Origin of the sequence: Lutibacter sp. (assembly GCF_041562875.1) — a bacterium.
GTDB lineage: Bacteria > Bacteroidota > Bacteroidia > Flavobacteriales > Flavobacteriaceae > Lutibacter.
This window is the reverse complement of sequence record NZ_JBFFOE010000008.1, coordinates 1-57,671: the sequence shown is the minus strand read 5'-3', so window position 1 is coordinate 57,671 and position 57,671 is coordinate 1. Positions and strand designations below refer to the sequence as shown.

Annotated in this window: 50 protein-coding genes (1 of these 50 running past the window's edge); 35 read left to right on the top strand and 15 right to left on the bottom strand. The window is 28.3% G+C overall.

What is annotated here, in order from left to right; all coding sequences use genetic code 11:
* A protein-coding gene (locus ABY863_RS02490; RefSeq protein WP_372792681.1) for a hypothetical protein crosses the window boundary here: on the top strand, window positions 1-1,369 show its 3' portion. Its footprint begins 206 nt before the window's first position; only the last 1,369 of its 1,575 coding nucleotides appear in the window; the start codon falls outside the window, past its left edge; the stop codon is at window positions 1,367-1,369.
* 214 nt (window positions 1,370-1,583) lie between these two features.
* Here ABY863_RS02490 and ABY863_RS02485 read toward each other — a convergent pair whose 3' ends face one another.
* Entirely contained in the window at window positions 1,584-2,627 is a 1,044-nt protein-coding gene (locus ABY863_RS02485; protein ID WP_372792680.1) for a tetratricopeptide repeat protein, read from the bottom strand.
* A 545-nt stretch (window positions 2,628-3,172) separates the two neighbouring features.
* Between ABY863_RS02485 and ABY863_RS02480 the strand changes: the two genes are divergently transcribed.
* The 3 genes from ABY863_RS02480 (at window position 3,173) to ABY863_RS02470 (ending at window position 6,105) form a co-directional block, all read left to right on the top strand.
* On the top strand, window positions 3,173-3,619 hold the full coding sequence (locus tag ABY863_RS02480; RefSeq protein WP_372792679.1) for a hypothetical protein: 447 nt from the start codon (window positions 3,173-3,175) through the stop codon (window positions 3,617-3,619).
* Window positions 3,620-3,946: 327 nt separating this feature from the next.
* On the top strand, window positions 3,947-4,720 hold the full coding sequence (locus tag ABY863_RS02475; RefSeq protein WP_372792678.1) for an XRE family transcriptional regulator: 774 nt from the start codon (window positions 3,947-3,949) through the stop codon (window positions 4,718-4,720).
* Window positions 4,720-6,105, top strand: a complete 1,386-nt coding sequence (locus ABY863_RS02470; protein ID WP_372792677.1) for an exonuclease domain-containing protein — start codon at window positions 4,720-4,722, stop codon at window positions 6,103-6,105. The genes ABY863_RS02475 and ABY863_RS02470 overlap by 1 nt, the downstream gene beginning before the upstream one ends.
* 893 nt (window positions 6,106-6,998) lie before the next feature.
* Here the strand turns inward: ABY863_RS02470 and ABY863_RS02465 are convergent.
* From ABY863_RS02465 to ABY863_RS02445, 5 genes are all read right to left on the bottom strand, one after another.
* Window positions 6,999-7,367 (bottom strand): hypothetical protein, encoded by a 369-nt coding sequence (locus tag ABY863_RS02465; RefSeq protein ID WP_372792676.1) that lies wholly within the window; start codon window positions 7,365-7,367, stop codon window positions 6,999-7,001.
* A gap of 6 nt (window positions 7,368-7,373) precedes the next feature.
* Window positions 7,374-8,150 carry a DUF1295 domain-containing protein gene (locus tag ABY863_RS02460; protein WP_372792675.1) on the bottom strand — a complete coding sequence of 259 codons (777 nt, stop codon included), beginning with the start codon at window positions 8,148-8,150 and terminating at the stop codon, window positions 7,374-7,376.
* A 195-nt stretch (window positions 8,151-8,345) separates the two neighbouring features.
* Complete coding sequence (locus ABY863_RS02455; RefSeq protein WP_372792674.1) at window positions 8,346-8,753, bottom strand: DUF2177 family protein; 408 nt, start codon at window positions 8,751-8,753, stop codon at window positions 8,346-8,348.
* Window positions 8,754-8,772: 19 nt separating this feature from the next.
* A complete protein-coding gene (locus tag ABY863_RS02450; protein ID WP_372792673.1) occupies window positions 8,773-9,327 on the bottom strand; it encodes a lipocalin family protein in 555 nt (184 codons plus the stop codon).
* 431 nt (window positions 9,328-9,758) lie between these two features.
* A complete protein-coding gene (locus tag ABY863_RS02445; RefSeq protein ID WP_372792672.1) occupies window positions 9,759-11,243 on the bottom strand; it encodes a hypothetical protein in 1,485 nt (494 codons plus the stop codon).
* A 165-nt stretch (window positions 11,244-11,408) separates the two neighbouring features.
* Here ABY863_RS02445 and yiaA point away from each other — a divergent pair, with 165 nt between their 5' ends.
* The 5 genes from yiaA to ABY863_RS02420 all read left to right on the top strand — a co-directional run bounded on the left by yiaA (window position 11,409) and on the right by ABY863_RS02420 (window position 17,754).
* Complete coding sequence (gene yiaA / locus ABY863_RS02440) at window positions 11,409-11,912, top strand: inner membrane protein YiaA (RefSeq protein WP_372792671.1); 504 nt, start codon at window positions 11,409-11,411, stop codon at window positions 11,910-11,912.
* A 120-nt stretch (window positions 11,913-12,032) separates the two neighbouring features.
* The gene (locus ABY863_RS02435) at window positions 12,033-13,325 is read left to right on the top strand and encodes an MFS transporter (protein ID WP_372792670.1); all 1,293 of its coding nucleotides are present in this window, start codon (window positions 12,033-12,035) and stop codon (window positions 13,323-13,325) included.
* Complete coding sequence (locus tag ABY863_RS02430; protein WP_372792669.1) at window positions 13,322-14,662, top strand: 1-acyl-sn-glycerol-3-phosphate acyltransferase; 1,341 nt, start codon at window positions 13,322-13,324, stop codon at window positions 14,660-14,662. The genes ABY863_RS02435 and ABY863_RS02430 overlap by 4 nt, the downstream gene beginning before the upstream one ends.
* A gap of 255 nt (window positions 14,663-14,917) precedes the next feature.
* A complete protein-coding gene (locus ABY863_RS02425) occupies window positions 14,918-16,024 on the top strand; it encodes an alkene reductase (protein ID WP_372792668.1) in 1,107 nt (368 codons plus the stop codon).
* Window positions 16,025-16,320: 296 nt separating this feature from the next.
* Window positions 16,321-17,754, top strand: coding sequence for an ADP-dependent glucokinase/phosphofructokinase (locus ABY863_RS02420; RefSeq protein ID WP_372792667.1), 1,434 nt, complete (start codon window positions 16,321-16,323; stop codon window positions 17,752-17,754).
* A 311-nt stretch (window positions 17,755-18,065) separates the two neighbouring features.
* Here ABY863_RS02420 and ABY863_RS02415 read toward each other — a convergent pair whose 3' ends face one another.
* From ABY863_RS02415 to ABY863_RS02390, 6 genes are read right to left on the bottom strand one after another with little or no spacing between them, the layout of a single operon-like run.
* A complete protein-coding gene (locus ABY863_RS02415; RefSeq protein ID WP_372792666.1) occupies window positions 18,066-19,331 on the bottom strand; it encodes a YaiO family outer membrane beta-barrel protein in 1,266 nt (421 codons plus the stop codon).
* A 1-nt stretch (window position 19,332) separates the two neighbouring features.
* On the bottom strand, window positions 19,333-21,759 hold the full coding sequence (locus tag ABY863_RS02410) for a sulfatase-like hydrolase/transferase (RefSeq protein WP_372792665.1): 2,427 nt from the start codon (window positions 21,757-21,759) through the stop codon (window positions 19,333-19,335).
* A 9-nt stretch (window positions 21,760-21,768) separates the two neighbouring features.
* Window positions 21,769-23,211 carry a glycosyltransferase gene (locus ABY863_RS02405; protein WP_372792664.1) on the bottom strand — a complete coding sequence of 481 codons (1,443 nt, stop codon included), beginning with the start codon at window positions 23,209-23,211 and terminating at the stop codon, window positions 21,769-21,771.
* 2 nt (window positions 23,212-23,213) lie between these two features.
* Complete coding sequence (locus tag ABY863_RS02400; RefSeq protein ID WP_372792663.1) at window positions 23,214-24,317, bottom strand: hypothetical protein; 1,104 nt, start codon at window positions 24,315-24,317, stop codon at window positions 23,214-23,216.
* Between the two features lie 27 nt (window positions 24,318-24,344).
* Window positions 24,345-24,716 (bottom strand): response regulator transcription factor, encoded by a 372-nt coding sequence (locus tag ABY863_RS02395; protein WP_372792662.1) that lies wholly within the window; start codon window positions 24,714-24,716, stop codon window positions 24,345-24,347.
* Entirely contained in the window at window positions 24,709-27,036 is a 2,328-nt protein-coding gene (locus ABY863_RS02390) for a PAS domain S-box protein (RefSeq protein WP_372792661.1), read from the bottom strand. The genes ABY863_RS02395 and ABY863_RS02390 overlap by 8 nt, the downstream gene beginning before the upstream one ends.
* A 984-nt stretch (window positions 27,037-28,020) precedes the next feature.
* On the opposite strand from ABY863_RS02390, the gene ABY863_RS02385 reads away from it, so the two are divergent.
* The 7 genes from ABY863_RS02385 (at window position 28,021) to ABY863_RS02355 (ending at window position 36,081) form a co-directional block, all read left to right on the top strand.
* On the top strand, window positions 28,021-28,782 hold the full coding sequence (locus tag ABY863_RS02385; RefSeq protein ID WP_372792660.1) for a hypothetical protein: 762 nt from the start codon (window positions 28,021-28,023) through the stop codon (window positions 28,780-28,782).
* 364 nt (window positions 28,783-29,146) lie between these two features.
* Window positions 29,147-30,787: an alpha-glucan family phosphorylase gene (glgP, locus tag ABY863_RS02380; protein ID WP_372792659.1), complete on the top strand. Its 1,641-nt coding sequence runs from the start codon at window positions 29,147-29,149 to the stop codon at window positions 30,785-30,787.
* Between the two features lie 93 nt (window positions 30,788-30,880).
* A complete protein-coding gene (locus ABY863_RS02375) occupies window positions 30,881-31,072 on the top strand; it encodes a cold-shock protein (RefSeq protein ID WP_291801079.1) in 192 nt (63 codons plus the stop codon).
* A gap of 131 nt (window positions 31,073-31,203) precedes the next feature.
* On the top strand, window positions 31,204-32,475 hold the full coding sequence (locus ABY863_RS02370) for a D-alanyl-D-alanine carboxypeptidase (protein WP_372792658.1): 1,272 nt from the start codon (window positions 31,204-31,206) through the stop codon (window positions 32,473-32,475).
* A 180-nt stretch (window positions 32,476-32,655) separates the two neighbouring features.
* On the top strand, window positions 32,656-34,176 hold the full coding sequence (locus ABY863_RS02365; protein WP_372792657.1) for a GNAT family N-acetyltransferase: 1,521 nt from the start codon (window positions 32,656-32,658) through the stop codon (window positions 34,174-34,176).
* A 25-nt stretch (window positions 34,177-34,201) separates the two neighbouring features.
* Window positions 34,202-34,786: a DUF502 domain-containing protein gene (locus ABY863_RS02360; RefSeq protein WP_372792656.1), complete on the top strand. Its 585-nt coding sequence runs from the start codon at window positions 34,202-34,204 to the stop codon at window positions 34,784-34,786.
* 278 nt (window positions 34,787-35,064) lie between these two features.
* A complete protein-coding gene (locus tag ABY863_RS02355; RefSeq protein WP_372792655.1) occupies window positions 35,065-36,081 on the top strand; it encodes a magnesium and cobalt transport protein CorA in 1,017 nt (338 codons plus the stop codon).
* A gap of 7 nt (window positions 36,082-36,088) precedes the next feature.
* On the opposite strand, the gene ABY863_RS02350 is transcribed toward ABY863_RS02355, so the two are convergent.
* Window positions 36,089-36,850, bottom strand: coding sequence for an MBL fold metallo-hydrolase (locus ABY863_RS02350; protein WP_372792683.1), 762 nt, complete (start codon window positions 36,848-36,850; stop codon window positions 36,089-36,091).
* A gap of 513 nt (window positions 36,851-37,363) precedes the next feature.
* Between ABY863_RS02350 and ABY863_RS02345 the strand changes: the two genes are divergently transcribed.
* The 7 genes from ABY863_RS02345 (at window position 37,364) to ABY863_RS02315 (ending at window position 43,479) form a co-directional block, all read left to right on the top strand.
* Complete coding sequence (locus ABY863_RS02345; protein ID WP_372792654.1) at window positions 37,364-38,467, top strand: Re/Si-specific NAD(P)(+) transhydrogenase subunit alpha; 1,104 nt, start codon at window positions 37,364-37,366, stop codon at window positions 38,465-38,467.
* A gap of 12 nt (window positions 38,468-38,479) precedes the next feature.
* Window positions 38,480-38,788: an NAD(P) transhydrogenase subunit alpha gene (locus ABY863_RS02340; RefSeq protein ID WP_372792653.1), complete on the top strand. Its 309-nt coding sequence runs from the start codon at window positions 38,480-38,482 to the stop codon at window positions 38,786-38,788.
* A complete protein-coding gene (locus ABY863_RS02335) occupies window positions 38,788-40,191 on the top strand; it encodes an NAD(P)(+) transhydrogenase (Re/Si-specific) subunit beta (RefSeq protein ID WP_372792652.1) in 1,404 nt (467 codons plus the stop codon). The genes ABY863_RS02340 and ABY863_RS02335 overlap by 1 nt, the downstream gene beginning before the upstream one ends.
* Window positions 40,192-40,310: 119 nt before the next feature.
* Window positions 40,311-41,765: a TonB-dependent receptor gene (locus ABY863_RS02330; RefSeq protein WP_372792651.1), complete on the top strand. Its 1,455-nt coding sequence runs from the start codon at window positions 40,311-40,313 to the stop codon at window positions 41,763-41,765.
* A gap of 50 nt (window positions 41,766-41,815) precedes the next feature.
* Window positions 41,816-42,367: an RNA polymerase sigma factor gene (locus tag ABY863_RS02325; RefSeq protein WP_372792650.1), complete on the top strand. Its 552-nt coding sequence runs from the start codon at window positions 41,816-41,818 to the stop codon at window positions 42,365-42,367.
* Between the two features lie 32 nt (window positions 42,368-42,399).
* A complete protein-coding gene (locus ABY863_RS02320; protein ID WP_372792649.1) occupies window positions 42,400-43,020 on the top strand; it encodes a hypothetical protein in 621 nt (206 codons plus the stop codon).
* Between the two features lie 3 nt (window positions 43,021-43,023).
* A complete protein-coding gene (locus tag ABY863_RS02315; protein ID WP_372792648.1) occupies window positions 43,024-43,479 on the top strand; it encodes a hypothetical protein in 456 nt (151 codons plus the stop codon).
* A 26-nt stretch (window positions 43,480-43,505) separates the two neighbouring features.
* Here ABY863_RS02315 and ABY863_RS02310 read toward each other — a convergent pair whose 3' ends face one another.
* Window positions 43,506-45,131 (bottom strand): ABC-F family ATP-binding cassette domain-containing protein, encoded by a 1,626-nt coding sequence (locus ABY863_RS02310; protein WP_372792647.1) that lies wholly within the window; start codon window positions 45,129-45,131, stop codon window positions 43,506-43,508.
* Between the two features lie 168 nt (window positions 45,132-45,299).
* Between ABY863_RS02310 and ABY863_RS02305 the strand changes: the two genes are divergently transcribed.
* The gene (locus ABY863_RS02305; protein WP_372792646.1) at window positions 45,300-46,688 is read left to right on the top strand and encodes a hypothetical protein; all 1,389 of its coding nucleotides are present in this window, start codon (window positions 45,300-45,302) and stop codon (window positions 46,686-46,688) included.
* 97 nt (window positions 46,689-46,785) lie between these two features.
* Complete coding sequence (locus tag ABY863_RS02300) at window positions 46,786-48,624, top strand: DEAD/DEAH box helicase (RefSeq protein WP_372792645.1); 1,839 nt, start codon at window positions 46,786-46,788, stop codon at window positions 48,622-48,624.
* A 45-nt stretch (window positions 48,625-48,669) separates the two neighbouring features.
* Here the strand turns inward: ABY863_RS02300 and rocD are convergent, their stop codons facing one another.
* Window positions 48,670-49,905 (bottom strand): ornithine--oxo-acid transaminase, encoded by a 1,236-nt coding sequence (rocD, locus tag ABY863_RS02295; RefSeq protein ID WP_372792644.1) that lies wholly within the window; start codon window positions 49,903-49,905, stop codon window positions 48,670-48,672.
* 244 nt (window positions 49,906-50,149) lie between these two features.
* Here rocD and ABY863_RS02290 point away from each other — a divergent pair, with 244 nt between their 5' ends.
* The 10 genes from ABY863_RS02290 to ABY863_RS02245 all read left to right on the top strand — a co-directional run bounded on the left by ABY863_RS02290 (window position 50,150) and on the right by ABY863_RS02245 (window position 56,892).
* Complete coding sequence (locus ABY863_RS02290; RefSeq protein ID WP_372792643.1) at window positions 50,150-50,566, top strand: c-type cytochrome; 417 nt, start codon at window positions 50,150-50,152, stop codon at window positions 50,564-50,566.
* A 76-nt stretch (window positions 50,567-50,642) separates the two neighbouring features.
* Window positions 50,643-52,052, top strand: coding sequence for a 23S rRNA (uracil(1939)-C(5))-methyltransferase RlmD (gene rlmD / locus ABY863_RS02285; protein WP_372792642.1), 1,410 nt, complete (start codon window positions 50,643-50,645; stop codon window positions 52,050-52,052).
* Window positions 52,053-52,059: 7 nt separating this feature from the next.
* Window positions 52,060-52,518, top strand: a complete 459-nt coding sequence (locus ABY863_RS02280) for a DUF6452 family protein (protein ID WP_372792641.1) — start codon at window positions 52,060-52,062, stop codon at window positions 52,516-52,518.
* The gene (locus ABY863_RS02275; protein WP_372792640.1) at window positions 52,484-53,179 is read left to right on the top strand and encodes a DUF6048 family protein; all 696 of its coding nucleotides are present in this window, start codon (window positions 52,484-52,486) and stop codon (window positions 53,177-53,179) included. The genes ABY863_RS02280 and ABY863_RS02275 overlap by 35 nt, the downstream gene beginning before the upstream one ends.
* 38 nt (window positions 53,180-53,217) lie before the next feature.
* Complete coding sequence (locus ABY863_RS02270; protein ID WP_372792639.1) at window positions 53,218-54,165, top strand: isopenicillin N synthase family dioxygenase; 948 nt, start codon at window positions 53,218-53,220, stop codon at window positions 54,163-54,165.
* Window positions 54,162-54,332 carry a gliding motility protein GldL gene (locus ABY863_RS02265; protein WP_372792638.1) on the top strand — a complete coding sequence of 57 codons (171 nt, stop codon included), beginning with the start codon at window positions 54,162-54,164 and terminating at the stop codon, window positions 54,330-54,332. The genes ABY863_RS02270 and ABY863_RS02265 overlap by 4 nt, the downstream gene beginning before the upstream one ends.
* A gap of 41 nt (window positions 54,333-54,373) precedes the next feature.
* On the top strand, window positions 54,374-54,724 hold the full coding sequence (locus tag ABY863_RS02260; RefSeq protein WP_372792637.1) for a translation initiation factor: 351 nt from the start codon (window positions 54,374-54,376) through the stop codon (window positions 54,722-54,724).
* A gap of 4 nt (window positions 54,725-54,728) precedes the next feature.
* Window positions 54,729-55,601 carry a nucleoside phosphorylase gene (locus ABY863_RS02255; RefSeq protein WP_372792636.1) on the top strand — a complete coding sequence of 291 codons (873 nt, stop codon included), beginning with the start codon at window positions 54,729-54,731 and terminating at the stop codon, window positions 55,599-55,601.
* A 49-nt stretch (window positions 55,602-55,650) separates the two neighbouring features.
* On the top strand, window positions 55,651-55,800 hold the full coding sequence (locus tag ABY863_RS02250; RefSeq protein WP_372792635.1) for a hypothetical protein: 150 nt from the start codon (window positions 55,651-55,653) through the stop codon (window positions 55,798-55,800).
* A gap of 159 nt (window positions 55,801-55,959) precedes the next feature.
* Entirely contained in the window at window positions 55,960-56,892 is a 933-nt protein-coding gene (locus ABY863_RS02245; protein WP_372792634.1) for a peptidylprolyl isomerase, read from the top strand.
* Window positions 56,893-57,671: the final 779 nt, after the last annotated feature.

The following is a 57,671-nucleotide window of genomic DNA, read 5'->3' as shown; positions in this document are numbered from 1 at the left end:
ATTATCGGCAAAAGGAATTAAAAAAAATAAAAATTTTGAGGAAGATAAATTAAATTCAGAACAACCTAAACATCAACTTAATAATGACAATAAAAAACTCGTAGTCTTACCATTCCAAAATCTCAGTTCAGATAATGACAGTAATTATTTTAGTGATGGGTTAACAGAAGAAATCATTATTCGTTTATCTGGAATTAAAGAGCTTGACATTGCTTCACGAAGCACTTCTATGCGGTATAGAGATTCTGAGTTGGATATAGTTTCCTTGGGTCAAGAATTGAATGCAAATTTCCTTTTGCAAGGCACTGTACGTAAGCTGAAGCATGATTTAAAAATATCAACAGCGTTAATTGATGTTGAAAAGGATGCTCAACTTTGGGCCCAGATTTATCACGGCAAAATTGAGGATGTTTTTGGTATTCAGGAACAGGTAGCTAAGAAGATTGTAAAGTCATTGCAATTAAAACTTACTCCTAAAGAAAAAGTAGCACTTAGCAAAAGAGCAACCATGAATAGTGAGGCACATGATGCCAACTTAAGAGCTCGTGAATTTCTTTTTAGGTATACAAAAACCTATCTTCTTTTAGCTATTGACCTTTTTCAAAATGCAATAGATTTTGATCCAAAATATGCCGCTGCATATGCTGGAATGGCTGAGGCTTGTGCTTTATTATATGAAACACATGATAAGAATCTCAAATGGATTAAAAAAGCAGAAGAATCATCATTAAAAGCACTAATCTATGATCCTACTTCATCTGAAGCATATAGTTCTCTGGGTCTGGTTTATTATAATAAAAATTTACCAAAAGAAGCATTGATAGCCACTGAAAAGGCAATTGCCTTTGATCCAGATAATTTTTTCGCCTATTGGGTTAGGGGTCGACTATATAGAGTGATGGAAAGAGATGCTGACGCTGTATTTGATTTTAATAAAGTATTAGAGCTTAATGAAGATTTTCATTCTCCTTATGGTGATTTGCAGATGGTCTATGAAACATTACACGATAAAAAAAATCTTCAGGATATTATTGAGCGGGCGGAATTATTTTACCCCACCTATTTGCTACATCACCCTGATGACTCTCGTGCTCACCAATTTTATGCCTTTACATTAAAAAGACTAGGTCGATTAGAGGAAGCAAAAAAAGAAATGCAAAAAGGAATTGAACAAAATCCAAATGACCCAATTATTGTTTATAATGCCGCTTGTTTTTATGCATTAATTGATGATAAACCAGCTGCAATTGAAAATCTTAAAAAAGCAATGGAAAATGGATTTGAAAATTATAACTATCTCAAACATGACCCTGATCTTAATTGCCTACAAAAGGAACCAGATTTCATTGCATTGATGCAAGGAAAATAGTAATTTTTGAATAGAATTGGAGTTATAAATTTTTTTATCTAAAAAAAATATTTTTTTTCTTTCAAATCTTCTTGTGAAGTTTTTTAGCAATTAAAGGGAACGGATTAAGATTTGTGCGACTGGAAAATTGGAGATTTTTTGAAGTAGCAAATTGTTTACTAAATGTTTGCTGGTTTATATTTAATTTAAATATTTTATGAGTTGTTGTAAACAGTTATTTGTTCAGTTTCTTATTAAAATCTAATATAATTTTTTCTAATTCTTTTCCATAAATTAGTTCAGCATTTTCATAAGTTTGATTTTTACATAGTTCAAGAAACTTTTCTTTGTCAATTAAAACAAGGCTTTCAACAAAAGCGCCAGCTATTGGATATAATATTTCTTCCGAGTATTGGTTTGCATTTAGCCAAATCTCTTTTATATCTATTTTTTTACTTTGTAAAGTATTTTTCGCATTTTGAGTTCTATTTGAATTTGTTTGGTCAAAATACACTCCAATTCCTTCATTAATGAGTCTATTTCTATTATTTGTATTATCAAACCAAAAAGAAATATTGTGAGTTATTTCGTGTCCTTTTGTTTGAGTGTCTCTATTGTGAGAAATGCAATATTTTGGATTTGTAAAGCCTAATGAATTATTTAAAATTTTAATTGCTTCATCATTTGATTTCCAAACAAAGAAATCAATTTTTTTAGGTAAATCAGATGAGAAAAAAGTATTGATATTTAAAAATGCCTCTTCTCTTTCATTAATGAAACTTTCTTTGTTAATAATTGATGTACCGTTTTGAAAATGAAAAGTAATATTATCAGTTTCTAATGTTTCCCAACTTTCATAAAAGCTGTGAAAACCAAACAATAAAGCTAAACCGTTTAACTTTTTTGTTGAGTTTTTAGTTCCATTGTATTCTAAAGATTTTTTATAGAATTTATTGGCTTTTTCTATATTTCCAATGGCGAAATTTGATTCCATTAATTCAATATTCGACCAAGCAAATTGCCAATCATTTTCAGAACAATTTCTTGCATTTTCTAAAAAAGGAATTGCTTTATTAAATTCATTCAAGATATTATATGCTTTCCCAATTCCCAAAAGTCCATCAAAATCATTTGGTTCAGATTCGATGAGTTGTTTACCTAATTGAATAACTTTTTCAAATTCTTTATTTTTAAAAGCATTACTCATTTCAGATTTTTGAGAATAACTTGAAATGCAAAATCCAATCAGGAATATTATTTGAAGCAATATTTTTGTCATAATTTTAGTCAACGGATTCGTATTAAGATTTGTGCGACTAGAAAATTGGAGATTTTTCGGACGTAGCAACTTGTTTGTTAAATGTTTGTCGGTTCATTATTTAGTTTAAAAATAAGCATAAATTTTGAAATCTGTCATTTGATTATACCATTCGGAAGTTTTTTTTATAATCAGTTTTGCCATATTTATGATACATTCAAGGTTCAAATTTTAGTTCAGAATTCATTATTTATTTGGGGTTTAATATCCTATAATTTTATGGAATCTGTTATTCAGTTTTTCGTGTATAATTTGCTGCATTTTTCATTAATATTATTAAAATCAGTTCCTTTTGGTAGGTATCTTCTAATAAGTCCATTAGTATTTTCATTGGTTCCTCTTTCAAAGGTAAGAATTAAGGATGAGCAAAGTATATTTTTATATACTAATTCATTTGCGATTTGCACCTGATAGGTTGATAGTCAACATCTTAATTAGTGATAATCGTCATTGTTATATTCCAACTAAATATCTAACTTTAATCATCAAGTTTAAAAACTAATATCATGAAAAGGTTAGGTTTAATAATTATGGCTCTCCTATTTTTGATATCTTGTTCAGTTGATGTTAGTGGAATCTTTGATGTCTCTCCCATTAGAAATGACACGTATTTTACTCCACCTATTTGGATTCAAGGAGAATGGGCAGGTGAATATGTAAATATTTATGGCACAAAGGTTTTAAAGGACTTTAGATTTACCCAAAATGATTTTATTGCTAATGGAATAAGTTATAACGAAAGAATAAATGCTATAAGTACCACATATTTAAGTGCCACAGAGCAAATTACAAATACTAATTATAAAATAACTATTATGCATTTGTCAATTAATAAAGACATTTATGATTTTAAGTATATTTCTAATTCTGAAATTACTTGCATTTATGAAAGCGGTGTATTAGATGATTGGGATAATAGGAATATTGAAAATTATATATTATTAAAAAAATAAAAAACATTAATTTTTTTAAATGCATCAATGTGATTAATTTATAACCGTTTAATTTATAAGTATTACTAATAATAGTTATCGTTAAAATTCATTACGTTTCAACTAGTTTTTGCGTTTCAACTCACAATTCAAATTTAAAGAACCATTCATTCCGCTTTGCTTTAAATATAAATTTTTTACTTTAATCCCAAGATTATTCAATGAATCGATTCCATTTGCCTCATATTCATAAATATCAAATTCTCTTTTGGAATAAAATTTTTGGTTAGATATTTTTTATTAACTTAGCTCAAAATATTAGCAAACATCGCTCACAAATTTAGCATTATGATTTATTTAGCAAATAATATAAAACACATTAGAATCTTAAAAGGGTTAACCCAAGAACAATTTGCTGAAGATTTAAAAGTATCTCGCTCACGCATAAGTTCTTATGAAGAGAATAGAGCTGTACCACCTATTGATTTTTTAGTTGATTTATCTGAATATTTTAAAATTTCAATTGATATTTTAATTAAAAACAATTTATCTTCAGCAACAGACCCTTCATTTATTGAAATTGGAAACAAAAGACTACTATTTCCTATTACTGTTGATGGAGCTAATGAAGATTTAATAGAGATTATCCCAGTGGAAGCTTCTGCTGGTTATTTAAGAGGATATTCTGACCCTGAATATATAGAACATTTGAATAAAATAAAATTACCTTTTTTACCAACGGGCACACATAGAGCTTTCCCTATAAAAGGTGACTCCATGTTACCCGTAAAAAGTGGGTCTTATATTGTTGCTCGTTTTATTGAAGAAGTTAGCTCTATAAAAGATGGCAGAACCTATATTGTTCTTACGCTAAATGATGGTATTGTTTATAAACGAGTTTTTAATAAGATTGAAGAACATGGAATGCTATTAATGGTTTCTGATAACAAAAAATACGACCCATATTATGTTCCTATAGATGAAGTTTTAGAATTATGGGAATTTACCTGTAGCATTAATACCCAAGAATATGAAGAGCACGAACTAAAATTAAGCAGTATTGCAAGTATGCTTACACAATTAGGTGTTGAATTGAAAGAATTAGAAAAAATTTATAAATAGTGTATTCAATAGTAGATATAGAAACCACAGGGCACAGCAACAGAATAACTGAAATTTCCATTTTTGTTTTTGATGGAGAAAAAGTAATAGATGAATATACCACACTTGTTAACCCTGAGTGTGTAATACCTCCATTTATAACTAATTTAACAGGTATTACCAATGCAATGGTTGGCAATGCTCCAAAGTTTTATGAAATTGCAAAAAAAGTTGCCGAAATAACTAAAGACACCATATTTGTAGCGCACAATGTTAACTTCGATTACAATATTATTCATAAAGAATTTAAAGATTTAGGATTTGATTTTAAACGAAAAAAATTATGCACTGTTCGGTTATCTAGAAAACTAATTCCTGGTTTAAAATCATATAGTTTAGGTGCACTTTGTACTTCACAAAACATTATAATTAAAGATAGACATAGAGCTAAAGGTGACGCAGAGGCTACTACTATATTATTTGAAAAATTATTGATTTTAGATGAAGATCAAATAGTTTTTAATTCATTTTTAAATCCGAGTTCAAGACAATCAACTTTACCTCCTTTATTGCCTAAAGAAATAATTGGTAATCTTTCAATAAAAACTGGAGTGTATTATTTTAAAAATAGTAAAGATGAAATTATTTATGTTGGAAAAGCAAATAACATAAAACAACGAGTGCTAAGTCATTTTTATGATAAAGCAAAAAAAGAAGTTACTATGTGTTTAGAAACAAGCAATATAACTTTTGTTGAAACTGGTAGTGAACTGGTAGCTTTATTAATGGAGTCGTCTGAAATAAAAAAAATATATCCAAAATTCAACCGTTCACAAAGAAGAGCAAGTGAAAGTATTGGTTTATTTAATTATGAAGACAGAGATGGGGTTGTTCATTTAGCATACAATCGATTAAAATTAATTGCAAAACCCTTAATGAAATTTTACAACGAAACTGAATGTAGAAATTTTTTAGAAAAATTATGTGAAGAGTTTGAATTATGCCCAAAATATTGTCATTTGCAATCAAATGTTAGCAGTTGTTTTCATTATCAAATAAAACAATGCAAAGGTATTTGTAGAAATGAAGAGGATGTTATAACCTACAATCAAAGAGTACAGCAAGCAATTAACTCTGTAAAATTTAATACTGAGAACTTTGTAATTAAAGAAACCGGCAGAACTAATAAAGAGCATTCAATTGTATTAGTATTAAATGGAATTTATAAAGGCTTTGGGTATATAAGTAAAAGCAAAGAAACAACAGTAAATGATTATTTTGATAACATTACAACTCAAAAAGATAATAATGATGTAAAACGTATTTTAAATTCATACCTAAAAAACAATATAGAAACCATAGAGAAATTGGACGACTATATTTATGAATTAAATTCGTTTTCTTAATGTAGTACCAAACTAAAATAACAAAACAAAACAAAAAGAAGAAATTAAACAGCGTTTTAATGCTAATGTTACTACTTTAAATAGCTTTCAACCAATAGAGTTTTGTAATGCATTAATGTATTATAAAGAGTTTTATTTTCCTTATAACTGTGATTTAATCGCAACTTCATTGAATAAAAAAATCAAGTTTAAAAAAATAAAGATTAACAATTCACAACTAGGAAGTCTCCAGTTCAATTCTGGATCCTGCCACTTACAAATCAAGGAATTTGTTATTTAACTTAAGTCCTTTTTTATTTTGCTTAAGGAATTACAAACATAAATTTATTCGAATACCTTTATTTTTAATCACGTTAAGTCTTCAACATTAAAATAAACTATAAAAAACTCAAGCACAAGTCTAGGTTTTGATAATGGTTTAAATTACTGGCTTTATGCAGTAAGAATAAGTATTATGTATCAAAACACTTGGGTTCCGTTTCTTATAAAATTACTCTTTAAAAGCTTCTTTGATAAAGATCAAGCTTTAAAAAAAGTTTTAATATGCTTAGCAGGTATAAACAAAATTCGTTGTTGTTTCACAGATTTAACACTTAAAACTTCTTTGCTATTTTCACGTTGTGACTACTGCTTATTTGAAAACTTCCTAAAAATCCAAAACACACTATTTTACCAAAGCTTAACTGCTTAGCAATTTTTATAAACTACTTATTAAATTAGAACAATTTGTGTATTGTTACTCTAAAAATTGTTAGTATTTGGCTATTTACTCTAAAATATGGATTAAAATACACATTGTTCAAGCCATTTTAAAACGAGAAACATCTAATTCTAATGTTTACTTACATCTATTACAAAGGTATCTCCAATTGTTAATGTTAGCCAACTGAAATCTAAAATTTCATGTCAGTTAACCATAAATTTTCTTCAGTAATCCATTCATTTAAATTTTGGGACGCTACTTCCAACTTCTTCTTTTGCATTTTTTTGGAATTTGCATCAGAATTAATATAGCCAATAAACAAAATTAAATAGATGGTCAGATAAAACAAATAAAAATTTCTGAACTTTTTGTATTCGAGATTATCAGGAAATATATTTCCAAAAAGCCCTTTAATTTCTTTTAAAAAAACTGGTTTAATGTTAATCACCCAACTATCTGTTTGGTAAACTATTTTACGGAATTTGCTTCTGTAGTAGCTTAATGGCAATCCCCAAACTACAAAAAGTATAAGCCAGATATTTTTAATAATAAAATCCATTGTCGTTTATTTTTTAGGAAACCAAGGAAAAAAAGAACTTGTTTTTTGAATATAATCACGATACTGGGGTTTTGACTTGTTTAAGGTTTTTTCTAGCAAGACCACTCCTGATACCTTGATAATCAGCAAAGTCATAACTATTGAACCCATAATTTGCCAATAACTTCCTGCTGCAACACTAAAAATGGCATAAGCCCACCACACCACCGAATCGCCAAAATAATTAGGATGCCGTGTGTATTTCCAAAAGCCTGTATTCAAAACCTTTCCTTTGTTTTTGGTATCTCTCTTAAAACGTGATAACTGAAAATCGCCTCCCGCTTCAAAAGTAAAACCAATCATCCAAATTAAAATCCCAAAGTAATCAAATATCTTTAGTTCTCCTGATTGATTACTCATGCTAATTCCCAATAAGGGCAACGAAACTATCATAATCAAAAAGCCTTGCAATAAAAAAGTTTGAAAATAACTGAACCACCAATAACGCTCTGCACCATAATTACGTCTGAATTCTTGGTATCTAAAATCCTCTCCTTTGCCAATATTTCTGGAGGCAAGATATATGGAAAGCCTTAGGCCCCAAACGGTAACTAGTACCAATATCAGAATTTTTCTGGGATTTAATTCACCTGACATGAATACATAAAATGCATTCACTACTACAAAACCAAAACCCCAGAATAGATCAATGATACTTACATTTTTTATAAAAATGCTCCATATCCATATAAGTGTTACCAAAACCCAAATAAGCAAGGAAGCTTGTAAAAATAGAGTCATCATAAGTGAATATTTTGATGTTATTAATTACTAAACAGATAGCATAGCCAGAATTTGTATGTTCTCTTTATTATTTAGCGTGAAAACATTAATTCTATTAATTTCTATTTAATTTTAAAGTATTTGATTTCCTCCATAATTAATGTATTGTAAATAAATTCCAGTAATATAAGGTGCTTCTTTTTCATACTTTTCTTGTTAAGTCAACCATTTAACAATATAAAAACCAGAAAAACTAACTACGGCAGAAAGAACAGAACCCCATATAATATCAATAAAAACGATAGTTAGTGGCCAGTTCTTAAGGGTGGCTAAATTAGTTAAATCATAGGTAGCATATGTGAAAAAACCAAATAAAGCCCCCATTAAAATTGCATGAGAAACAGAGTCTTTATTTACTGATGGGTAAATGGAAAAAATTGAAATTCCCACAACGTAAATAACGTAAAAAATGATGGCTGCAGTCCAATTAACAGTATCCGTTAAAAAACTACCTAGGTATTTTTGATAGATACTTTTAGCAATAATACCTAACCACAACATATCTACAACCAAAAAAACCGCAAAGGTGAGTAGATAACTAAAAATTACACTTTTTATATTCATTTTATTTCTTGTTAAAATTTCAAGACTTCTTTTGGTCAACCTTTATAAGCTTAGAAATATCGTAACCCCGTTTTTGTAATTTGTCAAGCAATTCATTGTAAAGCTTTTTTTCTATTTGTGGCTTACGACTCAAAATCCAAAGATACGTATCTGAACTGCTACCAATCAAAGCCCATTGATAATCCTTATCCAATTCCATAACGTAATAATCGCCATAAAAAAACAAGAAAAATGACACTTTTAATTTTGCCGGTTCGTTAATGGAATCAGGGATTTTTGCTTTCCCAACAGCTTGCGAAAATTTACCGTTTAAACTATCTTTATAGCCACTATTTATCACTTTAATTTTACCATCATCACGCATGGAATAATTTGCTGTAACTCTAACTAGCCCGCGTTCAAAACTATGATTGTATCGCGCAATTTCATACCAAGTACCCAAATATTTTTGAATATCTAATTCTTTAACTACTGTATTGTCAATCATAGTTTTCTGATTTTTACAACTAATAAAAGAATTAGTGATAATTATAAAAATTATGATGGTTAATGAAATATTTAAACTTTTCAGCACTCCATTATTTATTAAATATTATCTGAGCATTCTTTATAATGTATAAAAGCAAAACGTAATTGCTCTTATACATTATAAAGTTAACAATATTCAGCAATATAAGTTCTTAACCTTTAGTTTTTATTGCGACTCAAACAAAATACAATCTCACCAATTTCATCTCCATATAATTTAAAGAAAGTCTTAAGTAGCGATTCTTTAAGTGAGGAATTGCGTTCCAAAATTTCTGTGAAATCCCATATTTTCGGTTGCGTTAAATCTTAAATGCTACATTTCACTATAAAAACCAAGCAAAATACTGTGTTTTTTTATTATCACATTTAAAATTTTAACAACTGGAAATTCTCTATATCTATTTTTATACATACTTGCAAATAAGATATTTAAAAATATTTTCTAGTTGATTTTTTTTTTAACCTCTATATTTATTATTATAAATTAATACCAAAATTGAAATTTGTTTTATACAATTCTGTCTTTTCTATTTTAGCCTTTAACCAAGAATAAAAACTTATCGTAAAAATATCTATTTCCTTTCTTTTATTGAGTAGCAGCACATCCACTTTTTTAATAAATGCTTCAGAATAAATATTCTCAGTTTTATAATAATAAATTGTAATTAATTTTAAAAACTCTAAAACAATCGTTTCATTATGCTCCTTAAGATGTTCCGTATATTTTTTTCTAAAACCATTTAAGCGAGATTCAACTAACTCAAAATAATCCAATTCTATAAGTAGCAATATTTCAATTAGATTTTTTTGAATGACCCAGATATATCCAATTTTATTAATATACCATTGATCGTTATGATAAAAATCCTGATAAACTTTTAAAGCTTCTTTAAAATTCTCATTTAAAAACAAGGATACAACAAAGGTTAATTTTAAATCAAGAGTACTAACTTGTTTGTTTTTGTACTTTTCAAAATTAAATATTTGAGAATTTTTAATCGCCTCTTCATTTTTCCCTGAATAAATAAGTACTAAATTTTCTATTACAGCATATTGCGGATAAAAAATGGTGTAATACTTTTTATTTTCTAAATGCATATTCATTAGCATAGCTTGAAGATATTTCTCCGCTTCTTTCAAATTTTTAACTCTAAAATAAGTATTTGCCAAATAATACAAAATCTGCAAGTGGTCAAATAAATGTTTATTTGAAGATCTTTCTGAAGTTTCAATTTTTCGACAAGCATCCTCAATAAACGGAAAAATGGCGTAATAATCTCTGGTAATATGAGCCACCTGATTGCTTATTTGCAAAATCTTGAAAAGGGACTGATAACTTAAATTTTCCGAAATTGAGATATTGAATAATTGTAAATTTCTATTGATAATGTCAGCAACTTTGGGGTTACTTTCATTCAACTCTGCTTGAATACTGGCATAAAATAAATTTAAATTATCTTCTTGATGAATATCTAATTTATTGGCCTGCCACTTCCCTATTGTTTGTTCCAAATTTAATGCACTATTTAAATGCGCATGTAGTATTTGAGTGTGGTAAATTTCATTTAAAATACTAAATAAAGAATATTTAACTGCAATTAACTCTGCCTTTGCCAACGTTTTAAAAGCAATATATGTTTGGTCTTGCTTAAAAAAAATTCTACTGGCCATCACTAATTTTAAGGCACTCATTTCCTCTGATGACTCTTTATCAAAACTTTTAGTAGCAATAAAATCTATTAAGGAATCATGCAAGCGTTTACACAGCGCATGATAAGCTCCTTTTGAAGGTTTATCATACAGCAAAATATCTAAACCATTTAATTGGCTAGAAGTACTTAAAAGCTTAAATAATTCTATGTTCTTGGTATCACTTCTTTTGTTTCTTAATTTAAGATTATATACAAACGCAGTCTTTTCTTCTTTAGATAAGGTTGTAATTATTGAATGAATAATACTCATTTATATCGTAAGTTATATTATTCAAATATAAGTTATATATGACTATATTAAGTATTTTTTATATATTTAATCGTAAGTATTGTTAAAATATTGATTTTAATAGTGGAATTAAATACCGCAATTTTGTCCCATAGAATAAAATATTTAACAACTAAATTTATAATTATGGACTACAATTTTAACAGTGATACCACTCAAGAAAAACAATCAAAATCCGGATCTAAATCTGCATCAAAAAAACTATTTAAAGAATTTGATCAAAAACCAACTCCTGCTTTTATTGGAGCATCATGGGTGGTACTTTTTGCAGGTATCATTTCCTATTGTATTGGGCTTTGGAATTCAGATATGCAACTAAATGAGAGGGGTTATTATTTTACCATTTTACTATTTGGCTTATTTTCAGCCATATCAGTTCAAAAAAGTGTACGAGACAGATTAGAAGGACTCCAAGTTACCGATTTGTATTATGGAATTAGCTGGTTTTCAGCACTAAGTGCCATTTTGCTTTTGGTTATAGGTTTGTGGAATGCTGATTTACTTTTGAGTGAAAAAGGATTTTATGGAATGTCATACCTTTTAAGTTTATATGCTTCTATTGCAGTGCAAAAAAATACACGCGATAAAAGTTATATTGAAAATAATGAACTAATTCTTGAAGATAAATAACCCAAACCAATGTTTAGAATTTAGAATGCTATTATAGATGGTTCTAAATTCTAAACTTGCAATTATTTAAGTATATTGGTCAACTATTGAACTAAAAAATAATAAACCAAGACAATCCTCATGTTAGAAAAAAACAATAAAAAATTGATAAATGCTTGGGCTTCATTTGATTGGGCTAATTCAGTTTATAATCTTATAGTAACCACTGCCATATTCCCTATTTACTATTTAACTACAACACAAGATGTTTATGGAGGTGAAATGGTTCGGTTTTTTAATTTTACCATTAAGAACTCCGTACTTTATTCTTTTGCCATCTCATTTTCCTTTTTAGTTATTGTTTTTATTTCACCTATTTTATCTGGAATTGCAGATTTTGGAGGTTTAAAAAAACGATTTATGCAATTTTTCACTTATTTAGGTTCATTATCTTGTATTGGCCTCTATTTTTTTACGGGAGAAAATGTTGAATACGGTATTGCATGTTCCGTTTTAGCAAGTATTGGTTATGCAGGATCATTAGTTTTTTATAATGGTTTTTTACCCGAGATTACTTCTAATGAATTTATGGATAAAGTAAGTGCCAAAGGATTTTCAATGGGTTATATTGGAAGCGTGATTTTACTGATTGTAAACTTGCTTTTATATCAAAAATATGAATTATTTGGTTTTGAAAATGGAAGTTCTGCAACTCGATTCGGATTTATTTTAGTTGGAATTTGGTGGATGGGATTTTCACAAATTTCTTTTCATTATTTAAAAGATAGAGGTGAACGAAAAAAAATCACTTGGGATATTCTAGGGAACGGAACTAAGGAATTAAAAAAAGTATTTAAAGTTGTGAAATCTAAATTTGCAATGAATCGTTTTCTGTCTTCATTTTTTCTTTTCAGTATGGGTGTGCAGACAGTATTGTTGTTAGCTCCACTTTTTGCAGATAAAGAGATTGGTTTGGGCGCTGATGAAATGATTATTGTTGTACTTATTATACAAGTAATAGCTATAGCAGGCGCTTACTTTTTTGCTTTTTTATCTAATTTAAAAGGCAACGGGTTTGCAATTAGTACCACCTTAATAATTTGGATTTTTATTTGTATTGCTGGATATTTTCTAAAAGACAAGATTTCTTTTTATACGCTGGCAGCTTTTTTAGGATTTGTTATGGGAGGAATACAATCTATTTCAAGATCAACCTATTCTAAGCTAATTCCTTCAGATACTAAAGATACAGCTTCATTTTTTAGCTTTTATGATATTACCGAAAAGCTAGCCATTGTAATTGGATCATTATCTTATGGATTAATTGACCAAGTTACTGGTAGTATGCGAAATAGCATGCTTTTTATGTCTATCTTTTTTGTTAGTGGTTTTGTTTTACTTCAAATTGCAAATCTTAAAAAAAATATGGAATGATTTATCGTTTCTTCAAACAAATCATAAAAGTTGCACTCTTCTTTTTCTTTAAGAAAATAGTGGTTTCAGGAAAAAAGAATTTACTCAATAATGGTCCTTTAATTGTTGTGGCAAATCACCCCAACACTTTTATGGACCCGTTAATTATAGCTTCTTTAATGAAGCAACAAATTGGTTTTTTAGGAAATGCAGGTATATTTTCTAATTCATTTTTTGCACGCATATTAAGCTACTTTCATGTCATTCCTGTTTTTAGAAAAAAAGACATTAAACCTAGTGTAAAACCAAATAACAACCACTCTTTCTCAAAATGTCATGAGTATTTAGACAAAAAAGGAACAATTCTTATCTTCCCTGAAGGCAATAGTTATTATGAACTTAAGCTTCGTGAAATTAAAACAGGAACAGCTAGAATTGCACTAAGCTACCAATCTATAAAAAACCTTAATGGCAACTTAAAAATACTACCTATTTCCTTAGATTATTCAGACTCTATTCAATTTAGAAGTATGGTTTCCGTAACAATAAGTGAACCTATTTTATTAGAAGATTATGAACAAACTTATTTAGAAGATGAAATTAAGGGTGTTTTAAAACTTACAGATACTATTCGTCAAAAACTTGAAAAATACATTCCAACCACTTCTAACAAAGTACAGGAACAATTTTTACTTAAAAGTCATAAATTTTATACCACTTTTAATGAACCTAAATCAGGTTTACATTTAAACCCGAAACAGTCATTAGCCTCAAGAGCACAAATTTCAAAATCGCTTAAATTACTTCGTGAAAACAATTACAAACTCTATGCTGATACTGAAATAAAAGTTCATCTTTTTTTTGACCTTCTAAATGAAGAAAATTTAACACCTGGTTTTTTTACAGATCGGTTTCTTAAAAAAAACAGTTATTTCGTTTTTATAAATTATATGGGGAAATTTGCACTATTAGCCCCAATTTATTTATTTGGACTAATTTCTAATTATATTCCATATATTTTACCTTCTGTTATTTTTAAAACTTTAAAACTAGATATTGAGTACAAAACGCCCACTCAAATGATAGCTGGCCTTTTTATATTTCCTTTATTTTACTGGTTAGAAATAAAACTAATTGGAAACTATTTAAATATTGATTTATGGAATTCATGGATTGTTGTATTCACCTTTATAATTTCAGGTTATATAGCTATGTATTATTGGACCGAAGTTAAAAGATTTATAAGAGTTTTTCATTTCTACACACTCATGAAACCTGATAAAAAAAGAAGAATCTTAAAATTAAGAAATGAAATTTTGACAAACATAGAAATTGCCAAAGCTAATTTGAAGCAATGAGTTTTACTTCATTAGTAATTCAACATTTTCAAAATTTAGGCGTTTAACTTAATTCCTTTTTTATTTTGTGTGAGGAACTACTTGAGTAAATTTATACAAAACCTATATTTTTATGTACGTTAATTCTTAATTGAAATTTACATTTTTAATATAATTGTACCTCATTTTCTAACTGATAAAATAATTTTTAAACTCTTAAAACTTATATTTCAAATGATATTAATTAACTTTACATGAAGTTAATTAAAAAAGATTATGAAAAAAATCCAACCACTTTTAACTCCTTATAAAATGGGAGATTTACTTTTAAAAAATAGGTTAGTAATTGCTCCTATGACTCGTTCTAGATGCAACAATAATGAAAATACTCCTACCAATTTACAAGTAAAGTATTATACACAAAGAGCTACTGCAGGACTTATAATTACTGAAGGTTCACAGGTTTCAAAACGAGCAGTTGGCTATGTAAACACTCCTGGAATTTATTCCGAAGCTCAAGTAGAAGGATGGAAAAGTGTAACAGATGCCGTTCATAAAAAAGGAGGTAAAATATTTATTCAATTATGGCATGTTGGCAGAGTTTCGCATCCAGATTTTCACAATGGAGCGTTACCCTTAGCGCCAAGCGCCATCAATCCAAACTCAAAATCTTTCACTCCTAACGGTTTTAAGGATACTGTTACACCAAAAGAAATGACTTTAGGTGATATAAAAACCACTGTTGAAGAATTTAAACAAGCAGCAATAAATGCAAAAAAAGCAGGGTTTGATGGTTTAGAAATTCATTCTTCTAATGGATACTTATTTCATCAATTTTTTAATAAATGTTCCAACCAAAGAAAAGACGAATATGGAGGTAACATTGAAAATAGAACGCGCTTTTTCTTTGAAGTTTTAGATGAAATTAGCCAAGTTTTCCCTCAAAACCGCATTGGTGTTCGGTTTAACCCTTCTATGCACAATATACATGGTATTGATGTTGATGAAGAAACTATTCCATTATTTGAATATGTCATAAAAAAATTAAACAATTATAACATTGCTTATGTACATCTTTCAGAACCTTTTACTGATGTTTCTAAGGTTTCATATGCAGTACAAAATATAGCAAAACATTTTCGCCCATTGTATAACGGTACCCTTATTATAAATAATAATTTCAATCAAGAAAAAGGGAATACTATTATTAAAGAAGGTTTAGCTAATTTGGTAGCTTATGGTAAATTATTTATTTCAAATCCTGATTTAGCAGAAAGATTTGAAAAAAATGTACCTATAGCTAATTGGGATGTTAATACATTTTATTCAGATACTGGTGAAAAAGGATATACTGATTACCCTTTTTATTCGGAAGAATTATAGACTATAAAAAAAAGATATTTTGAAGCAATGAGTTTTACTTCATTACTAATTTAATCTATAAATATTTTCAAAAACAGTTAGTAACTCTTTTTCAATTGAAGGTTTTATAGCTAAATAATCTATTTTTAAGGAAGTATCTTATTTTCTCCTTACAAAATTCCCACGTCTTATCATTTTAAAATTCCCTAATAAATGTCATATATTCTAACTTTCGAATAAACTACTTTCGCAAGTCAAAATTCCTTGAAAATGAAATTTATTTTTAAAGAACTATTATTAAAGAAAACAAGATTAAGATGATGACAAAAGAAATCAAAAAGCAATGGCTTCAAAATTATAAAACAGCCCCAGATCAGTTAGCTAAAATGTCCAAAATAAACGGATTGATAAGTGCTTTCAATGCAAATATTGATGCTGTTATTAAATTATCAGGAAAAGATATAGAAAAGCTGATTCATGATTTTAAAATAGACCAAAAACAAATACTTTCTAAAAATATAACAACTATTAACACCAAAGAAGATGCTTTTAGAGGACTCTTAAAATGTTTCACTAAGGGTATTGCTGAAGAATGGTTAATTGAAGATAAAGAAATATTTCAATGGCTTCAAAACAATTTGGGTTATGACAAATTACAAATGGGCGGCCAAGGTGGAATTGTTGCTAATGTAATGGCTGTTTGCGGTGTTAATAATGTATTTGTTCACTGTGCTTCTTTAGGTGAAGAACAAGCAAGTTTATTTTTAGATTTACCAAATTTGGTTTCTGTAGATGAAAATGGAACAGTAAATAAAGCTAAGAATATTAAAAGATCTAACGATATTCCATTAATTCACTGGATTATTGAATTTGATAAAGGAGATAAAATTACGGTTGACGGAACAGCATTTACGTGTCCTAAATCCAATCGATTTATAGCAACTTATGATCCTTTAAACTTTATATTACATATTGACGAAACTTTTGCAAGTTGCCTTTCTAATGAGAGTATCAACTACGATTATATTATTCTTTCTGGTTATCAAATGTTACAACAAGAACTGTCTGACAAAACGCTGGGAACCGACAGAATTGACGCCTCTATAAAAACTCTAGAAAAGTGGGTAAATAGTAATAAAAATCACGTTTTACACTTAGAAATGGCTTCTACTCAAGATGTTATTATTAGAAAAAATTTGTTAGACAACTTGGCTACTAAAGTAGATAGTTTAGGTTTTAATGAACGTGAATTAATTGATATATTAGAGGTTATTAGTGAAGATGATTTAGCCAAAGAATGTATTGAAAATACAAATAGTGTAAACCTATTCAAAGGAATGCAAAAAATATTTGAATACACTAATTGTCCACGTCTTCAATTACATATGTTTGGATTGTATGTAACACTTCAACAAAAATCATTTAAAGTAACTCCAAAACAAAATTTGGATGGTATGCAACTTGCTGCTGTAATTGCAGCCGCAAAAGCAGGAACTGGAGCTATTGACGATTATGAAACACTACTTTGGGCAAAAGATTTAGAAGTTTCTGATGTTGGTTTAAATGAACTACAAGCTTTATCTAATTTAGTTGAAGCTGATAGTGATATCAAAACTTTAATGAAAACCGGAATTGTAAGTAATGACAAATATGATCTTATTGCTATTCCAACAATATTAATTGACAAGCCTAAAACCTTGGTTGGTATGGGAGATACAATTTCTTCTATATCATTGGTAGGAGCAAGATAACACAGTTTCAATTATTAAAAAGATAAAAAATTAGTTTATCAATTAGTTAACTTTTATAAAAAAGAAAATTATCAATTTATACAATCTAAAAACCTCGGATTCAATCCAATATCCAGATAATTAGCTAAAAAGGACTTAAACACTTAGTTTAAGTCCTTTTTAGTTTTCGTGAAGAAATTTATCCGAACACACATATTTAAATCATCACCAAAAAAGAGGAATAATCTATATGATTTTATAAAGCATGCTTTAAAAACTTTAAATTATTAAAATTAGCCAACATACATTGATGGAGTTACATCAACTATTCATTATTTAAATTTTAGTTTATAAGTTACCCCTAGTGAATAAATCCAAAAGAACTTCCCTTGATCAAAAGTAATTTCTTGATGTGTAATTCCAGCCTGAGTCCCCCAAGCATTTTTACTGTCTTTTGATGTAAAATAATACCCGAACTTCATTTTTTGAGATTCAAAATTTACTTTTTTATTTTCAATAGCCCCCTCATAAAACTGCTCGTACTCATCAGGCGAGTACCCCATTCCTGCTGAAATTTCAAAATAATTATCGGCATCGCTTCGGTACAACCTATAGGTGAGTGTTCCTGAAATACTAGAACCAGCATCTCCTGGTGTAACATAGGGTCTCAAAGAAAAATAACTGTTCCCTGTATACCAACCTACTGAGCCAGTAAAAATATTTGTAGTTGAACTATGTTTTAAAGTTCTAATACCTAAAGAAGCTTCAAAACTATGAGGTAATGATTTGTATAATTCTGCTCCAAATCTAGATTTTGGAAAAAGATATGAATCTGAAAATCCTACATTTAGATAAGCATATAAACCTTTCATTATTCGTGGATACATATCCATTTCAAATTGAAAACCATTATCCTGAAATCTTCTGTTAAAATTTACTTTAGCAGTAATACTTCCAAATTTAGTTGCCCTACTATAATTTAAAGTATAATACTGCATGGGGTCAAAGACTTCCGAATACAAATCTATATTATAATTAATTCCAATTGAATTAAATCTTAATTTTTGCGTTAAACTCTCTTTATATTCAATAGCTTTTTGGTTGTTTGGGTTGCTTACTAAAAGAGCATCTACTGTAATTAATGCTTCTTTTGGGTTTTTAGAATTTGCTTCAGCTCTAGCTTTTAATAGCATAAGCTCTTCATTATTTGGAAAATAAGTTAATGCTTCATTTGACATTTTTAATGCAGAAAAAGGAACTTCAGCCCATAACTCATTATTTATAGCGGCCACCCAAGTTGTTTGCCTCTCTGAATCTTTTTGCAAAACATACTTAAATTCTTTTCTTGCACTTACATAATTTCCATCCCAAGCATAAGTACTTGCTAAAAAATCGCGAATATCAAGATAATCTGGGTACTTTGTTAAAAGTAACAATAAAGTATCTTGAGCTTGTCTTCGTTGCCCATCAAAAGCCATTTTTCGTGCGGTTTCAAAAGCAAGATCAGGATCGCCATTAAAACTTTTTTGCTGAGAAAAAAGGGTGCTACTTATTAGCATAATTGCTATTGAAGTTAATTTAAATACAGACTTTAACATGCTATTTTAAGGATTGTTTAAAGGTTATATAATCTTGGTCTTCCGGATATATTTTCACCAAGCTATCCATTATTTGCTCAGATTTCAAATTGTTATCCATCCGCATATAAGCTTTGGCTAACTTAAAGCTTATATTACCATCTTTCAATTCATTGTTAAATGCTTTTTGTGCAATTTCGATAGATTTTTCATCTTGATTAGACCACCAATACAAATCTAACAATGCCAAATAACTATCATAATAAAAAGGTGCTCTTTTAACCACGCTTAACAATTCAACTTCAGCTACTTTATACTTACCTTCCCAAGCTAAAGTTCTTCCTTTAAGCGTTCTGGCATCGGCATGGTTAGGCAGCTCATTTATAATGTAATCACACAACAATCGTGCTTTTTTATAATCTTTATTAGAAGCAGTTTCTCTTGCCAAATTAAAACATTGGTCAAAAGTTAAATTACGTGTTAGGTCTTTAAGTATCGCTAGTTCTTCTTCTGAAAATTCAATAACCAAATTCCTGTAAATATTTAGTGAATCAGGAAAAATCCTATTATTTTGAATGGTATAGCGATTCAATTTTTTAAATTCCATTAAAGAATCTGCGATATGTTTAGAAAGTTCTTTTTCTATAACCTTATTGATTCCAAAATTTTCATTTATTTTATATAATTCACCATCAGAAAATAAATATTCTTTGTAAATATAATCATTGATACTTCCTTTATACCTCATTAGTGGTATTTTATGAATATTTCTAAACTGTTGAGCGGTGTCTAAACCTTGGCTCATCCAAGCTGTTTGGTCTAATTTATTAAACTTATAATTATTCATTAAAAATGAAAGTAAACTTGGTGTTACATCTAAATGAGAAGAAACAGATTTGATTTTTTTTGGTTCTTTTAATAAAGGACTGTAAATAAAAAACGGCACATGAAACCTACACAACTTATCTTTTTGATTGATTGGTATTAATCTGTGATCTCCTGTTATCACAAAAATTGTATTGGCAAATTCAGGTCGTTCTTTGTAATTATTTAGAAAACTTTTTATGGCTGTATCTGTGTATAAAATGCTGGCAAAAATATTTTCATAAGATTTTACTTCTTCTATAAAATCATTTGAGCTATTTTTTGCATTTAAAATACTATCTACTTTAATTTTATAAATCTCTTTTGAAGGAAAATTAAAAGGTTCATGGTTTGTTAAAGTCATAATAATATCTAACCTTGGCTGTTTTTCAGGGTTCAAAACAGATGCTACTTTTTTGAAAATTTCAGCATCAGGATAACCCCATGAGAAACCTCCAGAATTAACTTGTGTTTTTTCAAAATCTGGCCCAAACTTATCTTCATCAATAATAACATCAATGTTATTATACTCTAAAAAATTTATTTTTCTATCAAAACTTGATGGATCACCTGTATAAAATGAAGTAGTATACCCATTTGCTTTTAAAACGCTTATTAGTGATATGTGTGAAGGTATTTTTTGCAATTCCATAAATCCATTTTCACCATAAGGAAGAGATCCTAATAAAGATGGTAAAACACCAAAAGTTCTTCCAGCTGTACTTACAAAATTCTCAAAATACAATGATTGGGGAATTAAAGAATCTAAAAAAGGTGTAAATCCGCTATATGCATTTTTACCAACAAATTCAGCACCTAAACCTTCAACAATAATAAATACGATATTCGGTTTTTCTTCTTTCATATTAAAAAAGGGTGCCAATACATCTTTAGTTTCAGAAAAAGATTTTAAAAGGGGATAATTACTTGTATTAGATAAATTGTATGAGTTTAGTTCGTATTGTTCATACTTAAATTTTAAAATATCCGAAACTAAATAATTTAATTTATTTCGATAAACGTTTTCTGAAGATTGAGACAACACCAATTTAAGCCCTCCAAAAATCAATACAGAAATAAATAAACTAGCTATTAAAGATTGTCTAGAAACATACTTTATAAAAAATTTATTTAGTCCAAAAAAGATTGATATCACAATAACAAAAGGAACAAAATAAAGAACTGACAAAGATTCTGACGAGGATACTGTAAGTGTAATGTCATTAAAAGAATACCCTAACAAGTCGGCACCTAAATTTAATAATGTTGTTGCACTGTATTTTACCAATGCAAATTGGATTAACACCAATATTCCTAATAAAATTTGAATAATTAAATGGCCAAATTTTTTAAATAATACAGTTAAAATCCAATTTAAAGGGAATAGAAAAATACCAATTATAATACTTGTCCAAAAATCATTTAACAATTTATAAAAAGTAACAATTCCAATATTAGGTACTTTAATACCTTTTGAAATTGTCATAAAAACGTCAAACAAACTTATAACCCAAAAAGTAATAATTAACGATGTAATAAGGAAAGCGTAATTTATTAATTGTTTCGCTGAGTACTTTATTTTCATAAATTTAAATTATTTATTAGTTTCGGTCTTAGACAACCCTTTTCTTGTCATTTCTCCCCATTTCAACTTTTTGTTAAAGTAGTAATCTATATTACCTCTAATTGCAGCATACAGAATAAAAGGATGCAATAAAAAAGGCTCAAGCAGTGTTACTAATATCAATCTAAATCCTGTACCCTTTTTTTTATATTGATGAAAAGAAAGCTCTTCAGAAAAAATAGCGATAATAGTAAATGTAACTGAAAATAAATAAGCCATTAAAAAAAAGGCAAATGCATAATCCCATTTCACATTTTGAAGCGCAATTAAAATTAAAAAATAAAGAATCCCAATTACTTCAATAATGGGCGCTAATCTTTCATAAAAAAACCAATACGGATAACTTAGCATTCCTAATAGTTTATATTTAGGGTTAAAGCCAATTTTACGATGTAGTTTAAGCACCTCAATAGTTCCTCTGGTCCATCTATTCCGTTGAGAAATTAAAATTTTATAGTTATCAGGAGCTTCTGTCCAACAAAGAGGATCGGGAATGTATGCTACTTTATATTTCTCTTCTTTTTCTTCCATATACCGTCTCATTCTTACAATAATCTCCATATCTTCACCAACGGTATTAGTATTATATCCGCCAACTTCCAATGCTATTTTTTTATCAAAAACACCAAAAGCTCCAGAAATTACCAACAAGCCATTTAACCTGCTCCAAGCCATTCTGCCTAATAAAAATGATCTTAAATACTCTAGAATTTGAGCAATCTCAATAAATTTACTAGGCAAATTAACATCCATCAATTTACCTTCTTTTATAATACAAGAATTGGCAATTCTAATAACTCCTCCAGAAGCAATTACTTTTATATCTGTTACTTCCAAAAATGGCTTAATCATTTTTTGAAGTGCATCTTCTAATAATAAACAATCTACATCTATACAGGCAACATAATCACTTTTACTTATATTTAAACCACAATTTAGTGCATCGGCTTTTCCACCGTTTTGTTTATCAACTACAATTAATTTTTCGAATGCTGGGTTTGTAGATTTAAAAACGCCTCTACGTAGTGGTTTTGTTTTTACCTGATTATTAATAAGATAATTTATTTCAATTAAATCATATGCCTCAATTAATTTTTCTAAGCTATCGTCTTTACTTCCATCATTTACAATAATTACATCGTAATTTACATAATGACTTGATAATAAAGACCGAACATTTTCAATAATATTTAAACTTTCATTATAAGCTGGTGCAATAATTGAAATAGATGGAGAAACTGTTGAAGAAAGTATTTCACTATAATTTACAAAACTATTTCTTTTTAAATATTCACTGGTTTCAATTGCTGAAATAACTGCTAAAAATATATAAGAAACTACAACCGTAAAAGCATATATTAAAAACAAAAAATGTATTATAAGTAGAATTATTCTTACAGTACTGCTATCCATAACTAATTGGCTTCAATAAATTTAACAATCTCAACAACCTGTAAATCTGTTGTTTCTAATTTTACTTCATTAAATATTTCTAAGTTTATAGCTTTTAAAATTTTTAATGCAGCTAATTTTATTTTAAAATTAGTATGAGCAACATTTTCCAAAATAAAAACTTCATCATCAGTATCTGCCGTTATTTCTAACAACCTAAAAAATTCAATTTGTTCTTCTTCACTGCTAGTGTTAAATTTTGTTTTTAAAAAATGTTTACATTCAGTATCCTGAAAGTAATTTAATACTTGTATTGTATCTACTCTTATTTCTTTATTTTCATGAGATAACAATTCTAATAATATATCTCTTACATCAAACTGATTATAAATTTTAACTAGTTTTAAAGAAAATTGCACTACCGAATTATTTTTTGATTGCAACCAAGGCCTAATATTTGGTATTTCCTGATTATCAAATTTTTGAAGAATTTCCAATAATTGAATTTGAGCCCATTCTGACAAAGATGTTTTTAACTTATCTAAAAATACTAATCCTTTAAACTGAAACAAACTAACTAAATATAGTTGCGCTTCATTTCTAACTTCTAAGTTAGGATGCTTCACATATTTAATTATTTCATTATGAGCTTCTTTCACTTCAAATTGAGTAAGTTCTTTAATTCCAGAAGCTATAACATCCCATTTTCGCCCCTTTAATTTATATAATGCATAATTTACAAGTCCTGTTTCAAAATAAAATTTTTGAATTGAGTGAGCCATTTCTCCTGAAATATCATTTATTAATTTAGACATTACAGAAATAAGAATCTTCCGTTTAAACTTATCTGCAACACAAATTTTCATTTTATTAATAAGAACTCTTTGCGCTTCACTAATTTCATTTTCATTATCGCCAGCATATAAATAATTAATTAAATTTTCTTCATATTCCTTTTGATATTTCTTTAATGTTTTTTCATTTTCCCTTAAATGACTTCTTAAAAATTTTAAATAAGCTATAAGTGCTAAAATAACTACAAATAAAACACCGCTAATTAACCAAACAACTTTAATAAGTATTGGTAATTCCCAAAAATACTCAGTATAGTATTGTAAATCAATCATATAATATCTTACAGTATCAAAAAAAAATTAAAAACTCAGTAATCTTTTTACTCGAATTACTAATTCATTAGGACTAAAAGGCTTCCCCATAAAATCGTTTGCACCTAAATTAAAAGCTTTTAATACCATTTCTTCTTGCCCTGCAGCTGAAAAAACAATGATAGGAATTTGCATTTTTAATTTATTTCTAACGTGACTTATAACTTCTAATCCACTAATGTAAGGCATCATTATATCTGACAAAATTAAATGTGGACTATGTGCCTCAATTAATTCAATGGCTTTTTTTCCGTCTTCAGCTATTAATATCTCATACCCTTCTTTTTCTAATCTAAATTTCAATAATAAAGAAAGAGTTGAGTTGTCTTCAGCCAATACTATTTTTTTCTTGCTACTCATTTATTATTAATTTTAGTTCGGTTTGCAATTCAACCTTAACACAACTTATAATTTCTATACAACATTTTATGAGGTCGTCTATTTCATCTAATTTAACTTTGTTGCGAAACCTATTGGTTAATTCATGTATAATAGGGTCTAGTTTTGAAATTCCAAACATACTTACGCTTGGCTTTATTTTATGAGTTGCTTCATGTAATAAATCCCAGTTTTTATCTTCCAATCCTAAATTTAAAACAGTTAAAAAATCATCTAAATCATTTAAAAATTGCTCTATCAATAATTTTAATATGGCACTTTCATTTAGTGATTCTTCTTTTAAATATTTGAGATCCGTATATTTTTCTTCATTCAATAGTTCTTTTTTTTCTTCAACAATTTTCACCTCATTTTCAATGATATTGTTTTTAGACCCACTATACTTCACTAATAATGAAAATAAATCGTTTGTTTTAAATGGTTTAAAAATATAATCATTCATACCAACATCTAACGCTCTCTGAATATCATTTTTTGAAGTATAAGCAGTCATTGCTATTATTGGAATTTGAGAAGTTTTTTTAGAAAGATCATTTTTAATGATTTTTGCAGCCTCATAACCATCCATTATTGGCATTTGAATATCCATTAAAATAATATCATACATGTTATACTGAACCTTTTTAACACCTTCAATTCCATTATTTGCTATAGCAACAGTACAACCCCATCTTTCTAATCTTGTTTTTGCTAATATCTGATTTGTTTTATTATCCTCAACTAATAAAATTTTCAACCCTAGTTGAACTTCTTTAGGTGTTCTATTTTCTATTTCTGCTGAAGAAATAATTGTTTTATCTTTTTTAAATGATAGATTTAAATCAAAAACACTTCCTTGTCCAAACTCACTTTTAACACTGATATCACCATTTAAAAGTTTTACCAATTTTTTTACAATAGCCAATCCTAAACCAGTACCTCCATATATTCGAGATGTATCGCTTTTTGCCTGGGTAAAAGCACCAAAAACTGTATTTATTTTATTTGACACTATTCCAATACCTGTATCTAATATTTCAAAATGAATTTTAGATTTTATTGAATACTCTTCTACTTGTTTTACTGTTACTGTAACTGAGCCTTCATTTGTAAATTTAATGGCATTCCCAATTAAATTTAACAAAATTTGACTAAGCCTAGTTGGGTCTCCAAAAACTTGCGTGGGTGTATTTGGGTCAATAATTAAATATAATGAAATGCCTTTTTCATCTGCTCTTAATCTCATTAATTTCACTATCTCGTAAATATTTTTATGAAGATTAAATGAAATATTTTCGATTTCCAGTTTATTTGAATCTAATTTTGCAAGATCCAACACATTGTTTATTAGAGAGTTTAAGATTTCACCAGAGTTTTTCATGGTTTCTAAATGTTCTCTTTGCTCTACACTAAGTTCTGTTTCTAACAATAAATCTGTAAAACCTACAACTGCATTTAGTGGAGTTCTAATTTCATGGCTCATATTTGCCAAAAACTCATCTTTAACTTTTAATGACTTTTCTGCTGTTTCTTTAGCTTTTTTTAATTCTATTTGTTCTGTAATTCTATTTGTAATGTCTGTACCAATAGAAATATATGTACCATTTACCCCTTTAGACAATTGCCATTCTATCCATTTATAGTCTCCACTCTTTGTTTTAATCTGGCGTTTTGAAATGTCTGTAAAATCTTTTGTATAAAAAAACACATAGTTACTTATCGCTTTTTTTACTTTATCAGCCTGATGAGGATCATCATACGTAACTTCCCACCATTTATCCCCAGAAATTTCTTCAACGGTATACCCAAGCATTTTTTCAACAGAAGGCGATACAAAAATAACATTTCCATCCATGTCATTTACAATAATCATAGAATCAACACTATTAATAATAGTATCTGATTGGATTTTTATTTCCTCTGTTTTTTTCCAATCTGAAATATCAACACCTACAGAAACAAATATATTGTTTTCAGCAAGTGAATCTCGCCATTCAATCCATTTAAAACTACCATCTTTACATTTTAACTTTCTTTCATACGGTTTGGAGTTTACGCTGGTCTTTCCTGAGAGTATATTATATACTTTCTCTTTATAAATTAAACCTTCTTCTTTTGAAAAAAAGGTGTTTTTCCACCAAAGTTCACCTATTAAATTATTAATGCTATACCCTGTAATTTTCTCAGTTGCACTTGAAACATAATTTACATTTCCTTTTTTATCACAAGAAATCACTATTAAATTTATTCCATTTAATAATAATTCTGAAAATTTCAATATTTCATCATCTATATTCTTCACAAAACATAACTTTTAATTAAAACTTAAAGTAATCCAACAAAAAAACATGAAACAATATTTGATTTTTTATGAGGGGTTTTAAGTAAATCCTAAAATAAACATTTACACTTAAATATACAATGACAATTATCATCACAATATTAGTTTAGTATAGTATATCGTAATAAATTTAAAAATGGTTAGCACTAATTATTTTTTAACTATTTTTTATTGCCTTTTTTTTCATTTAACATTCGCATCTTTAATTCAAATCACTTTTTACAATTTAACCTTTTTAATGAAATAAAACAAAGAATTGAATTTATAAATTAGAATGAGGAATTATAAATAAGTGTTTGCTACTCTAATCCCTAAAATTCTCTTTTATCTTCTATGTCTCAGCTTACTCAAAGCAATTGAAAATTGCTTGTTGTCTTTTTACTGGGATTCCAATTCCAGTGGCTTTTCTTAATAATTCTAACGTTTATCCTTTTTTAACACATCCTATGGAAATTCCCTATTTATCAAGGGTTACTTAATATCTAATTTCAAAGCTTTTGACTTATTTTAGTTTAAAATGCGTCTCAATTTACACCCTTGCTTTATGGGTAAGTCGGCTATTCATTTTTCATATCGTAAAAACAAATCTATAAATTTATATATGTTGCATTAAGTTATTGAGTACAGAAAATTAATTAAGATTATAAATTACCGACTTAATGTACACTAAACCATTTTTTTATTCCTAAACTAATTGAATTGCATATCTTTGCACAATTTATAAATTTAAAAACCTTTCTAAACTACCAAAGTATAAACTGGCTATACTAATTTAATGAATCATGGTTTGTATAGTATCACTTTTAAAAATACAGAAACTGAAAAATAAAAAGAATTTCACCATTGTATGGTAATATCCGGAGGTATAAAAAAAGGAAGATTACTTGCTATTTTATCAGCACAAAATTTAATGCAAGAATTATTAACATGTAACACAAGACAAATATGAGTAGCGATAACATAGCGCAAATAAATGAAGTAATAGCCGAATATTTTAACACAAATAAAGAAGATTTCATTTCTGCTAAAGATTTAATGCCCGCATTAATAAATGCAGGTATTTTTACAAAAGACATAAAAAAAGGTTTACCATTCAGAAAAATTTTAAGAAAATTAGATGAAGAAAATACACTGAATAAAATACCTTTTGTACATGCAGAACGAATAGAAAAAAACACCTATTGGTATTTAGTAAGAAAAGGTGCTAAATATATACCTAAAGTGGAAACAACTGCGGTATCAAAAAAACAACTTGGCATTAGCAAAAGAGCAAACAGCGATGAACATTATATATTAAATTTATGTGATGAATTATTGGATAATACTGCTTCTCGCCAACATAGATTTCCCTTCCTTTTAGGTGATTTTCATAAAGATAAAAAAAGTAGAACTAAACTTCCTGTAGATAGTTATTACGAAAATTTAAATCTGGTAATTGAATATCGCGAAAAACAACGCCCTGAAGAAGCTACTCATCTTGACAAAATTGAAGTAAAAACAATTAGCCGAGTTTCAAGAGATGAACAACGAAAAATATACGACCAAAGAAGAAGAGATGTACTTAAAAGAAAAAACATCAACCTCATTGAGATTAATTACTATGCCTTTGAATATGATAATCAAATGAGCATTATTCGAAACAAAGAAAAAGATATTGAAATAGTTAAAAATCTTTTAAAAAATTATATCCAAAATTCTAACCTCTAAGGCTACAGTTCAATTCTGAATTATATCACAAATTTAAAAACAAGCGATTTAGAAGTACTAAATCGCTTGTTTTATGTTAAATTGAAAAGCATTTACAGTATACGAATTCGCAAACGAGTAAAACCATTTATAAAAAAAATAAGAGTCATTATTGAAATAGAGACTTCAGAAAAATATTTGCAAATTTACTAGGTAGTCAATCCACTAAACTCTCCATATATTAATCTGAAGTAAAAAATAAACTCATTAAAAAACTTATTAAAATGTTATGATTTTAACAGTATTAGACATAAATAGGTTAATTACTAACACTTTTAATTCTGAGTTATTTTTATATTTGCAACTTATGTAAAATTTATAAAAAATGAGTGAATATAGTAAATGGCATCACCCCTATAAAATTGCAAAAGAGTACAATAAAAAAGTTGCTTATTTCAGTATGGAATTTGGAATTCATCAAGCTTTAAAAATTTACTCTGGAGGTTTAGGATTTTTGGCTGGTTCACATATGAGGTCAGCTTTTGAGTTGAAACAAAATATGATTGGTATTGGAATGCTCTGGAAATATGGCTATTATGATCAAGCTAGAAATGAAGACCAAACATTAAGAGCCGATTTTATTGAAAAAACATATAATTTCTTAGAAGATACAGGTATTGAGGTTGAAGTTCCTTTACATGACAATCCAGGAGTAAAAGTAAGAGCTTATATTCTAAAACCTGAAATATTTGGCTGTGTACCAATGTATTTATTGAGCACTGATGTTGAGGGCAATGATCATTTATCAAGAACAATAACCAACCATTTATATGATTCCAATGAATTAACGCGTGTTTCACAAAGTATTATTTTAGGTATTGGTGGTGCAAAAATTGTAGAAGCTTTAGGCGGCGCCGATAAATATCATTTAAATGAAGGTCATGCATTGCCAGCATTTTATTATTTAAGAGATCAAGGTATTAAAAAAGAACAGCTTGCTTTTACAACTCATACACCAGAAAAAGCAGGAAATGAAGAAAGAGATGCTCGTCACTTAAATCGTTGTGGTTTCTTTGGAAGAACACTTTCTGAAGAAGAATTAAGAAATGAAATGGTAAATAATGGTATGATTAATTATACTGTCTCTGCACTACGTATGGCTAACAAATCTAATGCGGTATCTAAATTACATGCGGTAGTTTCAAATGATATGTGGAAAGGTTTTGATGGCATTTCTGAAATAATCCCAATCACAAATGCACAAAATCAAAATTTTTGGCAGGATACAGAAATAAAAAAAGCTTGGCAAAAGAAAAATGCTAAAGCTTTTAAGGAAAGAAAATCTGTACTTAAATCTGAACTTTTTGATGTAGTTTTAAATCAAACAGAAAAAATATTTGATCCAAATGTAATTACAATTGTTTGGGCAAGACGCTTTGCTGGTTACAAAAGAGCAGATATGTTATTATATGATTTAGAACGATTTGAAAAATTACTTTCTAATGAAAAATATCCAGTTCAAATTATTTGGGCAGGTAAACCGTATCCAAAAGATTACTATGCTATTGATATTTTTAATCATTTAGTCAACTACTCTAAAAATTCTAAAAATTTAGCAGTGTTAGTTGGTTATGAAATTGATTTATCAAAAAAATTGAAATGCGGATCTGATATTTGGTTAAATACTCCAAGAATTACGCGTGAAGCATCAGGAACTAGCGGTATGACTGCAGCATTTAATGGTTCTGTAAACCTTTCAATAAATGATGGTTGGATTCCAGAATTTCAAAAAAATGGAGAAAATTGTTTTGTATTACCTGAGTTAGATCACAAACGACCAGTTTGGGAACAAGATGAAGAAGATTGTTCAAACTTATTTGATATTTTAGAAAATGAAGTTTTACCAACCTATTACGACAATCAGAAAAAATGGCAACAAATTGTCTTTAAAAGTATAGATGATGTGATTCCAGAATTTACAAGCAAAAGAATGGCTAACCAATATTATAAAGAGTTATATTCATAATTTTATAAAGTTAAAAAATAAATTATTAAATATTATGTATTAATAATAAAAAAGAGTATATTTGCAGCTAATATAATTTTTAATATCAATATAATGAGTAAAGGAACAGTAAAATTCTTCAACGAAACAAAAGGATTTGGATTTATCAGCGAAGAAGGTTCAAACAAAGAACATTTTGTACACATTTCTGGTTTAATCGATGAAATCCGTGAAGGTGATGAAGTTGAATTCGAATTAACAGAAGGTAAAAAAGGCTTAAACGCAGTAAATGTAAAAGTAATTTAATATATACTTATTACCTTTTTTCAATGTAGAAGCCTATCAAATTTTGATAGGCTTTTTTTATTTTATACATATTCATTTCTTATTATTTTCGCTAAATTTACCTTCATTTTTGAATTATAATTCATCAAAGCATGCTGAAGTACAGATTTAAATTATTGTATTTAATATTAAATGTGGTTTTTCTAACTTCCTGTGGAACAACTCATAAAATTAAAAGTAGCCTAAAACATAGTAACAAAGAATCTTCTTTCTTTAAAGGTTTTGTACTCTACAATCCAAAAACAAAAAAAGAAATTATAAATTACAATGGTAAAAAGTTTTTTACACCTGCTTCAAATACAAAATTATTCACTTTTTATACAGCCTATAAAACACTTCAAGATTCTGTTGTGGGTATAGAATATTACAAAGCAAAAGATTCATTACTCATTAAAGGAACTGCAGATCCATCATTACTTTATGGTTTTTACAGCACTAAAATTATTGATTTTTTAAAAAATGAAACTGACAGTATTTACTTATTAGATGAAAGTATTGATGATATGCCTTACGGAAGTGGATGGGCTTGGGATGATTATCAGGATTATTATATGCCCGAGAAAAGTCTATTTCCCATTTATGGAAATATTGTAAAATTTTCAATTAAAGACAGTCTAGTTACATCAACTCCCTACTATTTTAATCAGAACATTACAATTTCAAACTCAACTTCCTTTTCTAGAGAGCTTACAAAAAATATTTTTTATATTCAAAATGGTCATAAAAAAGAAAATGAAGTTCCATTTATAACTTCCAATAAACTTGTAGCTGAATTATTAGGTGAGCAAATTCAAAAAACTATTAAAGTCATTCCAACTACTAAAAAATATGATTTTAAAATTTTAAAAAGTATTAGTTATGATGAACTGTATAAACAAATGCTTGTTGTTAGCGATAATTTTATAGCAGAACAATTGTTGCTTCAAGTTGGAAAAGAAGTTGCCAAATCCTATTCAGTAAAAGCTGCAATAGATTATTCTTTAACTAATTACCTACAAGATTTACCTCAAAAACCACGTTGGGTAGATGGCTCTGGCCTATCTAGGTATAATTTATTTTCACCAAATGATTTTGTTTTTTTATTGGATAAAATGTATCTTGAAATACCTTTCTCAAAATTATTGAATTATTTCCCTGCTGGAGGTGAATCGGGTACCTTAAAAAAATGGTACGGAAATGAAAAACCATATGTGTTTGCTAAAACAGGCTCACTATCTAATAATTATAATTTAAGTGGCTACTTAATCACCCAAAAAGGCACCTTCCTTATTTTTAGTTATATGAACAACCACTATCAAAAATCTACTTCAACAATTAAAAGTGATATTGAAAAAACTTTAAAAACAATTTACAATCATTTTTAAATGAGCCCATTAATGGTATTATCTATATCGTTTAGCAGTATCATAGAAATTGAATTCATTAAAATGTAACCCCTAATGGAATTAAATAATGCAAAAAGATAATTTAATTTCCAAATTACATATTTTGTATATTTGCATAACTAAAAAAATGGAAGCTGAAAGCTCCTAAACAAAAACAAAATGGAAGAAATTGAAAATATAGAATTAGCTTTTTTAAAAATTGAAGATTATCAAGAACTTAAAAAAGCAATGATTGAATCCTACACTAATATGCCTGGCTCCTATTGGAAAGAAAAACAAATAGAGACTCTTATCAATAAATTTCCTGAAGGACAAGTAATTATAAAAATTAACAATCAAATAGCAGGTTGTGCTTTATCGCTTATTCTTGATTATAATAGTTTTGATGATCACCACTCGTATAAGGAAATAACTGGTAATTATACTTTTAGTACACATACACCTGATGGTGATGTTCTTTATGGTATTGATGTTTTTATTAAGCCTGAATATAGAGGTTTACGCCTTGGACGAAGAATGTATGACTATAGAAAAGAATTATGTGAACGTTTAAACCTAAGAGGTGTAGCTTTTGGTGGAAGAATACCAAATTATTACAAGTATTCAGATAAATTAACACCCAAAGAATATATTACAAAAGTTAGAGATAAAGAAATACACGACCCTGTACTGAATTTTCAAGTTTCTAATGATTTTCACCCTACAAGAGTACTTAAAAATTATTTAGAAGGTGACGATGAATCAAACGGCTATGCAGTTCTTTTAGAATGGGATAATATTTATTTTGAGAAAAAATCTAAAACAGCTTCCGTTATAAAAAAAGTGGTTCGCTTAGGTTTAATTCAGTGGCAAATGCGCCCATATAAAGATTTGGATGAACTTATGCATCAAGTAGAGTATTTTGTAGATGCAGTTTCTGGATATCGTTCAGATTTCGCACTCTTTCCTGAATTTTTCAATGCTCCATTGATGGCTAAAGACAATCATTTATCTGAAGCTGAAGCTATTAGAAAATTAGCTGAACACACAGAAGAAATCGTTAAAAAATTTTCCGAGTTATCAATTTCTTATAATATTAATATTATATCAGGTAGTATGCCTGAGATGGTAGATGGTAACCTATACAATGTTGGGTATTTATGCAGAAGAGATGGAACCGTTGATCGTTACGAAAAATTACATGTAACACCCGATGAAGTTAAAATTTGGGGACTACAAAAAGGGAGAGAATTAAAATGTTTTGATACAGATTGTGGTAAAATAGGTATTCTTATTTGTTATGATTCTGAATTTCCTGAATTAAGTAGAATACTAGCAGAAGAAGGAATGGATATTTTATTTGTACCCTTCTTAACTGATACACAAAATGGTTTTTCAAGAGTGAGAAATTGTTCTCAGGCAAGAGCTATTGAAAATGAATGTTATGTTGCTATTGCAGGTAGTGTTGGCAATTTACCAAAGGTGCATAATATGGATATTCAATATGCACAATCTATGGTATTTACGCCTTGTGATTTTGCTTTTCCTGCAAATGGAATCAAAGCTGAAGCTACTCCAAATACAGAAATGATTTTAATTGCTGATGTTGATATTGATTTACTAAGACAACTAAATCAGTTTGGTGCTGTTAGAAATTTAAAAGACCGACGAAAAGATTTATATGATGTTATTAGAAAGTAACTATAAAATTAAGCCATAAATAATTATGATAAAAAAACTCGCTAATTACCTAATACAAGGAGTATTATATATAGCACCTTTAGGAATAACTGCATATATAATATATGCGGTTTTTATGTTTATGGATGGCTTATTACAAGAACAATTAATCAAATTTTTTGGATTTAAAATACCTGGGTTAGGTATATTAACTTTATTAATATTCTTAATTTTTGTAGGTTATATTGGAAGAACAATCATTGCCGATCCTTTAAAATTAGTTTTTAAAAAAATTATTGAAAGTGTACCGCTTTTAAATTTTGTGTATTCAGCCTTTAACGATTTATTTTCTGCATTTGTAGGCAAAGAAAGAAAATTTAACAAACCGGTTTTAGTAAAAGTAAATTTAAATTCTGATTTAGAAAAACTTGGCTTTATTACTGAAGAAAATTTAGAAGTCTTAGGAATTAAAGATAAAGTAGCTGTTTATTTCCCACATTCGTATAATTTTTCTGGGGAATTATTTATTGTGCCTTTAGAAAACATAAAACCTCTAAATGTCAATTCAAGTGATGTTATGAAATTTGTAGTTTCAGCAGGTTTAACTAGTTGGGAAAAACCTAAAGATTAAGGCTATTCCCTTTCTAAATAACAATACAGTAAACGTATTATGATATCAGTAGATTTTGCAGAAATAAAAAATGATTAAGCAAAAACAATTGGAAACTACATGTGCTTCAGGAGTTATATTAGGTTACACCTAAATTCCATTACTTATTTTAGATAAAGATGTCACTTGTTCAACATTTAAAAATCAAAAAATTCATTGAGGAAATGGAGTTGAATGGGCTTTAAAAGAATAAAATTTGTATATTTAAGCAGATGATAATTTTTTAAAATAATAAAAAAATGACAGCTTCACATAACCTCACAGAAGAAAAAAAAATGGAAGATTTTTTAAAAAACTCTTCTATTATTGAATATTCCTTAAATGATTTTACTAGGAAAACTTTTAATTCTATTGAGGAAGTTGTGCTTAAAAACAAAGAAAATTCTATTCAATGGCTAAATGTTTATGGACTTAAACATCAAGATTTCACACGAAAAATAATTCAACAAAATAATTTTGATGAATTTCTAATGAATTTAATTATTGATGATGACCATAGAAATAAAGTGATTGAATTAGACGATTGCATCTTTTTAACATTTAAAACACTACATTATATAAATTCATCTTTTCAATTTGAACAAATGATGTTTATTGCTTCTTCAAATTATGTTTGGAGTCTACAAGGAAAAAAAGGGGACTATTTTGAGCATATTAGAGAACGAATTAGAGATAATAAAGGAATTATTAGAAGAAAAAAAGCTGATTATCTGCTCTATCGTATTATTGAATCGATTATTGATAATTACTTTAATGCCTATGAAAAATTACTTGAAAAAAGTTTAAATCATAAAGATTTATCACAAGTAAAACCTAGCCCCGAATTTGCAATAATTATTGAAAACAATAAGAAAAATTTATTTATTCTAAAGAAATCAATCAGCAGTTTAAAAGAAGCACTAAGCCGAATTGAGAAACTAGAACTAGAAAATTTTGAAACCCACTACTTTAGTGAATTAAAAGAGCAAGCAAGTTTTATGATTGATGATATTGATTTTAACTTACAACAATTTGAAAGTAGCATCAACTTAATTTTTAATATTCAAAATCATAGATTAAATGAAGTAATGAAAACATTAACCATTATTTCGGTTATCTTTATTCCACTAACTTTTTTAGCTGGAATTTATGGTATGAATTTTAAAAATATTCCTGAACTAAATAGTGATTATGGATACTATATACTAATAGGAATTATGGTTTTAATCTCATTGGTTAATTTATATTATATCAAAAAAAAGAAATGGTTTGATTGATATTAAATTATACTTCAATTACCAATTGATCATAAGCTAAAGATACATTTTCAGGTAACGTTTTTTCTACTTCTGCATGAAATCCTAAATATTGACTTATATGTGTTAAATACGCTTTTTTTGGTTTTAACTCTTCAATTAAAATAAGGGCTTCTTCTAAATTTAAATGAGAATGATGAGGTTTAATTCTTATCGCATTTACAATTAAAACATCCAAATTTTTAAGTTTCATTTTTTCAACTTCAGTTATAGTTTTAACATCGGTTAAATAAGCTATATTTTGAAATCTAAACCCGAAAACAGCAAGTTTACCATGCTCAACTTCAACAGGGATAACCTCTAAATTTCCAATAACAAAAGATTCATTTTTAATTTCATTTTGTTGAATACTTGGGGCTCCAGGATATTTGTTAGTCTCATTAAAAATATAATCAAATCTCGTTGCCAAATAGTTTAAAACTCTCTTATGAGCATAAATTGGTACAGCTCCTAACTTAAAACTAAACGGACGTAAATCATCTAAACCAGCCGTATGATCCGCATGCTCATGCGTAAATAAAACACCATTTATTTTTGAAACATGGGCTCTTAGCATTTGATATCTAAAGTCCGGACCACAATCAATTACATATGCAAAACTATCCCACTCAATTAAAACAGAAACCCTTAATCTATTGTCTCTCTTATCATTAGACAAACATACTGGATGATTACTAGCAATTACTGGAATTCCTTGAGAAGTTCCTGTTCCTAAAAAAGTAATTTTAATATTCATTTAATATTTGATAGAGTACAAGTATAACAAATAATTTATAAATTAACCCTTGGGCACCATTAGTTTTTGATATGAAGTTTTTAATAATTGCACTCAAAGAGTTCTTTTTTATGTATTGGTAGGGTAATATAACTTTGACTTGTTTTATATTCAGACATAACTAAGATTTTAAAAATAGATTTATTAAAAAATTTCACATCTATAATTATCTAAATCCTAAAATTTTAACAAAAAAAAGTAGTTACTTAAAAATGTGACTGAAATCAACTATTAACCTTGAATTAATACTTATATTTACATAATTATTTTTAAAAATCTTGAAGAAATATTCACCTATTGTAAATTGCTTTTTAAATAACATTTGAATTGCATTTTTTTTGGGTATTTTCCTTTAAAATTTTGATATGAGTATATTTAGAAATAGCTAAAAAACTGTTTTTTAAGTACTCTAAAATTAGAATGAAATAATAATTTATTTAATTTTATACATAATAAAACCATAGATATATGAAAATAGGGATATTGAAAGAAACCCAAAAAGGTGAAAAACGAGTTTCAATTTCACCAAATATAGCCAAACTACTCATCGCTAAAGGTTTTGAAGTTTCAGTTGAAGAAGATGCGGGAACCTCTTCATCATTTAAAAATTCAGATTATGAATTTGTTGGCGCCATTGTTAAAAAAAGAGAAGCCATTTTTAAGGAATCAAATATCCTTATAAAAATAAATCCTTTTGATGAAGAAGACTTAAAATTAGTTGAAAAAGGACAAATTTTAATGAGTCAATTATATTATTTATCAAATCCGGCTCTTATTGAAGCTATAGCTGCAAAAGGAGTTACTGCTTTTTCAATGGATGCAATGCCTCGAATTTCAAGAGCTCAGGATATGGATGTTCTTAGTTCTCAAAGTAACTTAGCTGGTTATAAAGCAGTTATTGTTGGAGCGAATGAAATGACTAAAATTTTCCCGTTAATGATGACAGCAGCAGGAACTATTATCCCTTCAAAAGTATTAATTTACGGTATTGGAGTTGCTGGTTTACAAGCAATTGCAACTGCAAAACGTTTAGGAGCTGTTGTAATGGCTACTGATATTAGAATGGAAACCAAAGAACAAGCTGAATCACTTGGGGCAAAATTTATTATGGTTGATAATACGGGTGAAGAATCTGAAGGTGGTTACGCCAAAGAAGCTTCTGAAGATTATGCTCAAAGACAAAAAGAGGCGGTTAATAAATCGCTATTTGATGCCGATTTAGTAATTACAACTGCCATGGTACCAGGACGAAAAGCGCCTGTATTAATTACTGAAGAGCAAGTAAAACAAATGAAAAACGGTGCTATTATTATTGATTTAGCTGCCTTACAAGGTGGGAACTGTGAATTAAGTAAAATGGGTGAAACTGTAATTAAACACGGTGTAAAAATTATTGGAACTACCATGGCTCCTGAAAGCGTTTCTACAAATGCAAGTGAATTATACGCTAAGAATATGTATAATTTTTTAATGCATTTAACCGATGAGAATAACGCATTTAAATGGGAATTAGAAGAAGAAATAACTGATGGTACTTTAATTGTACACGAAGGAAAAATTAGAAAAAACTAAACCTGAATAAAAATGAATGAATTATTAGAATTTATTAGCAGTAATTTAGAATTAATATATATCCTCATTTTAGCGATATTTATTGGAGTAGAATTAATAAAAAATGTTCCATCTGTACTACACACACCTTTAATGTCGGGTGCTAACGCTTTAAGCGGCGTTGTAATAGTTGGTGCATTATTGGTAATGTTACAAGCTAAACCAGATGATTACTTGGCTTTAGGTATGGGTTTTGTTGCCGTAGTGTTAGGAGTTTTAAATGTTGTTGGTGGTTTTGCCGTAACCGACCGCATGTTACAAATGTTTAAAAAGAAAAAATAATGAATATATTATTAAGTATTATCTATTTAATTGCAACCGTAACATTTGTTATTGGTTTAAAATTGTTAGGACATCCTGAAACTGCAAAAAAAGGAAATTTAATTTCTGCTGTTGGTATGGTACTCGCTATTATTGGAACTATATTTTTACATGATTTTGAAGTACCTTCAATAAATTATATTTTAATTGGAGCTGCTCTTTTAGTAGGAACTATATTAGGTTGGATTATTGCAATGAAAGTTGAAATGACCAAGATGCCAGAATTGGTGTCGTTATTCAATGGATTTGGAGGCGGAAGTGCCTTATTAATTGGAATTGTAGAATTTAATAAAAATGTTGGTTTAGAAGATGCTTCAAAAGCATCAGCTTCTATTATAACTACTATTTTGGCTGCTATCATTATTGGTAGTATTACTTTTACAGGAAGTTTAGTGGCTTGGGCAAAATTAAATGGCTCCATGAAAGATTTAAGATTGCCAAAATATAACCTAATTAATAATATTTTATTTTTAGCGCTTGTTGCCTTTGCTTCTTATATTGTATTAGTGAATACTGATAGTTTCATTTTAATTTATGTTTTATTAGCTGCTTCATTAATTTATGGGTATTTATTTGTAGCTCCAATTGGAGGAGCAGATATGCCTGTGGTTATTTCGTTATTAAACTCTTTAACAGGTATTGCTGCTGCAATTACTGGTATTTTATATGGAAATATGGTAATGTTAGTTGGTGGTATTTTAGTAGGTTCAGCAGGGTTAATATTAACTTTTGTAATGTGTAAAGCTATGAACCGATCTTTAACAAATGTAATTTTTGGTGCTTTTGGAGGAGATGCTGCTACAGGTGCTATCACAGGTGGAAAATCTGGTGGAACTATCAAAAAAACTACTGCAAGTGATTCAGCTATTTTATTAAATTACGCGAGTAAAGTTGTAATTGTGCCAGGATATGGTTTAGCAGTTGCACAAGCGCAACATGTGATTCATGAACTTGAATTATTACTTACCAAAAAAGGAGTTGATGTATCTTATGCTATTCACCCAGTTGCTGGTCGTATGCCAGGACATATGAATGTTTTGTTGGCCGAAAGTAATGTGGATTATGATAAATTAATTGAAATGGATGATATCAATCCTCAATTCCCGAATACCGATGTGGTATTGGTAGTTGGAGCAAATGATGTTGTAAACCCAGCGGCTCATAACGATCCTTCAAGTCCAATTTATGGAATGCCTATTTTAGATGTCGAAAATGCAAAACATATTATAGTAAATAAACGTACTATGAATGCTGGTTATGCAGGTATTGAAAACGAATTATTCTTCAACACAAAAACTTCAATGCTTTTTGGTGATGCTAAGAGTGCTTTAACTGAATTGGTTAGTGAACTTAAAAATATGTAATACTTTATAAAGTACAATTCATAAAAGAAGGGTGAGAATTAAATTCTCACCCTTCTTTTATTTACAATATCTAATAACTCTCATTTTTTAGTAGTTTTGCAAAAACTAAAAAAATCAAAATGGCTCTAAAGTTAAAAGGTGATATAGAAATTCATGATGTTCCTTCAAGTAAAGCAAAAGCGCTTAAAATTAATTTGAACAAATATATTTATGGAACTTTTGCTGAAATAGGGGCTGGTCAAGAAACTGTTCGTCACTTTTTTAGATCTGGTGGAGCTTCAGGAACTATTGCCAAAGCAATGAGTGCCTATGACAAACATTTTTCTGATGCTATTTATGGAATTGAAGAGGATGAACGTTATGTTACTCAAGAACGATTAAAAAAAATGCTTCATCATGAAATTAAACTTATAGAAGATAGATTAAATAGAAAAGATCACCATGGAAAGGTATTCTTTTCATACGCAAACACTGTAACTACAATAGATTTTGCTAAAAAATTTAAAGGACATGGTTGGGTTGGGTTAAAATTTCAATTAGATCCATTAGAAGATTATAATGAAATTATTTTACATGTTAGATTTAAAGAAACTGACGTAAAATTACAACAGGAAACTCTAGGTGTTTTAGGTGTAAACTTAATTTATGGAGCGTTTTACTTAAATAACAAACCAAAAGAATTGTTAAAATCATTGTATGATAACTTACATGAAGTTCAACTTGAAATTGATATGATTAATTTTTCTGGGCCTCGTTTTTCATATGTTGACAACCGTTTAATGAGTTTACTATTAGTTAAAAATGGAATGACTAATGCTGTAATGTTTGGACCAGATGGAAATAACCTATTACCTGCACAACAATTATATAAGGCAAATATTTTAGTGCTGCGAGGTAGTTTTAGACCTGTAACTAAAGTAAATATGAACATGCTTAAACTTGCAGAACAACTATTTATAAATGAAAAAAAGGTTAAAAAAGACAATACTAAAATTATTTTTGAGATTACATTAACAAACTTAATTTCTCAAGGGAAAATTGATGAAAGAGACTTTTTAGGAAGAGCTGAATTACTTTGTTCTCTAGGTCAAAATGTTATGATTTCAAATTACCAAGAATATTACAAGTTGGTTGAATACTTATCTGAATTTACCAAAGAACGTATTGGTTTAGCAATGGGTGTTAATAATTTTGTACAAATTTTTGACGAAAAATATTACCGTAATTTAAGTGGTGGAATTTTAGAAGCTTTTGGTAAATTATTCTTCAAAGACCTTAAGGTTTACTTATATCCTCTTAAAGATAGAAGCACTGGAGAAATTAAAACGAGTGAAAATCTAATGGTACATCCGCGTATGAAAGAATTGTATAAATTCTTTAAATATAATGGAAAAGTTGTAGATATAAAAGATTATAATCCTGATATATTGGGTGTTTACTCAAAAACGGTTTTAGAAATGATTTCAAATGGAGAAAATGGTTGGGAAGAAATGCTTCCTAATGGAATCCCTGAAATTATTAAAGAAGAACGATTATTTGGTTATTCAAAAATAAAATTTGAGAATTTGAAATAATTTTTGTTTTAAAATTAAACCTTTAGTAACTTTCAAAGTCTAAGTACAAAATGAAACGTGTGAAAGACGAAGAATTATTGGTTGCGCAACTTAAAAACCCTAATACGCAAGAACAAGCTTTTCGAGATTTAATATCTTTATACAAAGAACGTTTGTATTGGCATATTCGTAAAATTGTTATATCGCATGATGATACAGATGATGTTCTTCAAAACACTTTTATAAAAGTTTTTAAAAACATTCATTCATTTAAAGAAAATAGTAAATTATATTCTTGGATGTACCGAATTGCCACAAATGAGGCCATTACTTTTATAAACAAAAAAGCAGCAAAACAACATATAGATATTAGTGAATTACAGTACAAAATGACCGAAGATTTACAAGAAGATTCTAATTATTCAGGTGACGAAATTCAACAATTATTACAAAAAGCTATTTTTTCATTACCACAAAAGCAACAATTAGTATTTAACATGAAATATTATGATGAAATGAAATATAACGATATTTCTGAAGTTCTTGGTACTTCAGTAGGTGCATTAAAAGCATCTTATTTTCATGCAGTGAAAAAGATTGAAGAATTCTTAAAATCATATTAAACTATTACATTTATATATAGTCTAACTAATAAATGAAAAGAAAAGATATACATAAAATAGCACCAAAACTAAGTGAAATTTCACTTAAAAAAGCTGGTTTTGAAATACCTGAAAATTATTTTGAATCTATTGAAGATGCTATTATTGCTGAATTAAAAACTGAAACTCTTCTTAAAAAAGGAACTAAAGAAACATTTAAAACACCTGAAAACTACTTTGATTCTATTGAAGAAATTGTAATTTCAAAATTAAAAGCAGAAGTTATTCAAAATAATACTGAAACAACAATCCCAGAAAATTACTTTGAGAATCTAGAAAATCAAGTTCTAAGTAAAATTAAAACAACACCAAAAGTAATATTCTTAAAAAGTAAATTTATTAAATTTGCAACTCCTATTGCAATTGCAGCTTCACTCCTATTGGTTTTTGTTTTAAACAATAAATCAAAAACCGTTACATTTGAATCTTTAGCTTCTTCAGAAATTGAAACTTGGATTGATAATGGAAATATAGATATTGATGCTTTAAGTATTGCTTCAATATATCCAGAAATTGAATTAAATAACGAGATAAATAGTGCATCTCTCTCTGATGATGAAGTTTTCGAATATTTAAATGAAGAAGATTTAGAAGATATAATTTATGAAAATTAAAACATGAAAAAACTACTATTCATACTACTAACAATACTATTTACCACTAGTAGTGCATTAGCGCAACAACAAATTAATAGGCAAAAAATAAAAGCACTAAAAACATCTTATATAACTAATGCTTTAAGCCTTACACCAAAAGAAGCTGAAAAATTTTGGCCTATTTACAATTTATATTCAGATAAAATACAAGCCTTAAAAATGGAACTGGAGGGTGGTTTTCATCGTAAAATACAATTAGCTGGTGGATTAGAAAACATTACAGAATCCCAAGCCCAAAAATTTATTGATGAAATTATATACAATGAAAAACAAATTACTGAAAATGAGATATCATTAATTAATGAACTATCTACTGTAATTTCTTCAAAAAAAATTATTAGCCTAAAAAAAGCTGATCGAGAATTTAATAGAAGAATTTTGCAAGAATATAGTAAAAGAAGAAGATTACAAGAATAAAAAAATGGAGCAAATTGCTCCATTTTTTAATTATACATTTTTGCTCTTAATTCTTTTATTTTTGGGTCATCCAAATACTCGTCAAATGTAGAGTATCTATCTATAACTCCTTTTGGTGTAATTTCAATAATTCTATTTGCAACAGTATGCGCAAATTCGTGGTCATGAGTTGTAAACAAAACTGTTCCTTTAAAATTACTCAATGAATTATTAAATGCCTGAATAGATTCTAGATCTAAGTGATTCGTTGGTTCATTTAACATTAAAACGTTTGCTCTCATCATCATCATTCTAGACAACATACATCTAACTTTTTCCCCTCCAGATAAAACGTTACATTTTTTTAGAGCTTCTTCACCACTAAAGATCATTTTACCTAAAAATCCACGTAAATAAACTTCTTCACGCTCTTCTTCGGTTTTAGCATATTGACGCAACCAATCTACTAAGTTTAAATTTGCATCTTTAAAAAAGTCTGTATTATCTAATGGTAAGTACGACTGGTTTGTTGTTACTCCCCATTGAAATTTACCACCATCAGCTTTATCATGTCCATTTAAAATTTCATAAAATGCTGTCACAGCTCTTGAATTTTTAGAGATCAACGCAACTTTATCTCCTCTATTTAAGCTAAAATGGATATCATTAAATAAAACTTCTTCTTCAGTAGCTTTTGATAAATGTTCAACATTTAAAATTTGATCACCAGCTTCTCTTTCACGTTCAAAAATAATAGCTGGATATCTTCTGCTTGAAGGCTTAATTTGATCAACATCTAATTTTTCAATCATTTTTTTACGACTGGTTGCTTGTTTCGATTTTGCAACATTGGCAGAAAAACGACGAATAAACTCTTCCAATTCTTTCTTTTTATCTTCTGCTTTTTTATTTTGTTGAGCACGTTGTCTAGCAGCTAACTGACTAGATTCATACCAAAAAGTATAATTTCCTGAAAAATGGTTTATTTTACTAAAATCAATATCCGAAATATGTGTACAAACAGCATCTAAAAAGTGACGGTCATGTGAAACAACAATTACAGTATTCTCATAATTTGCTAAAAAATTCTCCAACCACCCAATAGTCTCAAAATCAAGATCATTGGTAGGCTCATCCATCACTAAAATATCAGGATTCCCAAATAAAGCTTGCGCTAATAAAACACGCACTTTTACTTTACCATCTAACTCACTCATTAAAGTGTAATGCAAATCTTCCTTAATACCTAATGAAGATAGCATGGTAGCAGCATCACTTTCAGCGTTCCAACCTCCCATTTCTTCAAAATCTACACCCAACTCTCCAACTTTAATTCCATCCTCTTCAGAAAAATCTTCTTTTGCATAAATAGCATCCATTTCCTTTTTTATTGCAAAAAGTTTTTTATTACCAATCATTACGGTATCTAAAACTTGATATTCATCAAAAGCATAGTGATCTTGTGATAAAACGGACATGCGTTTACCATGGTCTATATTAACAGATCCAGATGTTGGATCTTGTTTACCCGAAATAATTTTTAAAAAAGTGGATTTACCTGAACCATTGGCGCCAATAATTCCGTAACAATTTCCTATTGTAAATTTTGTATTTACATCGTCAAACAAAATACGTTTACCGAATTGAACAGATAAATTTGATACTGAAAGCATTCTATATATTTATTTTAAATTTTTTGCAAAAGTACTAAATAAGATTCACTCACAAATTTTAATTTAATGTTAATTTATTTCAATTTTAAGAAACACACTTTATATTTAACATCTCATTAACAAGCTAACAATTAAGTTGTATGTATTTTTGTTTTTAATAAAATCTCCATGAAATACGTAATTAGTGTCATATTAGCAATTTTAACTTTTAGCTGTAAAACAGCTACTAAAGATAATTACGCTAAATCTTATTTTGGCGGAGAAATTATTAATCCTAAAACAAATTTTGTTCTCTTTTTAAAAGATCATAAAGTAATTGACACTTTATTACTTGATGAAAACAATAGATTTTTAAAAGAATATGATACTTTAAAAGAAGGACTATACACCTTTAAACATGGTACAGAATTTCAATATATTTATTTAGAGCCTTCTGACAGTATATTGGTGAGACTAAACTCTTGGGATTTTGATGAATCATTGGTTTATAGTGGGAAAGGAAATACTAAAAATGAATTTTTAATCAATTTGTTTTTACAAAATGAAAAAGAAGAAAAATCAATGTACCAGTATTTTAGCTTAAATGAATCTGATTTTCAAAGAAAAATAGATTCACTTTCAAATGAACGAGAAGGTATTTATAATGATTTTTCGGCTACTGAATCTGAAATTTCTGAAGGGTTTAAAAAATTAACGTCTACTGCAATTCATTATCCTCTATTTAGGTTAAAAGAAATGTATCCATATTACTATAAAAAATTCCATAACCTAGATAAATTCCCGATAATTTCAGATGAGTTTTATAGCTATAGAAATACAATTAGTTTGAATGAAGAAGATTTAGTTTCTTTTTATCCATATCAAAATTATGTGGTTAGTTATTTATACAATATAAGCTATCAAATGACAGAAAATGATTCTTTAAAAAATAATATTACTATTAATATTTTAAATTCAACCATAAAACATATTGATTCAGAGAGTTTTAAAAATACTTTACTCAAAAAAATTATTGTAAATGATTTTTTAAAGAGTGAATCTACCTGTAGTATTAATCAAAAAGCTTTAGACATTTTTTTAGAAAATTGCAGCAATCAACTTTATACTACTCAAGTAAAAAACCTTGTTAATGACACCAAATTTGTTATAAATAATGAACCGTTACATAATTTTGAAATAGTTTCATATAATAATGCTAATACAACTATTAATGATATTATAAAAGGTCAAAATTCCGTTATATATTTTTGGTCAACAGAATTTATGTCATCCGATTATTTAGTGAGTCGCATAAAACATTTGGAAAATATCTACCCAAAAATCTTATTTGTTGGCATTAATATGGATACTTCTTTTGATGATATCACAACAGAACCTAATTTAAAATTGCTAAATATTACAAAGCAATTCAAATTAACCAAAGAAAGTTTTGCTAATAACTACTTAACTAGCAAGTATCCAAGAACAATTATCGTTAACCAAAATGGTATTGTTCAAAATGGTTTTACGTATTTAGATTCCAAAAGATTAAACACTGAAATAAACAAATTAAAATAAATTTAATTTTTAGCCTTCGTATTCTTTTTAAGTGTACCTTTGCACGTTTTTTAACCGGTTTATAGATGGGCATCTGTAAATCAATAATTTATACAGAATGACTACATTTAAAGACTTAGGGCTTAATGAAAATATCATTAAGGCCTTAACTGATTTGGGATATGAAAACCCTACAGAAATACAAGAAAAAGCAATTCCTCAAGTTCTTGCTTCAAAAGCAGATTTAAAAGCATTTGCACAAACTGGAACAGGAAAAACCGCAGCTTTTGGTTTACCAATTTTAGAACAAATTGATATTAATAATAGAGATACCCAAGCTATTATTTTATCCCCAACACGTGAATTAGCCTTGCAAATAGCTAAGAACATTGAAGAATTTTCAAAATATATGAAAGGCTTTAGTGTTGCTGCTGTTTATGGTGGTGCAAGTATTGAAGAACAAATAAGAAAACTAAAAAAAGGGGTTCACGTTATTGTTGGAACACCTGGTAGAACCGTTGATTTAATTAACAGAAAACAATTAAAACTAGAAAACGTTAATTGGCTTATTTTAGATGAAGCTGATGAAATGTTAAATATGGGTTTTAAAGATGAATTAGATAAAATTTTAGCTGTAACACCTAAAGAAAAGCAAACATTATTATTTTCTGCAACATTTCCTAGAGAAGTGGAAAGTATTGCAAAAAACTATATGCATAAACCAGTAGAAATTAGTGCTGGAGAAAAAAATAAAGGATCAGACCAAGTATCACATCAATATTATGTGGTATCAGAAAGAAACAGATATAATGCTTTAAAAAGAATTGCAGACGTAAATCCAGATATTTATAGCATCATTTTTTGTAGAACTCGAAGAGAAACACAAGAAGTTGCCGATAAATTAATAAAAGATGGTTACAATGCGGATGCACTTCATGGAGATTTATCCCAAGCGCAACGTGATAGTGTTATGGAAAAATTCCGTAACAAAACCTTACAAATATTAGTTGCAACTGATGTTGCTGCAAGAGGTTTAGACGTAAACGATTTAACACACGTAATCAATCACAAATTACCAGACCAAATAGAATCTTACACGCATCGTAGTGGAAGAACAGGTCGTGCAGGAAAAGTTGGTATCTCTATTGCAATAGTTACAGCTAGAGAAAAAGGGAAACTTCGTCCAATTGAACGTTTAATTGGTAAACAATTTGTTAGCACACCTGTTCCTACAGGAAAAGAAATTTGTCAAAATCAATTATTAAAATTAATTGATAAAGTTCATGATATTAAAGTAAATGATATAGAGATAAACGATTTTTTACCATCAATTTATGAAAAATTAGAAGGTTTAGATCGTGAAGAATTAATAAAACGATTTGTTTCTTTAGAATTTAATACCTTTTTAACGTACTACCAAAATGCTCCTGACTTAAATGACAGCGATCAAATGAGGGGTTCTGATAGAAATTCTAGTAGAGATTCTGACACAAGAGGAAAAAGAAGAGATGATGAAAATATGTCTCGTTTCTTTATTAATATTGGAAGAAAAGACAATTTAAACCCAGCAAGGTTAATTGGTTTAATAAATGACCAAAAAATTGCTAAAAATATTGAAATTGGCCAAATTGAAATTTTAGATACATTTTCATTTTTTGAATTAGATAAAAACTATCAAGATGAAACTATTGCTTCTTTTAAAGAAAATGGTGCTGATTTTGAAGGTAGAAATGTAAATGTTGAAATCACCGAGAAAAAACGTACAGGAAGAAGTGGTGGAAGAAGAGATGGTGGAAGTTCAAGTGAAAGAGGAGGAGACAGAGCAAAAAGTGGAGATAGAAAAAGAAGTAGAGACAGAAAACCTGAAGGTGATTTTAGTGGATTTGGAAGAAAACGCCCTGATACTAAAAGTGCTTTTGGAACAACTGATAAAAGTTCAAAACGAAGAAAGAGATAATATTACAAATAAAAAAGCAGCCAATTGGCTGCTTTTTTATTATGATTAAAATTCCATAATTGTCTTTTTAATAATAGAAACACAATCAAGCAATTGTTCTTCATTCATCACTAAAGGTGGAGCAAATCGAATAATATTACCATGAGTTGGTTTAGCAAGTAAACCATTATCACGTAACTTTAAGCAAATATCCCAAGCTGTTGAACTATCTTCCGTGTCATTAATTACAATAGCATTTAGCAAACCTTTTCCTCTTACTAATTTTATTAAATCATTAGTATCAATAAATTTTTGTAATTCACTTCTAAAAAGATTTCCTAATTTTTCAGAGTTTTCAGCTAATTTTTCATCTTTTATAACTTCAAGAGCTGCAATAGCAACTGCTGCAGCTAAAGGATTTCCACCAAATGTTGACCCATGCTGACCAGGTTTTATCACATTCATAATATCATCATTAGCAAAAACTGCTGAAACAGGGTATACACCACCACTCATCGCTTTTCCTAAAATTAAAATATCTGGTTTAACATTTTCATGATCAACAGCTAGTAGTTGTCCAGTTCTTGCAATACCTGTTTGTACTTCATCAGCTATAAATAAAACATCATATTTTTTACATAATGCTTTTGCTTTTGCTAAATAACCTTCTGAAGGAACATAAACGCCTGCTTCACCTTGAATAGGTTCAACTAAGAAACCAGCAATAGAATTACTTGATTTTAAAGCATTTTCCAACGCTTCTAAATTATTATATTCTATTTTAATAAAACCTGCTGTAAAAGGTCCAAAGTTTTTACGTGCATCTTCATCATTAGAGAATGAAATAATAGTAGTTGTTCTTCCATGAAAATTGTTTTCACAAACAATTATTTCTGCTTTATTTTCAGCAATTCCTTTTTTCTCATAAGCATATTTTCTACATAGCTTAATTGCTGTTTCAACTGCTTCTGCACCAGTATTCATTGGTAACACTTTATCAAAGCCAAAATACTTAGTCACATATTCTTCATATTTTCCAAGTACATCATTATAAAAAGCTCTTGATGTTAATGTTAAAACAGCAGCTTGATCTGTTAAAGCTTTAATAATTCTTGGATGACAATGCCCTTGATTAACAGCTGAATACGCAGATAAAAAGTCATAATACCGTTTCCCTTCAACATCCCAAACATAAACACCTTCTCCTCTATTTAATACTACTGGTAATGGGTGATAATTATGTGCACCATATTTATCTTCTAAATTAATTGCTTCTTCTGATGAGATTTTCTCTGAAACCATCTTTGTAAAATTTTAAAAATTGAAATTATTAAATTCCTTCTTATTGGAGAGAAATCATCCTAATTTAGCTCGCAAATTACAAAATATTTTAAACACAATTCACTTGCTTAATTTATATTTTAAGACTAAAACTTCTTTTCAAAATAAAAAACGCATTTATTTCTTTTAACTTTGTTATAAAAATCACATTAACATTGAAATTAATTGAATAAATTTGTAATTATATTTAATTAAAATTATAAACATGAAAAAATCAATATTTGTATTAGCTTTAGCTGCATTATTTTTTGTAAGCTGTGGTGAAAAGAAAAAAGAAGAAGTAAAAGAAATTGAAACTGTAAAAGAAGAAGTAAAAGAAACCGCTACGGAAGTTGTTGCTGATAATCTTGAACTTGGTAAAAAATTATTTACTGAAAAAACATGTGCTACATGCCATAATCCTGATATGAAAGTTATTGGACCATCAATAAAAGATATCAATAAGATTTATAATGAACAAAATGGAAATATTGTAAAATTCTTAAAAGGAGAATCTGTTGCAATAGTTGACACTGATCCTGGACAGGTTGCAATAATGAAAGCGAACTTAGATGGTTTTGTTAAAGACATGACTGGAGATGAATTAGCTGCAATTTCTGCTTACATGAGAAGTGTAAAATAATTCATAAAAAAATAATATTTAAAGCATCTCTACTATAGAGATGCTTTTTTTATGTGTAATATAGTACATTTGCAAAATGGGTAGAAGAAACAAACCAACAATTTTTGAAAATATAGAAATTATTGATGCTGGCGCGCGTGGCAAAACTGTTGCAAAAGCTCCTGACGGACGTGTTATTTTTTTAACAAACACCGTTCCAGGTGATATTGTTGATATAAGAACTGGTAAAAAAAGTAAGGCTTATTTTGAAGGCACAGCAATTAAATTTCATAAATATTCAGATAAAAGAGTTGAACCAGCTTGTGAACATTTTGAACATTGTGGTGGCTGTAAATGGCAATTTATGGCATATGAGCATCAATTAGCTTATAAAGAAAAGGAAGTAACAAACAATCTTATTAGAATAGGACATTTAGATTTACCTGAAATTACACCTATTTTAGGATGTGAAAATACTTATTTTTATAGAAATAAAATGGAATTTTCTTTTTCAAACAGTCGCTGGTTAACCTTGGAAGAAATAAATTCTGATGAAGAAATTGATAACAGAAACGCATGTGGTTTTCATATTTCAGGAATGTGGGATAAAATATTAGATATCAAAAAATGTCACTTACAAGAAGAACCTTCAAACCATATTAGAAATTTTATTAAAAATTACGGGATAGAAAACGGATTAGACTTTTATAATCCAAGAGATCAAGATGGTTTATTACGTACTATTATGCTTCGTATTTCATCTACAGGTGAAATTATGGTTGTTATTCAATTTTTTAAAGAAGAAAAAGAAAAACGTGAAGGCTTGCTAAATGCACTTTCTGAAGAATTTCCACAAATTACATCACTTCAGTATGTAATAAACGGTAAAGGAAATGATACTTTATACGATCAAAATATAATTTTATTCAAAGGAAGAGATCATATTTTTGAAGAAATGGAAGGTTTAAAATTTAAAATTGGACCAAAATCATTTTATCAAACAAATTCGGCACAAGCCTATGAATTATATAAAATCACACGTGATTTTGCAAATTTAACAGGCAATGAAATTGTATACGATTTTTATACAGGAACTGGAACTATTGCACAATTTGTAGCAAAAAGCGCTAAAAAAGTGATTGGTGTAGAATCTGTACCTGAAGCTATTGAAGATGCTAAATTGAATGCACAATTAAACAACATTAAAAACGTTGAATTTTATGCTGGGGATATGAAAGATGTTTTTAATAACCATTTTATAAAAACCCATGGAAAACCTGATGTTATTATTACAGATCCGCCAAGAGATGGTATGCATAAAAATGTTGTAGCCAAAATATTAGAAATTTTACCACAACGTATTGTTTATGTTAGCTGTAATTCTGCAACTCAGGCACGTGATTTATCACTAATGAAAGAGCATTATAAAATTTTAAAAACACAAGCCGTTGATATGTTTCCACAAACTTTTCATGTTGAAAATGTAGTGCTTTTAGAACTAAAATAAATTAATAATGAAGAAGTATATTACTATAATTATTGTATCATTTCTAGCAATTTTAAGCTGTGAAAAAGATGATATATGTATTGAAGCAACCACTCCAAATTTAGTGATTCGTTTTTATAATAACGACATTCAAACGGATGTTAAAGATGTACTTTTAGATTCTGTATGGTCTATTAACAAAAATGGAATTGAACAATATAAAAGCGTATCTACTGATTCTATTGCCATTCCTTTAAATTTGAATGAAGATAGTACAACTTATATTATTGAAAACAATTCTATAAAAGATACTTTAAAGTTTATTTATGATAGAAAAGATATTTTTGTTTCTAGATCTTGTGGTTATAAGACAATTTTTGAAAACTTACAAATTGAAAGCAACTCAACAAATTGGATAAAAAATATTAATATTAATAACGCAATAATTGAAAATGATACAGCAGCACATATTTCTATTTTTCATTAGTATTTTATTTACGGTAACTGTAAATTCTCAAATAAAAGAACAAGATACTATAAAGAACAAAGAAAAATACGGTCTTAGAATTGGTGTAGATTTAAGCAAACCCATAAATTCATTTTTTCAAACTGAAACTAAAGGTCTAGAATTAGTTAGTGATATTAGAGTTTTAAGAAATTATTATGCAGCTGTTGAGCTTGGTTTTTTAGAGAAAACAACCAATGAAGATTATTTAAATTTCACTACCAAAGGTTCTTATATAAAAGCTGGTTTTAATTATAATGCCTATGAAAATTGGATTGGAATGAATAATGAGATCTATGTTGGTTTAAGATATGGCCTCAGTTTTTTCAATCAAACTTTAAATAGTTACACTCCAAATGTATATGGAACTTACTTTATTCCAGAAACCATAGAGCCAAATACTGAATTTAAGGATTTAACAGCTCATTGGGTTGAATTTGTTTTTGGAATGAAAGTTGAAACATTTAATAATTTATTTATAGGTGCCAGTATTAGTTTCAACAACTTAATAAGCACATCAGACCCTGATAATTTTAAGAATCTTCAAATTCCTGGTTTTAACCGTGTATTTTTAAATAATAAAGGCGTTGGTTTCAATTACACTCTAAGCTACCTTATCCCTATTATTAAAAAGAATAAATAAATTTTTTGTACTTTTAAATTTCACTAATTTTAGTATTTATGAAAAATATTCCAAGTGTAGATTTATCTGATTTTTTATCTGAAGATCTTAAGAAAAAACAAAAATTTATAAAAGAAATCGGTGAAGCTTTCGAAGAAATTGGCTTTGTTGCATTAAAAGGACACTTTTTAACCGATGAACTTTCTAACAAATTATATGAAGAAGTAAAAAACTTTTTCAATTTGCCAAATGAAGTAAAAGAATCCTATGAAATAAAAGGTATTGGAGGTCAAAGAGGTTACACTTCTTTTGGAAAAGAAAGTGCAAAAGGAAGAACTCAAGGTGATTTAAAAGAGTTTTGGCATTTTGGGCAAGAAGTAGTTAACAATGCTCAATTAAAATCTGAATACCCAGATAATGTCATAGTTAATGAAGTTCCTAATTTTAATAAAGTTGGAATGGAAACTTATAAAATGCTTGAAAAAACAGCAATCTATGTACTACGAGCATTGGCTTTATACATTGGCTTAGATGAATTTTATTTTGACAACTATGTAATTAACGGAAACAGTATTTTACGTCCAATCCACTATCCTCCTATCCAAGGCGAACCAAAAGGAGCTGTAAGAGCTGCTGCTCATGGTGATATTAATTTAATAACACTTTTAATGGGAGCATCAGCTTCAGGTTTAGAAGTTCAAAATAAAAAAGGAGAATGGATACCGGTTACAGCGCTTCCTGAACAATTAGTTATTAATGTTGGTGATATGTTAGAACGCTTAACAAATAATAAATTACGCTCAACTATACACCGTGTTGTAAATCCACCAAGAGAAGATTGGGATAAATCACGCTATTCTATACCTTTTTTTACACATCCAATAAGCGAAATGTCACTTAATTGTTTACCTGAATGTATCAATGAAGTACGTCCAAAAGTATATGATAATATTACAGCTGGTGAATTTTTAAATGAACGTTTAAGAGATTTAGGACTTATAAAATGATTACAAAAAAAGTAATTTCATTATTTACATTTGGTGTTTTTCTTATTTTAGTTGGAGCAATTTCCAAATTATTTAATTGGTCACAATCTAATTTAATAATGGCAATTGGACTTGTTTTCGAAATTTTAGCAGCCTTACTATTTATTTGGAAAAAGTTAAAACAATAAGAAATATTTTTGTAAATTTATAGCTATCTTTTTCAATAAAAATGGGCAAAAAAAAAATAAATAGTTTAGATGACTTAGGAGGTTTTGTTTTTTCTACAAACGACAGTTTTGAGTTTAATAAACAAGAAAATCAAGAAACTTTAGCACCTAAACAACAGTTTTTAGAAGCCTTGTTTTCAAACAAAGGAAGAGGTGGTAAAACTGTAACCGTAATTTCTGGTTTTATAGGTAGTGAAGATGATTTAAAATCACTTGCAAAAATACTAAAAACCAAATGTGGTGTTGGTGGAAGCGTAAAAGATAATGAAATCATAATTCAAGGAAATTATAGAGATAAATTAATGGAAATCCTTAAAAAAGAAGGATATAACGTAAAACGCGTAGGCGGATAAAAATATGACAAAAATAGCAGCATCAGAATTAATTCTGAATCCAGATGGTAGTATTTACCACTTAAATTTAAAACCTGAACATTTAGCTACAAATATCATTTTTGTGGGTGATCAAAATAGAGTTCCTATTGTAACAAAACACTTTGATTCCATTGAATTTGATATTCAGAAAAGAGAATTTAGAACTATTACAGGAACTTATAAAGGAAAACGAATTACCGTAATTTCAACTGGAATTGGACCTGATAATATAGATATTGTAGTTAACGAATTAGATGCTTTAGTAAATATTGATTTAGAAACAAGCACTCCAAAAAAGGAATTTACGCAATTAAATATTGTTAGAATTGGTACTTCTGGTTCTTTACAAAGTGATATTCCTGTTGATAGTTTTGTGTTAGCAAAATATGGATTAGGGCTTGATGGTGTGCTTCATTCATATGATTGTGAACATATTTTAAATGCTGAATTTGAAGATGCTTTTATAAAACATACCAACTGGAGCCCAAGAAAAGCTCGTCCATATATTGTAGAAAACAGCAAAGAACTTGAAGATAAACTTATTAGTGATAAAGTATTTTTAGGATGTACTGCAACTGCTGTTGGTTTTTACGGTCCACAAGGTAGAGTGCTACGTTTACCAATACAAGACCCTTCATTAAATAATAAAATAGATAATTTTGAATTTAATGGCACAAAAATTACAAACCTTGAAATGGAAACTTCTGCTATTTATGGGTTAGCAAAACTTCTAGGGCATAATGCTTGTTCTATGAATGCCATTATTGCTAACAGAGCAAATGGAACTTTTAGTCCAAACCCATATAAACCAGTAGAAGAATTAATAATTTATACTTTAGATAAACTAGCATTGTAAAATAATTTATATATTTGGTACGTTCTAATTTAATAAACCCCATACAATTATGAAAAAATTTACTTTAAATATTCTATTATTAGCCTTAGCTTTAATAGTGTTTGCATCTTGTGGCTCTTCAAAAAAAGGGTGTGGTTTAACTAGCGATGCTAATAAAATAGAACAATCAACTGCCGCAAATACTTTAGAAGAAGTCTAAAATTATATAAATATAAAAACACTTTTAAATCCGCTTTACAGCGGATTTTTCTTTTTAAAAATAAAATCCTAACTTATTTGAAATATTTGAATAAATAGCCATTATACTTTTATTTCAAACGAAAGTATGTATATTTGCAACGTTTAAAAAAATAAGAAAATGGATAACGGATTATACGCAAAATTTAACACCTCAAAAGGTGCAATACTTGTAAATTTAGAGTTTAAAAAAACACCTGGAACAGTTGGAAACTTTGTTGCTTTAGCTGAAGGAAATTTAGAAAACAATTCTAAACCTCAAGGAACTCCTTACTATAATGGCTTAAAATTTCACAGAGTTATTGCTGATTTTATGATTCAAGGAGGTTGCCCTTTAGGAACTGGAACCGGATCACCTGGATATAGTTTTGATGATGAATTTCACCCTGATTTAAAACACAATACTCCTGGAGTTTTATCAATGGCAAACTCAGGCCCAGCTTCAAACGGAAGTCAGTTTTTTATTACACATGTAGCTACTCCTTGGTTGGATAATAAACATACTGTGTTTGGAAAGGTTATTGAAGGCCAAGATATTGTTGATGCAATTGCTCAAAATGATATATTAGAGTCAGTTGAAATAATTAGAGTTGGAGAACAAGCTGAAAAATTTAATGCAGTTGAAGCATTTAGAGTTTTTGAAGGTTCAAGAGCTAAAAGAGAAGAAGAAGCTAAAGAAGCTACCAAAAAAGCAATGGATGAAATTGCAGCTGGTTATAACGAGACTCCAAGCGGGTTACGTTATCAAATTCTACAGGAAGGTAATGGAAATAAAGCTGAAAAAGGTAAAACGGTTTCTGTACATTATAAAGGACAATTATTAGATGGAACTGTTTTTGATTCATCTTATCCCCGCAAACAACCAATTGATTTTAAATTAGGAGTTGGACAAGTTATTTCTGGTTGGGATGAAGGAGTTCAATTATTAAAAGTTGGAGATAAAGCTCGTTTTGTAATACCTTCAAATTTAGCATATGGAAGTCAAGGTGCTGGCGGTGTTATTCCTCCAGATGCAACGCTTATTTTTGATGTTGAGCTGATGAATGTAAAATAGAATAGTTTTAAATATAATTTATTAAAAAAGCATTGATTTTAAAAATCAATGCTTTTTTTAAAATAACACCCATCACAGTGCATTTCAACAATTAATACATTAATGATAAATTACACCACTAACGAAAAAAATATATATTATTGATTTAAATCAATATTCCATTTAACATAAAATATTATACTTCCAATAATTTATATAAGTAAAATTACTTTTATCCTATTTCTTAAAATAGATTTTGCTAATAGTATATTTAATAACTATACAAGTAATATTTCATCAGCCATAATGTAATTTTACATTCCTAATCTTCAAATTTTTCAATTTAATTTTCTACCTCCCAATTATTATAGTTGATAGGGTAAAAACAGAAATACATAAAGAAACTTAATCATCTACTATTAGATTAATGATAATGATATCATTCTCAGTTTATCAAAGAAAGTGTTCTAAATACACTATTAAAATTTAACAAAGAATAACTACAAACCACCTAAAGTGGGCAAATTGGTTAAAGAATTTTATGCATAAAATATTAAAAGGTTTAGACTATTTTTATATTTTTACAAATCATTGCTTATAAATCATGTAACTAGCTTGTAAAAATGTGCACTTCAAAAGAAGTGATTAAAAAGAAAATCATATAAATCTTAAACGAACAATAAATATAAACTTATGAAACTAAAAACAATTTTAAAATTTGTTGTATTCGCAATCTTTATCAGTTGCGGAAATGATTCAAATAGCGAAGCATTTATTGAAAAAGCAACTGGAAGATATTT

What these genes read in the sequence shown, in the direction of transcription:
- ABY863_RS02485 (WP_372792680.1), bottom strand. Translation starts at nt 2,627, where the DNA reads ATGACAAAAATATTGCTTCAAATAATATTCCTGATTGGATTTTGCATT.
- ABY863_RS02480 (WP_372792679.1), top strand. Translation starts at nt 3,173, where the DNA reads ATGAAAAGGTTAGGTTTAATAATTATGGCTCTCCTATTTTTGATATCT.
- ABY863_RS02475 (WP_372792678.1), top strand. Translation starts at nt 3,947, where the DNA reads ATGATTTATTTAGCAAATAATATAAAACACATTAGAATCTTAAAAGGG.
- ABY863_RS02465 (WP_372792676.1), bottom strand. Translation starts at nt 7,367, where the DNA reads ATGGATTTTATTATTAAAAATATCTGGCTTATACTTTTTGTAGTTTGG.
- ABY863_RS02460 (WP_372792675.1), bottom strand. Translation starts at nt 8,150, where the DNA reads ATGATGACTCTATTTTTACAAGCTTCCTTGCTTATTTGGGTTTTGGTA.
- ABY863_RS02455 (WP_372792674.1), bottom strand. Translation starts at nt 8,753, where the DNA reads ATGAATATAAAAAGTGTAATTTTTAGTTATCTACTCACCTTTGCGGTT.
- ABY863_RS02445 (WP_372792672.1), bottom strand. Translation starts at nt 11,243, where the DNA reads ATGAGTATTATTCATTCAATAATTACAACCTTATCTAAAGAAGAAAAG.
- yiaA (WP_372792671.1), top strand. Translation starts at nt 11,409, where the DNA reads ATGGACTACAATTTTAACAGTGATACCACTCAAGAAAAACAATCAAAA.
- ABY863_RS02435 (WP_372792670.1), top strand. Translation starts at nt 12,033, where the DNA reads ATGTTAGAAAAAAACAATAAAAAATTGATAAATGCTTGGGCTTCATTT.
- ABY863_RS02430 (WP_372792669.1), top strand. Translation starts at nt 13,322, where the DNA reads ATGATTTATCGTTTCTTCAAACAAATCATAAAAGTTGCACTCTTCTTT.
- ABY863_RS02425 (WP_372792668.1), top strand. Translation starts at nt 14,918, where the DNA reads ATGAAAAAAATCCAACCACTTTTAACTCCTTATAAAATGGGAGATTTA.
- ABY863_RS02420 (WP_372792667.1), top strand. Translation starts at nt 16,321, where the DNA reads ATGATGACAAAAGAAATCAAAAAGCAATGGCTTCAAAATTATAAAACA.
- ABY863_RS02415 (WP_372792666.1), bottom strand. Translation starts at nt 19,331, where the DNA reads ATGTTAAAGTCTGTATTTAAATTAACTTCAATAGCAATTATGCTAATA.
- ABY863_RS02410 (WP_372792665.1), bottom strand. Translation starts at nt 21,759, where the DNA reads ATGAAAATAAAGTACTCAGCGAAACAATTAATAAATTACGCTTTCCTT.
- ABY863_RS02405 (WP_372792664.1), bottom strand. Translation starts at nt 23,211, where the DNA reads ATGGATAGCAGTACTGTAAGAATAATTCTACTTATAATACATTTTTTG.
- ABY863_RS02400 (WP_372792663.1), bottom strand. Translation starts at nt 24,317, where the DNA reads ATGATTGATTTACAATACTATACTGAGTATTTTTGGGAATTACCAATA.
- ABY863_RS02395 (WP_372792662.1), bottom strand. Translation starts at nt 24,716, where the DNA reads ATGAGTAGCAAGAAAAAAATAGTATTGGCTGAAGACAACTCAACTCTT.
- ABY863_RS02385 (WP_372792660.1), top strand. Translation starts at nt 28,021, where the DNA reads ATGAGTAGCGATAACATAGCGCAAATAAATGAAGTAATAGCCGAATAT.
- glgP (WP_372792659.1), top strand. Translation starts at nt 29,147, where the DNA reads ATGAGTGAATATAGTAAATGGCATCACCCCTATAAAATTGCAAAAGAG.
- ABY863_RS02375 (WP_291801079.1), top strand. Translation starts at nt 30,881, where the DNA reads ATGAGTAAAGGAACAGTAAAATTCTTCAACGAAACAAAAGGATTTGGA.
- ABY863_RS02370 (WP_372792658.1), top strand. Translation starts at nt 31,204, where the DNA reads ATGCTGAAGTACAGATTTAAATTATTGTATTTAATATTAAATGTGGTT.
- ABY863_RS02365 (WP_372792657.1), top strand. Translation starts at nt 32,656, where the DNA reads ATGGAAGAAATTGAAAATATAGAATTAGCTTTTTTAAAAATTGAAGAT.
- ABY863_RS02360 (WP_372792656.1), top strand. Translation starts at nt 34,202, where the DNA reads ATGATAAAAAAACTCGCTAATTACCTAATACAAGGAGTATTATATATA.
- ABY863_RS02355 (WP_372792655.1), top strand. Translation starts at nt 35,065, where the DNA reads ATGACAGCTTCACATAACCTCACAGAAGAAAAAAAAATGGAAGATTTT.
- ABY863_RS02345 (WP_372792654.1), top strand. Translation starts at nt 37,364, where the DNA reads ATGAAAATAGGGATATTGAAAGAAACCCAAAAAGGTGAAAAACGAGTT.
- ABY863_RS02340 (WP_372792653.1), top strand. Translation starts at nt 38,480, where the DNA reads ATGAATGAATTATTAGAATTTATTAGCAGTAATTTAGAATTAATATAT.
- ABY863_RS02335 (WP_372792652.1), top strand. Translation starts at nt 38,788, where the DNA reads ATGAATATATTATTAAGTATTATCTATTTAATTGCAACCGTAACATTT.
- ABY863_RS02330 (WP_372792651.1), top strand. Translation starts at nt 40,311, where the DNA reads ATGGCTCTAAAGTTAAAAGGTGATATAGAAATTCATGATGTTCCTTCA.
- ABY863_RS02325 (WP_372792650.1), top strand. Translation starts at nt 41,816, where the DNA reads ATGAAACGTGTGAAAGACGAAGAATTATTGGTTGCGCAACTTAAAAAC.
- ABY863_RS02320 (WP_372792649.1), top strand. Translation starts at nt 42,400, where the DNA reads ATGAAAAGAAAAGATATACATAAAATAGCACCAAAACTAAGTGAAATT.
- ABY863_RS02315 (WP_372792648.1), top strand. Translation starts at nt 43,024, where the DNA reads ATGAAAAAACTACTATTCATACTACTAACAATACTATTTACCACTAGT.
- ABY863_RS02310 (WP_372792647.1), bottom strand. Translation starts at nt 45,131, where the DNA reads ATGCTTTCAGTATCAAATTTATCTGTTCAATTCGGTAAACGTATTTTG.
- ABY863_RS02305 (WP_372792646.1), top strand. Translation starts at nt 45,300, where the DNA reads ATGAAATACGTAATTAGTGTCATATTAGCAATTTTAACTTTTAGCTGT.
- ABY863_RS02300 (WP_372792645.1), top strand. Translation starts at nt 46,786, where the DNA reads ATGACTACATTTAAAGACTTAGGGCTTAATGAAAATATCATTAAGGCC.
- rocD (WP_372792644.1), bottom strand. Translation starts at nt 49,905, where the DNA reads ATGGTTTCAGAGAAAATCTCATCAGAAGAAGCAATTAATTTAGAAGAT.
- ABY863_RS02290 (WP_372792643.1), top strand. Translation starts at nt 50,150, where the DNA reads ATGAAAAAATCAATATTTGTATTAGCTTTAGCTGCATTATTTTTTGTA.
- rlmD (WP_372792642.1), top strand. Translation starts at nt 50,643, where the DNA reads ATGGGTAGAAGAAACAAACCAACAATTTTTGAAAATATAGAAATTATT.
- ABY863_RS02280 (WP_372792641.1), top strand. Translation starts at nt 52,060, where the DNA reads ATGAAGAAGTATATTACTATAATTATTGTATCATTTCTAGCAATTTTA.
- ABY863_RS02275 (WP_372792640.1), top strand. Translation starts at nt 52,484, where the DNA reads ATGATACAGCAGCACATATTTCTATTTTTCATTAGTATTTTATTTACG.
- ABY863_RS02270 (WP_372792639.1), top strand. Translation starts at nt 53,218, where the DNA reads ATGAAAAATATTCCAAGTGTAGATTTATCTGATTTTTTATCTGAAGAT.
- ABY863_RS02265 (WP_372792638.1), top strand. Translation starts at nt 54,162, where the DNA reads ATGATTACAAAAAAAGTAATTTCATTATTTACATTTGGTGTTTTTCTT.
- ABY863_RS02260 (WP_372792637.1), top strand. Translation starts at nt 54,374, where the DNA reads ATGGGCAAAAAAAAAATAAATAGTTTAGATGACTTAGGAGGTTTTGTT.
- ABY863_RS02255 (WP_372792636.1), top strand. Translation starts at nt 54,729, where the DNA reads ATGACAAAAATAGCAGCATCAGAATTAATTCTGAATCCAGATGGTAGT.
- ABY863_RS02250 (WP_372792635.1), top strand. Translation starts at nt 55,651, where the DNA reads ATGAAAAAATTTACTTTAAATATTCTATTATTAGCCTTAGCTTTAATA.
- ABY863_RS02245 (WP_372792634.1), top strand. Translation starts at nt 55,960, where the DNA reads ATGGATAACGGATTATACGCAAAATTTAACACCTCAAAAGGTGCAATA.